This is a genomic window from Paenibacillus cellulosilyticus (genome assembly GCF_003182255.1).
GTDB lineage: Bacteria > Bacillota > Bacilli > Paenibacillales > Paenibacillaceae > Paenibacillus_T > Paenibacillus_T cellulosilyticus.
Genome location: NZ_QGTQ01000036.1, coordinates 1 through 57,671, shown reverse-complemented (window position 1 = coordinate 57,671; position 57,671 = coordinate 1). Strand labels below are relative to the sequence as shown.

General features: G+C 49.5%; 44 protein-coding genes, 15 tRNA genes and 1 rRNA gene (1 of these 60 running past the window's edge). 15 read left to right on the top strand and 45 right to left on the bottom strand.

Annotation, left to right across the window (positions count from 1 at the left end; genetic code table 11):
* From DFQ01_RS27460 to DFQ01_RS27450, 3 genes are all read right to left on the bottom strand, one after another.
* Positions 1-538 carry the start of a response regulator transcription factor gene (locus DFQ01_RS27460; protein WP_110047130.1) on the bottom strand. 1,109 nt of this gene lie to the left of the window's left edge, so only the first 538 of its 1,647 coding nucleotides appear in the window; it begins with the start codon at positions 536-538; the stop codon falls past the left edge of the window.
* Positions 531-2,336 carry a sensor histidine kinase gene (locus DFQ01_RS27455; protein ID WP_110047129.1) on the bottom strand — a complete coding sequence of 602 codons (1,806 nt, stop codon included), beginning with the start codon at positions 2,334-2,336 and terminating at the stop codon, positions 531-533. Before DFQ01_RS27455 ends, DFQ01_RS27460 begins: the two co-directional genes overlap by 8 nt.
* Before the next feature lie 143 nt (positions 2,337-2,479).
* The gene (locus DFQ01_RS27450) at positions 2,480-3,490 is read right to left on the bottom strand and encodes a DUF4097 family beta strand repeat-containing protein (protein WP_174812537.1); all 1,011 of its coding nucleotides are present in this window, start codon (positions 3,488-3,490) and stop codon (positions 2,480-2,482) included.
* Between the two features lie 235 nt (positions 3,491-3,725).
* Here DFQ01_RS27450 and DFQ01_RS27445 point away from each other — a divergent pair, with 235 nt between their 5' ends.
* A complete protein-coding gene (locus DFQ01_RS27445) occupies positions 3,726-4,397 on the top strand; it encodes a 3'-5' exonuclease (RefSeq protein WP_110047127.1) in 672 nt (223 codons plus the stop codon).
* A 33-nt stretch (positions 4,398-4,430) separates the two neighbouring features.
* Here the strand turns inward: DFQ01_RS27445 and DFQ01_RS27440 are convergent, their stop codons facing one another.
* The 9 genes from DFQ01_RS27440 to DFQ01_RS27400 form a co-directional block, all read right to left on the bottom strand.
* Positions 4,431-5,003 (bottom strand): ribonuclease H-like YkuK family protein, encoded by a 573-nt coding sequence (locus DFQ01_RS27440; RefSeq protein ID WP_110047126.1) that lies wholly within the window; start codon positions 5,001-5,003, stop codon positions 4,431-4,433.
* Between the two features lie 240 nt (positions 5,004-5,243).
* The gene (locus DFQ01_RS27435; protein ID WP_110047125.1) at positions 5,244-5,987 is read right to left on the bottom strand and encodes an ABC transporter permease; all 744 of its coding nucleotides are present in this window, start codon (positions 5,985-5,987) and stop codon (positions 5,244-5,246) included.
* On the bottom strand, positions 5,987-6,730 hold the full coding sequence (locus DFQ01_RS27430; RefSeq protein ID WP_245946905.1) for an ABC transporter ATP-binding protein: 744 nt from the start codon (positions 6,728-6,730) through the stop codon (positions 5,987-5,989). Before DFQ01_RS27430 ends, DFQ01_RS27435 begins: the two co-directional genes overlap by 1 nt.
* A 231-nt stretch (positions 6,731-6,961) precedes the next feature.
* Positions 6,962-7,627, bottom strand: a complete 666-nt coding sequence (locus DFQ01_RS27425) for a response regulator transcription factor (protein ID WP_110047124.1) — start codon at positions 7,625-7,627, stop codon at positions 6,962-6,964.
* On the bottom strand, positions 7,624-9,981 hold the full coding sequence (locus DFQ01_RS27420) for an ATP-binding protein (RefSeq protein WP_110047123.1): 2,358 nt from the start codon (positions 9,979-9,981) through the stop codon (positions 7,624-7,626). Before DFQ01_RS27420 ends, DFQ01_RS27425 begins: the two co-directional genes overlap by 4 nt.
* Positions 9,982-10,054: 73 nt before the next feature.
* Positions 10,055-10,237, bottom strand: coding sequence for a competence pheromone ComX (gene comX, locus DFQ01_RS27415; RefSeq protein WP_110047122.1), 183 nt, complete (start codon positions 10,235-10,237; stop codon positions 10,055-10,057).
* Between the two features lie 202 nt (positions 10,238-10,439).
* The gene (locus DFQ01_RS27410) at positions 10,440-11,354 is read right to left on the bottom strand and encodes a polyprenyl synthetase family protein (protein WP_110047121.1); all 915 of its coding nucleotides are present in this window, start codon (positions 11,352-11,354) and stop codon (positions 10,440-10,442) included.
* A gap of 210 nt (positions 11,355-11,564) precedes the next feature.
* Positions 11,565-12,554, bottom strand: a complete 990-nt coding sequence (locus DFQ01_RS27405) for a lantibiotic dehydratase C-terminal domain-containing protein (RefSeq protein WP_110047120.1) — start codon at positions 12,552-12,554, stop codon at positions 11,565-11,567.
* Between the two features lie 285 nt (positions 12,555-12,839).
* Positions 12,840-15,398: an alpha-L-arabinofuranosidase C-terminal domain-containing protein gene (locus tag DFQ01_RS27400; protein WP_174812536.1), complete on the bottom strand. Its 2,559-nt coding sequence runs from the start codon at positions 15,396-15,398 to the stop codon at positions 12,840-12,842.
* A gap of 285 nt (positions 15,399-15,683) precedes the next feature.
* Between DFQ01_RS27400 and DFQ01_RS27395 the strand changes: the two genes are divergently transcribed.
* A complete protein-coding gene (locus tag DFQ01_RS27395) occupies positions 15,684-16,592 on the top strand; it encodes an ArsR/SmtB family transcription factor (protein ID WP_110047118.1) in 909 nt (302 codons plus the stop codon).
* 66 nt (positions 16,593-16,658) lie between these two features.
* On the opposite strand, the gene DFQ01_RS27390 is transcribed toward DFQ01_RS27395, so the two are convergent.
* From DFQ01_RS27390 to DFQ01_RS27335, 12 genes are all read right to left on the bottom strand, one after another.
* Positions 16,659-17,684 carry a peptidoglycan-binding domain-containing protein gene (locus tag DFQ01_RS27390; protein WP_146216934.1) on the bottom strand — a complete coding sequence of 342 codons (1,026 nt, stop codon included), beginning with the start codon at positions 17,682-17,684 and terminating at the stop codon, positions 16,659-16,661.
* A gap of 161 nt (positions 17,685-17,845) precedes the next feature.
* Positions 17,846-19,231, bottom strand: a complete 1,386-nt coding sequence (locus DFQ01_RS27385) for a PDZ domain-containing protein (RefSeq protein WP_110047116.1) — start codon at positions 19,229-19,231, stop codon at positions 17,846-17,848.
* Positions 19,232-19,392: 161 nt separating this feature from the next.
* The gene (locus tag DFQ01_RS27380; RefSeq protein WP_110047115.1) at positions 19,393-20,373 is read right to left on the bottom strand and encodes a carbohydrate ABC transporter permease; all 981 of its coding nucleotides are present in this window, start codon (positions 20,371-20,373) and stop codon (positions 19,393-19,395) included.
* 6 nt (positions 20,374-20,379) lie between these two features.
* Entirely contained in the window at positions 20,380-21,258 is an 879-nt protein-coding gene (locus DFQ01_RS27375) for a carbohydrate ABC transporter permease (protein ID WP_110047114.1), read from the bottom strand.
* 2 nt (positions 21,259-21,260) lie between these two features.
* Positions 21,261-23,618 (bottom strand): DUF5696 domain-containing protein, encoded by a 2,358-nt coding sequence (locus DFQ01_RS27370; RefSeq protein ID WP_110047113.1) that lies wholly within the window; start codon positions 23,616-23,618, stop codon positions 21,261-21,263.
* An 11-nt stretch (positions 23,619-23,629) separates the two neighbouring features.
* A complete protein-coding gene (locus tag DFQ01_RS27365; RefSeq protein ID WP_110047112.1) occupies positions 23,630-24,247 on the bottom strand; it encodes a Yip1 family protein in 618 nt (205 codons plus the stop codon).
* Entirely contained in the window at positions 24,244-25,719 is a 1,476-nt protein-coding gene (locus DFQ01_RS27360; protein ID WP_110047111.1) for a hypothetical protein, read from the bottom strand. Before DFQ01_RS27360 ends, DFQ01_RS27365 begins: the two co-directional genes overlap by 4 nt.
* Positions 25,720-25,731: 12 nt before the next feature.
* Entirely contained in the window at positions 25,732-26,595 is an 864-nt protein-coding gene (locus DFQ01_RS27355) for a carbohydrate ABC transporter permease (RefSeq protein WP_110047110.1), read from the bottom strand.
* Between the two features lie 7 nt (positions 26,596-26,602).
* The gene (locus tag DFQ01_RS27350; RefSeq protein ID WP_110047109.1) at positions 26,603-27,562 is read right to left on the bottom strand and encodes a carbohydrate ABC transporter permease; all 960 of its coding nucleotides are present in this window, start codon (positions 27,560-27,562) and stop codon (positions 26,603-26,605) included.
* Positions 27,559-30,588: an extracellular solute-binding protein gene (locus tag DFQ01_RS27345; RefSeq protein WP_174812535.1), complete on the bottom strand. Its 3,030-nt coding sequence runs from the start codon at positions 30,586-30,588 to the stop codon at positions 27,559-27,561. Before DFQ01_RS27345 ends, DFQ01_RS27350 begins: the two co-directional genes overlap by 4 nt.
* A 136-nt stretch (positions 30,589-30,724) precedes the next feature.
* Positions 30,725-32,179, bottom strand: a complete 1,455-nt coding sequence (locus DFQ01_RS27340; RefSeq protein WP_110047107.1) for an ABC transporter substrate-binding protein — start codon at positions 32,177-32,179, stop codon at positions 30,725-30,727.
* Positions 32,180-32,688: 509 nt separating this feature from the next.
* Complete coding sequence (locus DFQ01_RS27335; RefSeq protein ID WP_110047106.1) at positions 32,689-33,588, bottom strand: DMT family transporter; 900 nt, start codon at positions 33,586-33,588, stop codon at positions 32,689-32,691.
* 273 nt (positions 33,589-33,861) lie between these two features.
* Here DFQ01_RS27335 and DFQ01_RS27330 point away from each other — a divergent pair, with 273 nt between their 5' ends.
* Positions 33,862-35,190, top strand: coding sequence for a hemolysin family protein (locus tag DFQ01_RS27330; protein ID WP_110047105.1), 1,329 nt, complete (start codon positions 33,862-33,864; stop codon positions 35,188-35,190).
* Positions 35,191-35,618: 428 nt separating this feature from the next.
* Here DFQ01_RS27330 and msrA read toward each other — a convergent pair whose 3' ends face one another.
* Entirely contained in the window at positions 35,619-36,581 is a 963-nt protein-coding gene (msrA, locus tag DFQ01_RS27325; RefSeq protein ID WP_110047104.1) for a peptide-methionine (S)-S-oxide reductase MsrA, read from the bottom strand.
* Positions 36,582-36,818: 237 nt separating this feature from the next.
* Between msrA and DFQ01_RS27320 the strand changes: the two genes are divergently transcribed.
* From DFQ01_RS27320 to DFQ01_RS27295, 6 genes are all read left to right on the top strand, one after another.
* Complete coding sequence (locus tag DFQ01_RS27320; protein WP_110047103.1) at positions 36,819-37,250, top strand: coiled-coil domain-containing protein; 432 nt, start codon at positions 36,819-36,821, stop codon at positions 37,248-37,250.
* Positions 37,247-38,317, top strand: coding sequence for a phosphodiester glycosidase family protein (locus DFQ01_RS27315; RefSeq protein ID WP_110047102.1), 1,071 nt, complete (start codon positions 37,247-37,249; stop codon positions 38,315-38,317). Before DFQ01_RS27320 ends, DFQ01_RS27315 begins: the two co-directional genes overlap by 4 nt.
* A 151-nt stretch (positions 38,318-38,468) precedes the next feature.
* Positions 38,469-39,179, top strand: coding sequence for a response regulator transcription factor (locus tag DFQ01_RS27310; RefSeq protein WP_110047101.1), 711 nt, complete (start codon positions 38,469-38,471; stop codon positions 39,177-39,179).
* Positions 39,180-39,214: 35 nt separating this feature from the next.
* On the top strand, positions 39,215-40,381 hold the full coding sequence (locus DFQ01_RS27305) for a sensor histidine kinase (protein ID WP_110047100.1): 1,167 nt from the start codon (positions 39,215-39,217) through the stop codon (positions 40,379-40,381).
* Between the two features lie 170 nt (positions 40,382-40,551).
* Positions 40,552-41,328, top strand: a complete 777-nt coding sequence (locus DFQ01_RS27300; protein WP_110047099.1) for an ABC transporter ATP-binding protein — start codon at positions 40,552-40,554, stop codon at positions 41,326-41,328.
* Entirely contained in the window at positions 41,303-43,252 is a 1,950-nt protein-coding gene (locus tag DFQ01_RS27295) for an ABC transporter permease (protein WP_110047098.1), read from the top strand. The genes DFQ01_RS27300 and DFQ01_RS27295 overlap by 26 nt, the downstream gene beginning before the upstream one ends.
* Positions 43,253-43,348: 96 nt before the next feature.
* Here the strand turns inward: DFQ01_RS27295 and DFQ01_RS27290 are convergent, their stop codons facing one another.
* A complete protein-coding gene (locus DFQ01_RS27290) occupies positions 43,349-44,815 on the bottom strand; it encodes a DHA2 family efflux MFS transporter permease subunit (RefSeq protein WP_110047097.1) in 1,467 nt (488 codons plus the stop codon).
* Positions 44,816-45,026: 211 nt separating this feature from the next.
* Between DFQ01_RS27290 and DFQ01_RS27285 the strand changes: the two genes are divergently transcribed.
* The 3 genes from DFQ01_RS27285 (at position 45,027) to DFQ01_RS27275 (ending at position 46,771) form a co-directional block, all read left to right on the top strand.
* The gene (locus DFQ01_RS27285; protein ID WP_110047096.1) at positions 45,027-45,647 is read left to right on the top strand and encodes a TetR/AcrR family transcriptional regulator; all 621 of its coding nucleotides are present in this window, start codon (positions 45,027-45,029) and stop codon (positions 45,645-45,647) included.
* Between the two features lie 123 nt (positions 45,648-45,770).
* Positions 45,771-46,373 (top strand): DJ-1/PfpI family protein, encoded by a 603-nt coding sequence (locus tag DFQ01_RS27280; protein WP_110047095.1) that lies wholly within the window; start codon positions 45,771-45,773, stop codon positions 46,371-46,373.
* 146 nt (positions 46,374-46,519) lie between these two features.
* Complete coding sequence (locus tag DFQ01_RS27275; protein WP_110047094.1) at positions 46,520-46,771, top strand: hypothetical protein; 252 nt, start codon at positions 46,520-46,522, stop codon at positions 46,769-46,771.
* Here DFQ01_RS27275 and infC read toward each other — a convergent pair.
* The 3 genes from infC to DFQ01_RS27260 all read right to left on the bottom strand — a co-directional run bounded on the left by infC (position 46,755) and on the right by DFQ01_RS27260 (position 50,124).
* Complete coding sequence (gene infC, locus DFQ01_RS27270; RefSeq protein ID WP_110047093.1) at positions 46,755-47,252, bottom strand: translation initiation factor IF-3; 498 nt, start codon at positions 47,250-47,252, stop codon at positions 46,755-46,757. The two genes, DFQ01_RS27275 and infC, sit on opposite strands and share 17 nt — an antisense overlap.
* Before the next feature lie 405 nt (positions 47,253-47,657).
* Positions 47,658-48,629 (bottom strand): alpha-E domain-containing protein, encoded by a 972-nt coding sequence (locus DFQ01_RS27265; RefSeq protein WP_110047092.1) that lies wholly within the window; start codon positions 48,627-48,629, stop codon positions 47,658-47,660.
* 28 nt (positions 48,630-48,657) lie between these two features.
* Positions 48,658-50,124: a circularly permuted type 2 ATP-grasp protein gene (locus DFQ01_RS27260; RefSeq protein ID WP_110047091.1), complete on the bottom strand. Its 1,467-nt coding sequence runs from the start codon at positions 50,122-50,124 to the stop codon at positions 48,658-48,660.
* Positions 50,125-50,429: 305 nt separating this feature from the next.
* On the opposite strand from DFQ01_RS27260, the gene DFQ01_RS27255 reads away from it, so the two are divergent.
* The 3 genes from DFQ01_RS27255 to DFQ01_RS27245 are packed head-to-tail and all read left to right on the top strand — an operon-like array spanning position 50,430 to position 55,821.
* The gene (locus DFQ01_RS27255) at positions 50,430-53,171 is read left to right on the top strand and encodes a response regulator (protein ID WP_174812534.1); all 2,742 of its coding nucleotides are present in this window, start codon (positions 50,430-50,432) and stop codon (positions 53,169-53,171) included.
* A gap of 15 nt (positions 53,172-53,186) precedes the next feature.
* On the top strand, positions 53,187-54,056 hold the full coding sequence (locus DFQ01_RS27250) for a CheR family methyltransferase (RefSeq protein ID WP_110047089.1): 870 nt from the start codon (positions 53,187-53,189) through the stop codon (positions 54,054-54,056).
* Positions 54,028-55,821 carry a PAS domain S-box protein gene (locus DFQ01_RS27245; protein ID WP_110047088.1) on the top strand — a complete coding sequence of 598 codons (1,794 nt, stop codon included), beginning with the start codon at positions 54,028-54,030 and terminating at the stop codon, positions 55,819-55,821. Before DFQ01_RS27250 ends, DFQ01_RS27245 begins: the two co-directional genes overlap by 29 nt.
* Positions 55,822-55,920: 99 nt before the next feature.
* Here DFQ01_RS27245 and DFQ01_RS27240 read toward each other — a convergent pair.
* The 16 genes from DFQ01_RS27240 to DFQ01_RS27165 all read right to left on the bottom strand — a co-directional run.
* A tRNA-Pro gene (locus DFQ01_RS27240) sits at positions 55,921-55,997 on the bottom strand.
* A 6-nt stretch (positions 55,998-56,003) separates the two neighbouring features.
* A tRNA-Arg gene (locus tag DFQ01_RS27235) sits at positions 56,004-56,080 on the bottom strand.
* Positions 56,081-56,086: 6 nt separating this feature from the next.
* Positions 56,087-56,161: transfer RNA gene (locus DFQ01_RS27230), tRNA-Gly, on the bottom strand.
* A 3-nt stretch (positions 56,162-56,164) separates the two neighbouring features.
* A tRNA-Leu gene (locus tag DFQ01_RS27225) sits at positions 56,165-56,251 on the bottom strand.
* 11 nt (positions 56,252-56,262) lie between these two features.
* Positions 56,263-56,348, bottom strand: a tRNA-Leu gene (locus DFQ01_RS27220).
* Between the two features lie 15 nt (positions 56,349-56,363).
* Positions 56,364-56,436, bottom strand: a tRNA-Lys gene (locus tag DFQ01_RS27215).
* A gap of 9 nt (positions 56,437-56,445) precedes the next feature.
* Positions 56,446-56,520, bottom strand: a tRNA-Gln gene (locus DFQ01_RS27210).
* A 9-nt stretch (positions 56,521-56,529) separates the two neighbouring features.
* Positions 56,530-56,605: transfer RNA gene (locus tag DFQ01_RS27205), tRNA-His, on the bottom strand.
* 54 nt (positions 56,606-56,659) lie between these two features.
* Positions 56,660-56,736 (bottom strand) — tRNA-Asp (locus DFQ01_RS27200).
* Positions 56,737-56,773: 37 nt separating this feature from the next.
* Positions 56,774-56,850: transfer RNA gene (locus DFQ01_RS27195), tRNA-Met, on the bottom strand.
* 9 nt (positions 56,851-56,859) lie between these two features.
* A tRNA-Val gene (locus DFQ01_RS27190) sits at positions 56,860-56,935 on the bottom strand.
* A gap of 3 nt (positions 56,936-56,938) precedes the next feature.
* A tRNA-Glu gene (locus DFQ01_RS27185) sits at positions 56,939-57,013 on the bottom strand.
* Positions 57,014-57,056: 43 nt separating this feature from the next.
* Positions 57,057-57,144: transfer RNA gene (locus DFQ01_RS27180), tRNA-Ser, on the bottom strand.
* A 5-nt stretch (positions 57,145-57,149) separates the two neighbouring features.
* Positions 57,150-57,225: transfer RNA gene (locus tag DFQ01_RS27175), tRNA-Asn, on the bottom strand.
* Between the two features lie 6 nt (positions 57,226-57,231).
* Positions 57,232-57,307: transfer RNA gene (locus DFQ01_RS27170), tRNA-Ala, on the bottom strand.
* A gap of 270 nt (positions 57,308-57,577) precedes the next feature.
* A 23S ribosomal RNA gene (locus DFQ01_RS27165) occupies positions 57,578-57,671 on the bottom strand; the annotation flags it as partial.

Below are 57,671 nucleotides of genomic sequence, written 5' to 3'. Positions count from 1 at the left end.
CAACTGTCAGCGTGATCTCGTACTGCTGCAGCTTATTTTGTACCAACGCGCCATTTAATTGACGTCCAAGCAGCAAATCATGAAGCAGATGGCCGCGCAGCACGGTATAGTCGGATTTGCGGTCATACAAGAGCTGGTTGTACTTGTCTGCTTCCTTCCATTCCGCATGCAGCTTCTCTACGGCATTGGAGATGCTGACGACAAATTCGTCATCGTTAACCGGTTTAAGAATGTAATCCGTAGCCTTGAGCTGCAGCGCACGCTTCGCATAGTCAAAGTCAGAATGACCCGTAAGCAGCATACAACGGATGTTCGGCCAACGCTCTGCAATAACCTCAATTAGCTCTAGCCCATCCATTCCCGGCATGCGGATATCACTGACGACGATATCGATCTCCTGTTCCTCTAGCAGCTGCAGCGCTTCCTTTGCCGATTCTGCCTGATATACATTGCTGACGCCTAGATCCTGCCATGGAATCGTTCTCGCCAAACTTTCCGTTACGTATGATTCATCATCTACTAGCAATATATCAATCATGGTGCTGCCCCCTGCCCGATGAAAGTTCATCTCGTTGATTAGTATCTGCCTCTATTAAAGCCGCTCTTGCCGAATCCGTCCAGTGCAGCACGATTTTGAAACCGCCCGAAGCCGATGTACCAAGCGTCAGGCCAGCTGAATCCCCGAATTGCAGCTGCATCCGTTGATGCACGTTCCATAGGCCGCAGCCCATTTCTTCTTCCATCGGTTTCGATAGCTTGTACTGCAAGACAAGAATGCTCTCGGCATCCATTCCAACCCCATCGTCTTCAACGATCAACCGATAACTGCCCCCACTCGACTCACCCGTAATTGTGATGCGTCCAGCTTCCGCGCTCGATTCAATACCGTGAATAACCGCATTCTCGACGAGTGGCTGCAGCACCAGCGGCGGAATTTCCGCATCCAGCATATCATCTGGAATTTGAATTGAAACTTCTAACCGCTTCATCCTAAGCTTCTGAATATCGAGATAATGATTGACGAAATCAAGCTCCTCTACGAAAGGAACGACATCCCGCTCCTGTCTTGTCGTGTATCGGTAATAAGCAGCGAGATTTTGACTCATTGCCACAACAGCGCGATAGTCCTGCAGCTTCGCCATGCTGGAGATGAATGAGAAGCAGTTGTAGAAGAAATGCGGATTGATCTGCGACTGCAGCTGCTTCAGCTTTGCCTCACGCACCCGGATTTGCTCCACGTATACTTTCTCGAATAGCTCCTGGATTTGTGTAACCATCAAGTTAAATCGGGTGAATAAGAACTTGAACTCCGACGCTCCATTCCCTTTCGTATCGAGCCGCACGGAGTAGTCACCGCTGCGCAGCTTGTGGAAGCTGACAATCAGCTTCTTCACCGGTACCTGCACCTGACCGTACAGCAAATAAGCAGCCAAACAACTCATTAGCAGCAAACAGCTAACCGAGAAGTAGAACAAACGGTTCGACTCATTGATCGGCTTGAGAATATCGGCGAGCGGCGTATAGTCGATCAAATACCAGCCCGTCGACTCCGACAATGCCATATTGACGAGATAGTCTTGTCCGTTCACCTCAACCGTATGGCTGCCAAGACTGCCATCGGAATCACCATCCTGCAGTTGCAGCTGATTAACGAGCTGCTGAGCCAACTGCTGGTCGGAAGTACGGTTATAAATAAGTCCCAGCTGGCTGTTGTAATAAAACGGATCGCTGCTGCCAGAGCTTTTGAACTTATCGAGCATATCTTGAATGTTGTTGCTGTCGAAACGAACCTCAATGATCGTATTCGCGTTAGCGGGATCGGTATATTTTGAATAAGAAGACGCAGTGAACCAGCTGAACTGGAAGGAGCCTTCCTCCACCTTCTTCACCTGCCAGCCCCACTTGATACGCTTCTTCAAATCGGCTTCATCATAGGTTTTCGCATCATTAACGGATACAACCCGATGCAGCGTCGGCGAGTAAATATAGAGACTGCTCCGCCAGTTCGACGAGCTCTCTTGAATCGCAAGCTTCGTCTGAATTCGCTTGACGAGCGAGATCGTGTTGAGGTTGAAATACTCACTCGTCAGGAAAATTTCCTGAAAGCTCGCGATATCCGGATCCTGAATGAGCAGGTTCGGCCATAGAGATAAAATCTCCACATTAGTGTCCACCTGATTCTGGAAGAACACCAATTGATTCTCAGTGGACTTGCTCAGCTCCGAACGAAGGACATCCGTGCTCGTCTTGTTCGAATAGAAGTATAGGCCGATAATAGGGAGCAGCATGACAACAATCAGGACAACGATTTTGGAAAATAAATTATATTTCGGCATCTGTAGCCTCCAGCCAGCAGGTTGATCGTAATATGTACCATCATTGTAGTGGACAACCGTGCAGACGGAAAGCGTTTTCTAATACCAAACATTAAAACCCCCTGTAGGCAGAAGCCCCAGAGGGTCGAATACACCGTCTATAATTATGCTCTATGAAGTCGATAATTACCCGATCCTGTGCGGATCTGCAGCTTAATGGCGCCGTCCCCGTATCGTCCTGCCATCCGTGAATAATCATTCGTTCGCTCTGTGACAATAAATCCGTCTCCGCTGATCGATCCATTGCCTGAACCGGTACCGCACGTAACGGACAGATCTGTATTGCCAGATGCGAGATCAACGGCAATATTGCCGCTTCCCGTCCACAGCTCGCTATCCGCCGTCAACAGCAGACACTCCATCTGGATGTTGCCAGAACCTGACTCGGCTTTTACCGCGCAACTGCCGTCCTTTAAGTCAATGTTCCCGCTGCCGGAGTAAATGCTCGAGCGGCTTGCTTCGAACCGCCTTGCAGCAATATTGCCAGAGCTAGTATGCAGGTCGAACTGCTGTTCAATCCTCATATCTTTAACGTCCAGATTGCCACTATTTGAATGGACAGATGATTCGCTGGCTTCTATTCGCTCAGCCTTCACATCACCAGATCCCGTATGCATACGGAGCGTTTGGTTCAGCTTTAGATCTGACGCTAACAGGTTGCCGCTGCCAGATTCAATCGCTGCTGACTGAGCATTTAGCTGCGAAGCCTTCACGTTACCACTACCCGCTGCCAAACGAATCAATTCCCAATCCTTCACTGGCAGCTCGATCATCAGCTCCAAATGGCTCCAGTTGATAATACGGCCCATCCCCTCGGGTTCTCGAATGCCGATATGCAAATGGTCGCCTTCTCTATATGTCTCAATGCCGAACTCATCTGCCGAATGTTGTCTCGACCAGCCCGTCAGACGAATGCCGATGCTGCTGCCGCTGACGCTTCGAATGGCTGTTATATTCGCTGATTTTACTTGTACAATGACGTTGCGAATCCCTTCTGTCGCAGGCGTCGCGTAGTGATCTACCCGTTCCTTGCGCCAAAATAAAAACGACTTTCCGCTCTTCGTAGGCTTTGTCGGCAGTTGTTCGTGCTCTCCCCAATGCTCCGTTGCAGACATGCTCCTAGCCACTCCTTTATATCTATCTCTTCGTTCAGAATTGTAAGTGATTGTAATTAGACTATCATTCCCGAAGCACCGAAACAATCGACTAAGGATTGGCTTCTGTCTCAGTCTAAAGACTGACTTTAGTTGTCGGCAGCTTAGATGGCATATGTACACTACGATATTTACCATCTCCCTCTCAACCAACCCGCCATGTTACAATAGCAATAGAAGAAAGGAGTGTGACGGTATGCGCACTTATATCGTTTACGATCTAGAATTTACCGTACTCCGCAAGCAGCAGTATTCGGCCGACATTATCGAGATCGGTGCTGTCAAACTAATTGACGGCGAACAAGGTCCGATAGAAGTCGATCGTTTCCAAACCTATGTTAAACCGGAACGCAACAAAGTGATTACGGCTCATACGACCGAATTTACCGGAATAACGCAAGAGCAAGTAGATAGCGCACCATCATTCCGTGACGCAATCGAATTATTCCTGCAATGGATCGGCAACGATACGTACTACTTATGCTCGTGGGGACCAGACGACAAGCAGCACTTTGTCCGCCAGTGCCGCGATATGAAGCTTGAACTTAAGTGGCTTCGTAACATGAACGATTTGCAGTTGTTCTATACGAAGCTGCAAGGTAATGACGCTAGCCGTAGAATCGGCTTATCCAAAGCGCTCGAATCCGCGGGTCTCGCTTTCGACGGCTCACAACACCGTGCGCTTGATGACGCTGCCAATACCGCGCGTTTGTTCGTTCGCATGTTTGATCAAATTACGTTGGAGCTGAATAACGCATCCGATGATCCGCTGTACGAGACGAAGCTTGTCTACTCCAGTGTGGAAGAAGATGACGACGACAACAACCCGTTTCGCCATCTCGCCTCCTTATTCGGCAATCCCAAGTGAAGCCCCCTAAAGGGGCTTCGCCTCTTTTATACCCTACATCACAAGCCGGACCGGCCGCTTCGTATACCGGTTGGCATACGCCGATGCCCCGAATGAATCTGGCTTCGTACGAGGCGTATAAATCCCCATTGCCTTCACTCGATTGACCATTTCCTCTACATAGACAAAAGTCGGATTTCTCAGCGGCTCTGTGCCCGCATCAATATCAATAAATGACTCGATCGCGGCCCCTTGATACACGTAAGGAAGAAGCAGCCCCTCTAGCGCAGGAAGGACGGTCGCAGCGAATAAATCTCCTGTTTCCTGAGACAACGTCGTCTCGAACGAAAGCTTTTCCTTCAATGACAATAGCGGTCGTTTCACAACAGACTGCCGATAGCACGCCCAAACGCCTTTCCCTACTCGCCGAATAATGACACCTGTAACAAACTTCGTGTACGTTCCGAACACTTGGCTGTCCGTCCCGATGACGAACTGATAGGACGCTCTAACATCTGAGGACACGAAACGAACCATTCGAGCGTACACATCATCCAGCGTCATTCGAGACTCCGTCAAATTCTGAAACAGCATTTCGTCGTAAAAAGGTACGCTCTTCTTGCCCATTATCGTTGTCGCCACCTGTTCACGCGGTCACTCTCAATATCCGCCATATAGAGCAACCGCGGTCGTTATTCGGAATACTGGGACAACAGCTCAAATAAAAAGTCGCCGTCAGGACGCAACTACGCAATGAGCGAAGAGCATCTGATGTACGGCGACTTATAACTACGAAGATGGATGTGATCATTACTGGATCTAAGTATAGCGTAGCGATGAACCTGGCCTCTTGTCAACAAGGCATCACTAAGACCTGTCCCATTTAAAAATATTACGTCCGAGAATGATACCGATCGCCAAAATGACGAATAATACACTTGCATCTCCGATGCTGGATGCAGTAAACAACCGTCCTGACCATCCATTCTGCAGCAGATGAACAGCATATCGAAGTGGAATAACGACAGATACGGCCTTCAAACTGGATGGCAGCGATTCGATCGGAATCGTCGCACCCGAGAGGAACAACATCGGATACAGCATAACAAACCCGATGGCCAATGCACTGTGAACCCGTTGAAAGAGACTTGCAACGATAAAACCAACTGCAATGAATGCAGACGCAGCCAGCAGCATCGATAACAGGAACTGCATGACATTCACATTAAGTGGCGCATCCAGTCCGAGATGTCCGATTAACAAAATCTCGATGGAACCAATAATAACGGCGAATAGCCCTTTAATAACCATCGCTTGAAGAATAAGCACCGTGCGCACAGGTGTGCCCTTGAGCCGTTTGTACACACCTTTCTCCCGATCAATGACCGCTTGCAGACCAACGATGTAGAAGCCAGCAGTGAACAGCACGACACCAATCATACCCGGGATATACTGATTGAAATATTGTAAATCATCGGCATGCTGTGTCTCGAACAGCTTGCCGAAGAAATAGAAGCATAACGCGGGCATAATAAAAACGAAGAACAGCCCAATAATATCGCGAGATAGCAGCCTAAGTTCCATCTTAGTGTGCATAAATATGGATTGCATTAGGCCGACTCTCCTTTCCTCCTAATAGCTCCGAGATGTGCGTACATTTCGTTCAATGAACGGGTCCCAGCAGGCAGCTTGCACATAAGCTCCTGTGAAGTGCTGCAAATGGACAGCTTACCGTTCATTAAGATCGCTAGCCGGTCACAATGCTCCAGCGCTTCATCCAACGATTGCGTTGTCAATACAACCGTCTTGCCTTCCTCTTGAAGTCTGGCGATAATCGACCACATGTCATCGCAAGCATGCGAATCGATTCCGACGCTAGGCTCGTCCAAAAAGACGATGTCCGGATCGTTCACGAGCGCAATTGCTAGTGCAATTCGCTGCTGAACCGTGTCGGACAGATTCCGTACATATTGATTCAAATATGGTTTAAGCTTCAGCATCGCGATAATGTCGTTCAAGTCGCGTCTCTTCTTGTAATAAGAGCGAAACAGCTGAAGCGCTTCCTTCACTTTGATCTGTTCGAAAAGGACGGTTGCTTGAAGCTGGAAGCCGATCCGATGATGAAGCTTCCTTGCGTCCTTCTTTATATCCATCCCGAGCACTTGAATGTCGCCCTCATCAGCTTGCCTAATTCCCATCAACAACTCGAGCAGCGTCGACTTTCCGGAGCCACTAGGGCCAACTAGTCCAAAAATTTCACCGCGATTGACCTGCAGCGTGATGCCACGAATAACAGGTATCAATCCATATGTTTTCACAATGCCGTTGGCATCAATGACGTGTTGTGTGTTCATTAAATTCCTCCATTCCTTAAAGGTAACCTGATGAGAGCACCACCTTCCTATCCTCATGTTAAACTACCTTGAATGAATATTCACCGAAATCCACCATGCATAGCCGCGCATAAACATTGCGTTTAACCGCAGTTCGCCGCACAGAGTTGCTCTGTTCTACATCCCTACATGCAAAAACGTCTATTACCAGCTTCATAGCCATGATAATAGACGTTTCTTCCTTAATAAAAGTTATACATTATACGTAATATCACGTTCATTAATAAGTCCAAGACGGCCCGCTTCAACAATCGCCTCCGACCGTGAGCGAACGTTCAGCTTCTCGAAGATGCGAGTCAGGTTGTATTCGACCGTCCGCTGGCTCATGAACAGCTTCGCCGCAATTTCCTTATTGCTTCCACCTGTCGCCACTTCGCGCAAAATAAGCTGTTCCTTCTCGTTAATCGATACCTCTTCGATAACCTTCCCGTCCGACTGCTGAAAGCGAACTTCACTGCGACGAAGCTGCTTAAGCAGCTGTACGGGCACAACGGCTTCACCGCGCAATGCGCAGCGAATCGCCGTGATTAATTGCTCACGAGTAGACGCTTTGCTAATAAATCCTGAAACACCAGCGTCAAGCAGCATATTGTAGTGCGTCGCCAGATCATAGCCTGTATAGATCAACACTACAGCATCCGGATCAGACGCGATAACCCGCTTGGTCAACTCTAGACCGCTAATGACCGGCATATTCAAGTCGAACAGCATCACGTCAAACATGCTCTGCTCTATGCGCTCCAATGCTTCGATGCCGGAGAATACAATCGTAACTTGAATGTCCGGATCTTGCTCAATCATATGCTTTGTACCTTCGCCAACGGAAGGATGATCGTCAACCAACAGTACACGAATCATGCAGATTCCTCCTTACCAGTCTGGTACTCGCAGCTTTCCTCATCAGGTAGCGGAAGGATAATTTCAACCTCCAGCCCTTCGCCTGGCGCAGTACGGTAATAAGTCTCACCTTCAAGGCCGGATACCCGCTCGCGTATACCAGACAATCCCATATGCTGAAAGGACGATTGCAGCCTGTCCATCTCCATGCCAATTCCATTATCTCGATAGCAATATCGAACGCACTGCTGCTCATAATGCAGGGAGAGGTCGACATGCGTTGCCTTAGAGTGCTTCATGCCGTTGCGCAGCAGCTCCTGCGTAATTCGATAAAGCGTCAGAACATATTCATCGTCCATCTCCATCCGGAAATCTTGATGATTAAACGTAATCGTATAGTTCGCGTTCAACTGCGCGTGCGTGCACAAATTCTCGATCGCTTCAATAGCCCCCATCTCTTTGAGGAAAGGCGGTCGAAGCTCGTTGCACGTCTCGCGGATCTGGTGAATAACGTCCAGCAACCCTTCTCGAATATCTCCGAGGCTTGCTCTTGTTGCTTGTGGGAGCATTGCATCGTCGTTCGTAATCGCCTCCAGCTTGCGATACCATAACAGCTGGTCCTGCAATGCCGAATCATGCAGATCGCTCGCCAGCTTGCGGCGTTCCTTCTCAGACAGACGGAACAACAGCCGCAGTACCCATGGCGGCGTCTTCTCGCCTTTCTTTGAATCAAGATCCTGAACCAGGCCCTCAATTAATTGCAAGTTCTGATGAACAAAGCCGGCATACGTAATAATCGTACGGAGCCACACCTTCTCATCATGGTTGTACTCCATATGATTCTCTTTATCACTAATCCACACTAAATGCTGCGTTCCTTGGCCTTGTCCGATCATATAGCAGTTGCCGTATTTCGTCTTGATACTATCACCGGCGCTCATTCGCAGCAACCCACATTGAAGCTGGGGAAGCAGCAGTTCGAGTGGAATATCGCCGCGGCTCCGCTTCAATGTAATGACGTTGCCTTCCAGATCACGATCGATGAAACCAACCGATTGAATCGGCAGCAATCCGAACAGCTCATCCATCAGACACAGTTCCAGATCGCTTACCTTCATTACGCTGGCTACCCTGTGCGAGAAGCTCTCCAAGCTCTTCTCGAACTGATGCACGCCTTTGATAACCTTGTTGCGGAATTTGCGATCTAGCACTTCCTTCAGATAAAACGTCAATACGGTCGACACGTAGACGACCAAAATGACTTGCATCCACTGAAGCGTATGAATGCCTCGCTCTGCGAAGGCAAGACCTATTCCAATCGAGATGAGCAGCGTCGGGAGCAGACCGATCAAGCAGAAATATCGCAGCCGACTTACGATAAACTCGATATCTAGCAGTTGGTTGGAAGCGACTAAGTACAAGTAGGTCAGGGGCAGCAGCAAGAGGAAGGAACATGCAACGCCTGGATTAATAATATTGTCGCTATTCAATAAAAATGGTAGTCCCACAAAAAGAATCAATGGCAGAAAGGACCCTATGTTACCGAGCATCATATACTTCAGCAGCGCCTGATGCGTTGTATTGCGGTAACGAATGTACATTCGAACTTGGACAAGCAGCGCAATTGCCATCCCGGCTATGAAGACTGCCAACGCCACTCTCGAAGTGCTGCTTGGCGCCTGAAGGAACGAGAATACGTTATATACTTGGATTAAGATAAATAGATTCCAGACGGAGACCAGAACATAGCTGGCGTATATAGCAGCTTGATGGATGACATGGATGCCTAGCTTACTAAAATAATAACGTAAAAAATGAAGAAAAAATACGGGAGCAAAAGTCAACATTAACTTCATAATGACGCCTGAGAATACATCCGCTCTCGCATTGCCGCCAGCTGCCAAATAGCCGATCGCGACTGACATTAGAAACAATATTAATAAAAAAGCCGAACGATCGTCAGGCTTCTTGTAAACGATGAACGAGGAAAAAGCAAATAACAAAATAAAAGACGCCATTGGAATGACGGTCTGATTGAAAGATACAGGCTGTTTGTGAAAGTCAGTGAAATCAAACCTCATCTCCTGACCGTTACGGATAACTTCGACGCTTCTTGCACTTAAGATACCGTAGAACTTCGTTAAGCTCTCTTTATCAAGAGGCAGAGAATCAACCTTCGTTATAATATCCCCTACGCGGATACCTGCCTTTGCACCCCACGATTCTGGGTCTGTATAAGTAACTATCCATTTGCCATTCGAAAGCTTCGAATCAATTCCTATGTATGGAACGGTGAACTGCAGGATCGTAAACCAGCCGGCTAGTATAAGCATAATGAACAAAACAATCCATGATCTATTTTTTCTGTTCGTCATAGGGATATTACTCCTTAAACAAGCTTAGCCGGCATGTGGAAGTCCACACTACCGGCCCGTTAGTGCTATCCGATTAGGTCCCCGCCCACCACGTAAGGTTGCGCACTTGTTCTTTAGCCGTTTGTTGGCCACTCATAATGTCGTGCAATGCTCGCTGCTCTGCAGCGCTTACACCGGCGAGCGCGACGCGCCCTTGCAGGAACTGACTCATCATTTCTTGATTCTGCTTCAGTTGGGCGATAGCATTCTTAAGCATCGTCTATGACCACCTTTATATCAATATCTTCTTGATTTATCTTCTTATGTAGAATTATATCATGGATAGGACAAGCTTGCATCGTAATCCATACTGCGAGAAACCGCATCCGCATTGCGTGTTGTCCGCCATCTCGTTGCGTTGTGGCTTACGGCTTTTATGGCGTTCCCTAACACAATCCGCAGTTGCGGTCTACAGCTTGTTACAGGAAGGTACGCAATTGCTCCCTCCATTCATCCGACACCGGCAGCTCGGCAATCGCATTCATTGCCTCGTACTGCTTCAATCTGCCTATAATGAGCGCGTATTCGATGCACCCACAGCCCTGAATATAGTCCATAATGCTGCTTTTATTAATAAGCAGTTCATCCCTTGTTATATTACCATCGTAGTAGCTGCGTATGACTGCCGCTTCTTCTGTCTGCTGCTCCAGCACGAATTGAATAGGAAGCGTCTGCTTGCGCGCAATGAGATCATTGCGGGTACTCCAGCGTTGAACCCCTTCCACGTCGTTATTAATTTGTGCAGAAACGCCTATTGCTTTACCATAGCTCCTTATTATCTCATGATAGTCGTCCGTCACAAGCGCCGTTCCGACAAGACAAGCGGCAGCGACTAGCGCACCTGATTTGTTCTCAATCATCGCTAGGCATTCATCCTCAGTCATCGCATCATTCAATAGATCCGCATGCTGACCATTAACAGCACCTAGAATCCCTTTGTTTAATGCATTCACTGCGGCCATTTTGCGATTGGTTGCGATCGACAACTCCATCAGAATATCGACCGACAACGCCTGTAGTCCGATAGCCGCATTCAGCGCTAGAGAGGGAGGAACTGCTGACCATGGTACCAGCTCATTGTCCTGGTCCTGCAGGTCATCATAAATATCAAGCGACAGAATCATAAGCTCTACCGCGGCCGCCGCTGCAGCCGATAGCTGGTCATCACCGCCGAACATGGAACAATGAAGAGATGCAAATTTCCCGAACACGCCGCCCTCAGTCTGCTTGTATTCAATGAACTGGTCTACGAGCGATCGAAGCTCCTCATCATGAAATACTTTCGCCGTACATACGCGCATTAGCTCTGCTGCCGATTGTAACACCGTCGACATTGGTAGGGACTAACCTCCTCTATTATCAAATGTCATGGGGACACGCACATCGATGATAGATACTTATTTCGCGATAAACCCGAAAAACCCTCTCTTAGTCACATTCGCATATACTGCAACAGAACTACAAACTACAAAAAGCCCCCTACAGCCTATAGGCCGTAGGGGGCTTCGTCTAATGTTTGCCCCATCATGAATGTGAATCGTTCATTAGGAGGTCTTATCCACCATCATATTCGATAGTTCGCACAACCGCTGTGCGACTCTTGCCAAGTAGTATTCATAGGAAGGCGTCATACCCAGTCGGTTATTCATCATATGTATATGAGACCAAGCGATAGACCGCATCGCTTCTAGTCGATCTTCATGTCGAGCAACCGTCTGGCCCGAATAAGGGACAAGCAGCATACCGGCATTCGCAAGCTCTTCGAGGTTAGCGTGCGCATCCGCTACCATAAGCGACCATGCTGCTAGTACATCGTCCTGCGGAAGCTCTTTGCCGGTTAGTGACTGCGACGTGATACGAGCAGATAATGTGCGGGCTTCATCTGCTGCTTGCATATCATATTGAAGCTTCGCTTCCTTCGCATTCAGGAAGACACTCCAATAATCAGCATATGCAGCGAAGAAGGAAGGAAGCTCCTCTTTCAACACCCCAAAGCGTGATGCGGTGATGATCATGATGCTAACAGCAGACACCATTCGAAGCGAGCGTTTTCCAAGCGTCTGACTAATTAGGACTGCCGAGGTTTCGCTGGAGCGCTGGAACAACCTTTCGCTGATTGGCATAGCAGCAACACCGCCGTAACGAGCGAATTCAGGCTCGTAGGCGAACTCCACCGTGCGCGAGTTGTCGAAGTCCAATTCAACAGTCGCCTCACGCAGCATGAATGGGTTTGCGTCAAGAACGTCCAAGTCCTCGAGCTCATCATCGCGCTGACGATCAGGCAAGCTCAGCAGCAGCCGCTCCCCTGCGGCTCTCAGTCGTCTCATTGCAAGCTCTGTCGGACGGAACAGCCTCAAACGCAAATGGGCGCCGCCTCCAGAGTATCTCGAATAAAACCAGCTCCGCACTTCGCCCTTCTCGTGCAAACGCATGACGAGCAGCAATAACTTATCAAGTAATAAATGTTCCTGAAGCTTGGTGCCGCGGCAAAAAAGATGCAGCGCCCTCCAGCCGTCATATCGGCTGTTCGTCATCCTTCCATCCCTCTTCTCTCTCTGTCTGCATGAATAGCAGCCTATTATCTATTGCCCACAATGTTTGCTCTCACTTAACTGTTTCTATCATAATAGATTTCTCAACATTTCTAACCGAATATCAGGACCGCAATTACCACAATTATGTTGCGCTCAGCCTTACCATTTTACGACACCATCCATGCGTTCCCCCACGACAAAAAGCATCGAATTGTGCGCATAACGGACCAACGCCCCATCCCCTATTTGCAGGATGCGGCGTTGGTCCGTAGTATAAATTTAGAATTATTTCTTAGGATGCAGCCGGAAAACGGTAATAGAATAGGGCTCCAGTGCGTAATCAAACGATTCTCCTACATTCGATAAAACGGATGTCACTGGTGCAATAAGCGTTGGTTCCATAAGTGAATTCTCTGCATCAAGCGAATCTGCTTTCAGTGTAGTAACATCAGCAGTGTCCGCAATAGGACTTTGCGTGCCCGCAATATCAATGTGCATCGTCTGCTGCTTTTCTGATGTATTAACGAGCTTGATTATCGTATCGCCCGTTTCTTTGTCGATTCCTGATACGTGGAAAATAGGTCCTGCATCCGGTTCTTCCGTCACTTCATGAATGAGCTGGTCATCCAAGTAGCATCGAATCGTCCTGCCCGATACTTCAACTCGGATGTTGTACCATTGCCCATCATTAATCCGAAGCGGCCATTCTTCTCCAAGCTGTGATTTGGAGCCGCTTTCAGACTTCTCGATTGCGGACTTTGTATTGCCCCATCCGCCGAGATTCCACCAGTAATAGTTATCGCTGTCCTTCACCGCAAACATGATGAGCATGCCCTCTGCGCCGCCGGTCTTGCGCGCCCTCGTCGTCATCGTATAATTGGACCAATCCACATCACCTGCTGTTGCGCGTACGTCTGTCTGATCGGATGATTGCACATACGAGCCATCCTGAACCGCCCAGTCGCCGTTCATCGTCTGCCATGCACCAGAGTCCTGGTTGAACGAATCTTCTAGCAGTACATTCTTACCATCTGCGGATGTTACTTTAATATCATCATATTCGACCTGCGTTGCCCAAGTCCCAACACCGACGCCACCACTAATCGGTGCAGGTTCCGCCTTTGGTCCACCCGTAAGCGTACCAGGAATGAGCGTATCGCCCTTATTTTGTCCGAACAGCATCTGTACATAGTAGGAAGGCGTGCCATAGCTTGTTGCATGATCAAATACGATCGCATCCGGGTTCCATTTACGGTCGTTCACATTGACGAACAGCGGCGCGTACGAAGCCATTTTGACAATATCCGAGTTACGTTCCATACCCGTCATGAATGCAGCTTCGCCAAGCGCAGCCGCCATATTGCCTGTACCTGCATCAATCGTTACCGCATATTCGCCAACGTAGATGTCTGGGCCGCTGCGGTCATAGCTGTCATACTTGTCCGCATTGTTCATGAACCATTGGGGTGCGAAGTAGTAGTGCTCATCGACCATCTCAACCTTTTCACCCGCATTGTCTGCGTTCGAGATGACCGTAATTTCTGGGTACTTCTCCTTAATCGCTTTGTAGAACAGCGGATATCGCTGTACATACTCGCTCATTTGGAAATTGTTCTCGTTGCCGACTTCAATATATTTGAGGTTAAAAGGTTCCGGGTGCCCGTTCTTAGCACGTTCAGCGCCCCATTTGCTCGTCACAGGACCATTCGCATATTCAATAGCGTCCAGTGCATCTTGAATCCAAACGCCAAGCTCGTCAATAGGTGTCGTTGAATAATCCGTGTACGGGTTTCCATCGTGGGAGATGCCGACGTTGGTCACATAAAGCGGCTCGGCACCCATGTCTTCAGACCATTGCAGAAACTCATGGAAACCAAGACCGTCCGTCGTCCGATAGCCCCAAAGGTTGTTGTGGCCTGGACGTTCCTCAACGGGTCCGATCGTCTCCTTCCAATAATAGGCATCCTCCTGCGTCGCCCCTTCAATGAAGCAGCCGCCTGGAAAGCGAAGGAAGGAAGGCTTCATATCTGCTACCATCTGTGCAAGATCAGCTCTCATGCCGTTCTCACGGTTGTTCCATGTATCCGGGAACATAGAGACCACATCTAATGCGAAAGTACCCGTCGTGTTAGCCGAAATGACGAAATAAGCACCTGTATCATCCGTATCCGGCGTCAATGTTAGCGTATAGAGCTTCCAATCGTTCGACAGCGCCTCCGTTGTTTGCTCTGCGTATGTAACGGTATGTCCTGCATCTTCTAGGCTGACGCGCAGCTTGCCGTTGAAATCAGAGCTTGCTTTGGCGTAGAACGATACCTTGTAGGATTTTCCTTTCGTAACGGACAGCCCCCAGAAACCGCCATTCGTTGCGCCGACCCAGCCGTTATGGGCTGTGCTATCAACCTTCACCGCAAGTGCCTGCTTCTGCGCTTTATTAAGAAGATTATCCTTCGTTATCTCAATTGAACCTTCCCCGTCGCCACTCGTATAGAGCAACCAGCTCTCCGCAGACAAATCTGCGTTCTCGAACGAACGGTTCATCAACATTTCGGCATATAAGCCGCCATCACCGGCATGGTTAATATCTTCGAAGAATGCGCCATACAGCGTCGGACTGATCGCAATGCCTGGCTTGCTCTCGTCTAGTGTCAGCTTGTACGGCTCGCTGGCCGTCTCTACCGCTGCCGTTTGCTGCTCAGCAGCCTGATCCGGCTGTGAAGTCGATGCGGCCTCGTCCTTCGCGTTATTACCAGATCCACCGTAGTAAATTGCCAATCCTGCTCCGAGCGCTACCGTTGCAATTGCACCCGATACTTTAAGCCACTTGCCATTGTTCGCAACCATACTAAGCCTTCCCCCCGAAAGTTGTTCGTGTTCGCCTAACAATACTCGCGCTAAGCTGAGAGATGGTGCCATTACCCAACTCAGAGTCAACATAAATATTAAATGGTTTATAAATCAGTTGTCATTTAATATCGTAAAGGAATGGTTTAGAGTTGTCAAACAAAGGGCACACTGACTGCTGTAAAAAGATTCCTCGCCCTAACTGTTTCCTTGTCAAACACACTTTTTCAATGTATCATTTTAGTAAAGTCATTAACATTAATGTAAATGAGGTTTTATCCCAAGATGGAGATCATCATATCCGAAGATAATCTGCCCGTATTCGAAGCCTTATCGAGTCCCGTCCGCATCAAAATCATCGAACTGCTCACCCAACAGCCTATGATCATGAAGGATCTTGCCTCTGCGGTTAGCCTCAGCAACTCGATCATTACGATGCACGTGAAAAAGCTCGAGAAAGCCGGCATTATTCATATCGAGATGATTCCCGGCAAAGGCGGCGGCCAGAAGCTGTGCTCGCTTAGCACAGACCGAATCGACATCGCATTCCCTATTAAGGGCAGCTCCCGGATCAATCAGCATACGTCTTCGGTCATGGTTGGCCATTACACCGATTTCGATGTTAAACCAACCTGCGGCCTTGCAACGAAGCAAGGACTTGTTGGCGGCAGCTTTGATGAACCGCGCTACTTCTTGAATGCGGAACGCGTAGACGCTAAGATTCTATGGTTCTCACAAGGTTTTGTAGAGTATAAGGTACCTAACTATCTCATGGACAACGAAATCCCTGAGGAACTCGATATTTCGATGGAACTCGCATCGGAGGCACCACTGACCAACGACAATTGGCCATCGGACATTTCGTTCTACTTGAATGATATTAAGATCGGCATGTGGACGAGCCCTGGCGATTTCGGCGGTACACGCGGACGCTACACACCAGAATGGTGGGGTCTGCACATTAATCAATATGGACTGCTTGTTCGGATCAAAATTACGCACGCCGGCACGTTCATCGACGGACTCAAAGTATCCGATGTAACGATAGACGATGTATCGATTCGCAGCCTGCAGTGGAAGTTCAGACTTGCGGTTGAAGAGGATGCTGCCAACGTTGGCGGTCTTACGATTTATGGCTCCGGCTTCGGCAACTATTATCAAGACATTGCCTTCAAGCTTTACTATCGGACATAACAACAAAAAACGTGGCTCCCATTGTGGAGGCCACGTTTTTTGTTGTGTGCTTCTATCGTTGAAACGTCAGTACGAGCTGCCGCCCTCAGGCTTCTGCTGACCGCCTTGATATCCACCAGACTTCGGCTGAATTGGAGCCGGTTGTGGTGCGGGCTGAGGCGCTGGTTGTGGCGCAGGAGCTGGCTGTGGTGCTGGGGCTGGGGCTGGTTGTGGAGACGGTTGTGACTTCTCTTCCAATTGCTGCCCTTGTTCACCTTGCTCCTCTGTACCTTGGCCGCCACCAAAGCCTTTGCCGCCTTCTTCTCTTTGAGTGCCTCCGCCGCCAAAGCCTTTGCCGCCTTCTTCTCTTTGAGTGCCTCCGCCGCCAAAGCCTTTGCCGCCTTCTTCTCCTTGACCGCCTCCGCCGCCAAAGCCTTTACCGCCTGCTCCTCCTTGGCCGCCTCCGCCGCCAAAGCCATTACCGCCTGCTCCCCCTTGGCCGCTTCCGCCGCCAAAGCTATTACCGCCTGCTCCCCCTTGGCCGCTTCCGCCGCCAAAGCTATTACCGCCTGCTCCCCCTTGGCCGCCTCCGCCGCCAATGCCTTTACCGCCTGCTCCTCCTTGGCCGCTTCCGCCGCCAGTTCCTTTGCCGCCTGTCCCTCCTTGGCCGGCTCCGCCGCCAAGTCCTTTAGCACCGCCAATTCCTTTAGCTCCTACACCGCTACGACCTTTACCGCCGCCAATCTTTTTGGCGCCACCCGTTCCTTTTGTGCGGGACGTGTTTGCTTTTGCTTTGGACTTTGTTTGAGAATACGAGTAGCTGATCGACTGAAGCGTCTTTGCATCTACAGAGCCTGTTACAGGTAAGCCGTGCTGCTTCTGATAATATTTGACCCCGCGAACGGTTGCTTCATTGTACTTGCCATCGATTGGTCCTGAGTAGCTGCCCAGCGATTTCAGCATCCCCTGAATAACATACACATCTGGACCCTTGGCTCCCTTGCCTACTGCATGAATCGTACTTGGTACGCTGAAGATCAGTACAGCCGATAGAAAAATCGTTGCTGCATACTTGCCCAGTTTCATTGTTCTCCCTGATTTACGTTGATTCATCTAATCTGGCACCTTCCTTAATCTAGTTCATTTTATTGCCGTACTTACTATCTCCCACTCCTCTAAACGTAAGGCGCGGTAATATCATCCAATCGAGTGCTATTGTTAGATAAAATAAAAAAGCTTTCCCGGCGGCCATTAGGTCGCCGAGAAAGCTTCATTTAATCCTTCTTATTCGTCTTCAACCAATCCAGAATATCATCGATTGTTGATACTGGTACAATTCGCATGTCCGGCGCACCACGCTTTGCCTCATCGACTTCACTTTCAGGTACGAAGAATACTTCGGCGTCCGTTCGATGAACCGCATACGCCTTCTGCATCACACCACCCACTGGTCCAACAGTGCCATCCGGCTCAATCGTCCCCGTTCCGGCAACCCGCCATCCATGCGTTACACCATTAGGTGTCAACTGATCAATAATCGTCAGTGTCAGCATCGCACCATGCGATGGCCCTCCGATATGTGCGTATGGCCGCTCATAATCCACATTACGGGGCACGTCATACTGATAAGCCGTTTGCACCGAAATACCAAACACTGCCCGCTTCTTATTGCGATTATCTTCGTCTATCGCCTCACCTGTAGGAACCAATGCCGTTTGTGACTCACCATCTCGCACGTATGCGACTTGCACGCTCGTGCCTGCTTTTATATCCGTCATGACCTGTGAAAGTACAACAATGTCGTTTGTTTCTTTGCCGGCCACGCGAACGATGCGATCACCAGCCTTCAGAACGCCTTGCGCAGGCGCATCCTTCGAGATTGCAGTAATCGTGACGCCTTCAGCGATCGCTCCTTTGCCCAATCCAAGCTTGCTCAAGGCAACAGCAGCAGCTGCTGTCTCTGCCTCTGATTTCATCGCTACAACCTCGGCATAGGCTTCGCGTAGCGGCTGCTGATTCGGCGGGATCGGACTCAATTCATATGTAGATAACCAATGTGAAAGCATCCAATCGAGCGTTAATGCTCGGCGTTCGAAGACAAGCACACCTGTTAACTGACTATGTACGCTCCCGCCCTCTACCTTTGCATAGTGGTTCATATCCATCGTTAGACCCGGATAGGTTACATTGTATCGAATAGGCGTTTCTAGTAGAGCGAGCAGAAGGAGTTGAATTACAATAAAACTTACGCTTTGAACGGGCATACGCCGCATTCGGTTTCTTCGCCGATAAGCACGCTCCGTTGCCACCATGTCAATCAGAACTAGCAGCCAACCGATCACGAGCAATCCGATCCATTCCACAATACTTCGCGGCGCCGTCCAAGCGAAGTAACAGGTCATAGCTCCTGCAATAATGATAAGCAAACGAATGACTGTCCGGAAAATAGATCGCTGTGTCTGCAGCGCAAGGCCTGCTCCAACGATCCAGCATAATGCAATGATTGATGGCACGTAGAGAAGCGTATCGATCGTTTCAAGCCAAGTTCGGCCACCAGGCCACCTGAATGGATCAGGAATCCAGATTAACTCTGCAGCTATTATCGTCAAGAAGCATAGGATAATCCCTGCCAAATACAATACCTTCGATGCACGCTGCATAGCTATCCTCAGCCCTTCCCATGGTTGTTCATACTCACGTCATGTCCAGATTATAGCATTCCCATCTCCAATGAAAAAGCGCCCCCAAGCTTCGTAACGAAGCTCAAGAGCGCTTGGATGTTGTTATATTGTTGAACAACCTCTTATACTATCGCTGCGGATTATTCGCCCGCGATACCTGTACGTTCCACACTTTCAACGAAGTAACGCTGTGTGAAGAGATACAGAAGAAGTATTGGCAAAATCGTCAGCATGACACCAGCCATAATCTGATTTTGCAGCGTTGGCGCTTGGCCAATCGCACTCGCAGCACCTGTAGAAGCTCCCGCTTGCTGCGCACTCATGTCCGCGATACCGTTGAAGAACGCCATACTCTGCGATAGGTTGAAGTACTCTGGCACGAGCAGGTACAGGTTCGGCTCGAACAGGTCATTCCAGTGCCATACGACCGAGAACAGGAAAACAACAAGCATTGCTGGCTTCGCTAGGGGGAGCATGATTCTCCAGTACGTCCGGAATGCTCCAGCGCCGTCGATACGAGCAGCTTCCTCAAGTACATGCGGCAGCTGCCTGTAGAACTGGATAAAGATCAGAACGAACAGTGCGCCTTTCAAGCCGTGACCCATAATAGCTGGCACGATAAATGGCAGGTGCGTATTCATCCACCCTAAATCCAGGAAGAACGTAAACAACGGTACGACGATCGTTTGCGGCGGCACCAGGAACGTAAAGACGACCATGGCCAACCAGAACGCTTGGCCTGGGAACCGATAACGAGCGAATCCATATCCGATAAGCGAGCAGCTGATAATTTGCAGAATCGCACTGCCGAACGAGATGATGATACTGTTCAGGAAGGACGGCCAGTAGTTGAGATACTCCGCTGCGATTTTGTAGTTATTAAGGCTGAACATTTTCGGAATCCAGCGGATCGTCGCATCGGCAACATCTTCCGGCCTCATCAGCGATTTTGAAATAATGTACAGCAGAGGGTAAACAAAGACGAATGACAGACTAAGCAGCACGAAGTAGTAGAACGCCATGCCGACAATGCTCCGTCCGCGCTTAGCGGCAGTGTGCTTCCAAACTGCATTTGTCTTTACCGAGATGTCCGAAAGCTGGCGAATTTTTAATGTTGTCATCGCTCTTTACCCCCTTCCTTCCGAAGCAGCTAAGCTTCTGCGGAAAATAATAAATACAATAGCAAGTACGATTGCGATCAGGACGAAATAAATCCATCCAAGCGCCGCTCCATAACCGTAGTTGTTCTTTTGGAAGGCCTGCTGGTTAATATAGTCCATCACCTTGTTATCGGCCTTCGTGAACATGTTTACGATACTGTAGAGCGTGTTAACGAACAGCATTGGGATAATCATCGGGAACGTAACTTTCCAGAAGCTTTCCCACTTCGTTGCGCCGTCCATCTTCGCTGCTTCATACAATTGTGGTGAAATCGTCTGCAAGCCTGCGATAAAGATCAGAATCTGAACGCCAGAGTCCCACATGACAAGTGTCAGCGAGTCTGCGTACTTCAGCAGGGGCTCCAAAATATTCTCGGGGATAAAGCCGCCTAATTTGTTGAACAGATCATCTTGCGTGAAGATTGGAAGCTGTGCAGCACCTTGCTGCATCAGCTCCTTCAATACCGCACCGGAGGCGATAATAACCGGAAGGAAGAAGATTCCCCGGAAGATCGTCCGGCCTTTGATTTTACCGTTAAGCAGCAGGGCGCTGAACATTGCGAAAATAAGAATAAGCGGTACTTGCGTCAGCATCGTCGTCATCGTCGACTTCAGAAGCGGCAGGAAGTCGATATCAGTCGAAAACGCTGACCGATAGTTCAGCATGCCGACGTAAGTCGCTTGCAGACCGTTCTTACTGCTCTCCATGTTGTTAATGGAGAAGTAGAAGGAACGTCCCAGCGGTACAGCCATGAATAAGAAGAATCCGGCAATCCATAGTGAAATGAAGGAATAACCTTCTAGGATATGACGTCCTCTCATCGAGAGCCCTAGTTTTTTCTTCATGGTTATTGACCCCCGTTCCGCACCGTGTAACCAAGTGCAGGTACAGACACGCCGTCTACGATTGCATCCGCATCGCCGTAGTTCACGATGATTTGCGTGCCGCCCTCATAGGTTGTACGGGATACGTCCGACGACAGCTTCTCATGATTCGTAATCGCTTTGCCAGCGATGCTTTCATAATAAGAAGCGGATTCCTTGTATTCGGACGCTGCTTTATCGATCCATGATGTATATTGCGAGCTAAGCAGGCGAGTTTCCAACGTCCGCTGAAGTTTGCTTGTTTCCTCATAAGTGAGCTCGAGGCTAGGCAATGCACCATATTCCAGTGCACGAAGCTTCTCTACTTCAGCATCATCACGCAGGTTAATTGGCGACGCCGAGTAAGGTACGAGGCCATGTACTGCAATTTGATAGAATGGAACCGTCTCATCCATCATGATGAAGTGACTGGAGTCGAGCGGCACATTCTCGATCCGATTGACATGACCAAGCGTATAGGCGAAGCCGTAATCAACCCCCGTGCTGCCGACTTTGCCGCGAATAGCATCAAGCGCACTAACCCAAGCACTTGCCGTTTGCTCGCGCTGCGTCAGTGTCCGTGGATCAAGGTCGGAGTAAAGCATATCTCCCCAATACGACAGTTGAACGCCGTCAACGCCAAGATCTGCATAGTTATCAAGCTCTTTCATCACATGCTTGTCAACGACACGCTCTGGCTTCATCAGGTAGAACATTTCGTAATCTTTGTTCCAGCGCTCGGAGATGTAGTAGTTCGGATCTTCCTTCACTTGCTTATCCATGCCGCGAATCGCATCTTTGCTCTTGCTCATTCCATCACTCTCCGAATAAGCACGTGCATAGTTTGCTTGCAGATACAGCTTAACGCCCTTCTGCTTCGCATAGGCAGCAAGCTCCTTCAGATCTTTTGATCCGCCGAGGCTTTTCTCGACAGGGAAATGATCCGGTTGATCGCCGTACATCCCTTCATCCGACCAACCTTCAAACGTCAGCTCGAGATTCGTCATCCCTTTCGACGCATAAGCATCGATAATGGTTTTTGCCTGCTCGAACGTCGTCATCTTAATAAAGGTCGATCCAATAAGGTCGTCGCGAATGAGACCGCCGAATAACTTGATGCTGATTGGATAACCGTCCTGCTCAACTTGCTGAACATTTTGTTCAGTCGTCAAGTAGTTCCGGTAAGCTTTTGCAAGGCCAACATAGTTCGCATCTTGACCTTCCAATGTAACGAACCGCACCTTACGGTCGCCAGGAATTCGATCGCCTTGGAAGAATGGAATTTGACCGGATGTACCGATGAAAATAACGTCCTGCTTCCGGTAAATGAATTCTGTCGACGTGCGATACATCGGAATAGCACGAATACCCGACGGAGTCGCATTAATCTTCGCATCGTATTGGCCCTGCGTTACGATCCCGAGGGAACCAATGCCGTTACGGTAGTTGCCGAATACCGGCAGCGCGATTTTCTCTTTAAAAGGAAGCGCCCTCTCCCATTCGCTGTCGATATCGGTATGAGATGCTGCAACGTATGCGTCATCATCACCGTAAATCGTCTGGGAATAGCCAGCGAAGAACTGCGCATGTTCCTTCTTGTACGTAATGAGCGCGCCAGAGCCGTCTGGTACAAACAATGCGCCCTTCTCATCACCGGATGCGGCATTCCAGAACGGCAGCGGTTCAATGCTGAGCAGCTTCGCCTGTCCTTCTTCTTTAATCGCATCATCCGGAATCGTTACTTCAAGTCCATCATTCGTCAGACGGTACTCAAGTGCAAAGCTGATTTCCTCTTTCAGATGGAACGTTACTTTCGCGCCGTAATCCGTTTTCTCGATCTCGAATTTATTCTCTTTTTCTTTAAGCGTATACGTCGATGTTGTATCCGCGCCCAACGTATATTTCACGTGTGCTGGCGAATCCATGAACTTCTTGTTGTTCGGCATCGTCGTCTTTGGCACTTGCGGCGAACCTAACCACTGCTGCTGCGTCGACTTCTCAACGACACGGACGTTACCTGTCTTCTCGTCGATATACAGCTCGTACTTATCGTTCTCCGATACTTTCGTTGTAGCTGTAACGGCCGTCAGTGGCACTTCAGTCTGCACAGCCTCTGAATCAGTCGATCCCGTATCTGCTGCAGCATCGATCACGACGGGCTCCGAAGCGGAGTCTGTCTCTACTGCGTCTGCCACTGCTTCGCTATCTGCCGTGTCAACGACTGCCGTAGCTGCCGTCTCTTCACCTTGCGACTCGCCTTCTGCTAGCCCGAGGTAAGGATACAGACCGCCGACGATGATCAACATCGCCGCTGCGATCAGCCATTTACGTTGTTTGAACATCCTCGCTCCTCCTACCTTCGGAAATTCAATTCTTGCCATAGCTCTGTAAGGAAGTTAATCAGCTGGTTCATCAGACCGAACAGCAGGATGCCGATAAACCATATAATTGCGATACCGATAATGCTAAGTATCGTAATCCAGATCACTTTCCACGGCTCGAAGTCATGCAGCACTTTGACTTTAATGAGCAGCAGCCAAGCAGACCAATAAATTGCTACATTCACGAGGAACGAGTAAATCGAGTTCTCATCAAGCGCGAGCAAATTGGTCAGCAAGGTTACCGGTACAATCATAATGACATAGGGCACAAGCGCGAATGCGCTGCCGACAAATACTTCTTTGAACTTGCCCTCGCCATCGAGAATCGCACTGACGCCCCAATTCGCAATGCTCCAGGTTAACCAAGGCACAACCAGCCATACGAGCTCCTGCATATACGAGACCTCATACGCTTCTCTCGTTTGGAACGCATAGCCTGTCACAACGATCGAGATCATCTTCGCAAGAAAAGCGAGAACAATAACGATGATGGCGTCGATCCACCGAATCTTCTTAGGCTCTTGAATGTCATTGTAGAAGTTAAACGGATGAGTCAGCACTTGTTTCATCAGTTGAAAGGTTTGAATCATTGCGGGATTCCCCCTCCTTGCTGGACGCCGCGATTAGGACGTTTCGTGCGAATACGGCGTGCAACCAGTCTCCATACCCAAGGAATCAAGTAGCGCAGCAATATAACTGCACCAACAAGAATGAGACAAATCGAGAAGAAGTGATCACGCATATATTCCTTACGGTACTCCTTGAATGCGACGGAATAGTCGCCCCTGGAATTGGCGAGCTTGAAGTAGCTCATCGCTTCCTTGTAACGCTCTGCTTTATAAAGTGCTTTACCGATTGCAAGATAAGCGAGCTCATAGTTCGCATTCTCGCGAAGCACTTCGTTCCACAAGCTTTCTGCTTCATCATAGCGGCCATCTACATAGAGAGCGGATGCTTTCTGTACGAGACGTGCAAATGGCGTTGTACGGAACAGATCGATCCGATTGCGGCCCTTGTCAGCGACATAGAGCGTGCCGTCAGTGGACTGTGCAAGTGCCGATGGGGTAACGAACAGACCGTTCTGATCGCCTAAGCCACCGAATGCGAACAGCATGTTACCGAGTTTATCGTATTGGAATACTTTACTTGTCTGAAGATCCAACGCTGTGAAAATACCGTTCGAATCAACTGAAACGTCTACGAACGAGGATACCATGAACGGTCCGTTGCTCCAGCGGTCACCAAATTGGCGATTGCCCCCGATCGTGTCGACACCAACTGGCGAGAGTCGTTTGATCTGGCTCGTCTCTGTGCCAAGCGTCGTCGTGAAGATGAAACCTTCATTATCGAGCACAGCGTTAGAAAATTCGAGCGGCTTGATCGTTGCCATTTGCGACTTCTGTGCATCGGTTGCAAACATGTTGCGCAGCAGCCGTCCCCAGCTGAATCCGATATGGTTCGCACCGTAGAAGCCTTTGAAAGCACCTTTTTGGTCAATTTGAAGCAAGCCCTGCGTGTTGCCGTCAGAGACGACGAACATGTAGCCGCGCTTATCAACGAGCAGCTTTGATGGCGAATACGAGAACGTATCCCCGATCAACGGGCTTTCCGGCTTGCCGAATTGCTTCATATACTTGCCGTTCTTATCGAACAAAGCGATACGAGCATTCTTCGTATCCGCGACATAGATCGTGCCGTCCGGCGTAACATATACACCTTTGGGCTCAGACAATACGCCATCGCCCTCGGAATCGCCGATTGTACGAACATACTTCAGCGAGGAATCCAGCTGAACGACACGGCTGTTGCCTGTATCGACGATGTATACCGAGTTATCTTCGGCTACGAATACGTCCTCCGGCGCACTGAACGCACCGGAAGGCATCTCGAAGCCGTCGATGGATTGTTTGTATACATAGCCGTTAATGGAAGCAACATCTCTACCTTTGCTGCTCCATATATAACCTTGGTACGGCGTTGCAGCAGACGATTCGCCCGGGATGAAGGTGAAGAGGAGGGCAAATGCGACTACAGCGGCCGTTACACATTTCATAACTCTCATCTGTCGCCCCTCCTACTCTTTCAGACCCGAGTGCGCCATCGTTTGAAGCACCATCCGCTGCGTGACAACGAAGACAACAATCGTCGGAATAATCATTAACAAGCTGGCCGCGCCGAGCGTACCAACGCGGGCGATGACACCAACACCGCCGCTAAGCGTAAGCACTGCAAACGGCAGCGTTTTCATATCGTCGTCAGTCGTGTATACCTGCGCAGGATGCGGATCGTTCCATGCTGCGATAAAGCTCAGCAGCGCGAAAGTCGAAATCGCAGGCTTCAGCATCGGCATGACGACTGCCCAGAATACTCTCCATTCGGATGCGCCATCCATCCGCGCTGCTTCGAGCAGCGCGTCTGGCAGCTGACGCAGAAACTGCGTCATGAGGAACATCCCGGTAGGCGCCGCTACGAACGGGAGGATGAGTGCCCAATACGTATTGATCAGACCTAACTTACTAATGAGCAAATATTGCGGAATTTGCACAACGAGCGGCGAGAACATGAGTGCAAGAACGATCATGTTGAAAATAAAGCTGCCGAAACGCATTTTGTGCTTAGCCAGTGGATACGCCGCCATTGCGGAAATAATAACACCGAAGACGACAATACAGCCGCTGACGAAAATACTGTTAAAAATGTACCGGGAGAACGGTACGGACGTCGTTCCCGTAATGAGCAGCAAGTCCCGGAAGTTCATCAGGGTCGGATTTTTCACGAAAAACCGCGGCGGGAACAGGAACAGCTCGCTCGTCGGCTTGAATGCGTTGGAAATCATATAAATCAGAGGCAGTAGCATCAGCAAGCCGAGTGCCGTAAGAAACAGATACAGCACGATGCCGCCCCAATCGATTCTTCTGCCTTTCACAGTGCCAGTCATCGTGGTATCAGTCCTTTCCTAGCCATTTGAATATGAGACGATTAATACCGATCATCATGGCGAACAAGACGACTGCAATTGCGGCTGCATAGCCCATCTCGAACTTAATGAACGCATAATCGTACATATGTGTCATGATTGTATGGCCTGCGTACAGCGGAGACGGCAAGCCTACGAGCTGCAGACTGACGTCGAAGACGGTCAGCGAGCTAACAATCTGCAGGACAGCGCCGAACAGCAACTGAGGCTTAACAGCCGGAATCGTAATGTAGAAGAGCTGCTGCCACCGGAAACGAATGCCGTCGATCGATCCTGCTTCGTACAAATCCTTCGGTACGTTCTGAAGGCCTGCGAGGAAAGCCAAGAAGCCTACGCCCATCGACATCCAGAGCGACACGATGATAATAACGGGCACGATGGAATGAATATTTTGCAAGAACAGATACGGCTCATCAATAATGCCAAGCTTCATCGCGTAGTAGTTCAACAAGCCTTTGCGGTCACCAGCGAACAAGTACAGCCATACAACAGCCATGGCGGTAGCACTTGTAATCGATGGCGTATAGAAACAAAGCGTATAGAAGAACCGGTATTTGATTGGAATTTGGCTGATCAGCCATGCCAGAATGAAGGACATAGCATAGCCAACCGGGCCTGTAATGAAAGCAAATTTTAACGTAATGCCAACGGCCTTCAAGAAAATATCGTCGTCAACGAATAACAGCTTGTAGTTGGACAAACCGATAAACTTTGGCGGCTCCATCATGTTGTAATACGTAAAACTCATACCGATCGAGGTCAGTACTGGCAGAACCGTAAACACAAAGAATAAAATTAAGAAAGGCGCGAGAAACATCCATGAAACTCGGTCTCTCTTCAAATCACTCCATAGAACGGCTAATTTACCCGGCTTGCGAAGGCTAACCTGAGTCTGCTCGTTCAGAGCAGTCGATGATGGCGTTGTCATGGTTTGTCGCCTCCTTCCCCTTGATCCGTTGTTGTGGCGCTAGCCGCGCTCGTCGCCGAGCTGGACGAATCATCTGCTGATTCATCCAACCCGAACTCCTCGCGTTTCTTCCGCAGCTCTTTGTTAATCGAGCGAACGCCTTCTTCTACCGCTTCACGCGTGATCTTGCCGTTCAGAACAACTTCGTTCCAAATGTTCGCAATGTGACGCGTCGTGTAGTAGCCGCCGATGACGACTTCACGTTCTTTGAACCAGTTCCATTGCTCCATGATGGCATCGATGTCCGAAGTCGACCAAGGCATCTGCTTCAGTGCCTCGATGTTTGCTGTGTTCCAGCGCGCTTCTACGCCGAGGAGTGATTCAAGCTCGGAGCCAAATCTCTCTTGCGTTTCTGCGCTCGTCCACCATTTGAGGAAGTCCCACGACTCTTGTTTCATATCCGTGCTCTTGAAAATGATGCCTGTTTGAGCCAAACCACCTGTCGAGCGGTTGATTTGACCATCCGCTTGCTTAATACCTGGCATTGGCTTCATGCCCCACCAGCCGGTCAACTCAGGTGCAGCTGTCGACAACAGGACGTAAGTCGAGTAGTCAGCAACACCGATTGGCATCTCGCCGGAACGGAAGCGGTTATAGAAGTCTGCTTGCTTCTGAATCTTGTAGTTCGTGAACAATCCCGTCCACATCTTGAACGCATTAAGCGCTTCTGGGCTGTCCAGGTTCGATTTCTTACCATTATCCTTATAGAACTCGCCGTTCTGCTGGAACAGGAATGGTGCGAACTCATTGATTGCCAGCGCAGGGTTGTTCGGCGCATGCGGATAATAGAAGTCCATACCGTTCTGCTGCAGAATCGGGATCATGTTCATGACTTCATCCCAAGTGTCTGGAATGTCCTCTTCCGAGTATCCGAGCTGCTCCATGATATCTTTGCGATAGAATAGCATGTTGAAGTTCTGGTTCTCTGGAAGCGCGTAGCTGCCGCCGTTGTATTGATAAGGTATCAGTGCGCCTGAGCGGAAACGAGCTGCGACATCGTCATAATCCGAGAAGTCCTTCAAGTTAACAAGACCATTACGAACCGCGTAGTCGATCGGTACCTCAGCGTCAACGCCGAGTGCAACGTCAGGTGCAATGCCGGACGTATTCGCGAGCAGGAGTACCTGCGAGTTGTTCGCCGGGATAACGTTAACGTTAACCTTAATACCTGTATTCGGCGTGAAATCTTCGTCGATCATCTGTTTAATGATATCGACCCAGTCACGACCACGGGCAATCCATACTTCAAGCACTTGCTCGCCTTCGTACGAGTTACCTACATTGCTATAATCTTTCGTAAACGATGTAAAGAAGTCATATGCCATCGTACCTGTACGCTCGAGCCAGCCAGCTGCTGGACGCGGCCACTTCTGGTCAGGCGATTTGACGATGAGATAATCAAGCACCATGCTCTGCTTCGTCAATCCGCTTACCCAAGTACCCAGCGATGATTGCAAATCAGTGAATTGTGTCATACGAGCTGGGATCGACTTCGTATCATTGGCCATACTGAGCAGCACATCGCGCGCTTCGTACAGCGTGCTAACCTCGGAGCTGCCTTTGTCTACGCCAAGTGCGTACAAGCCTTGAATGACGTCGTCAAAATGCTTCGCCATCAATTGCAAACGTGGTACCAAGTTTACAATGTTGCGTTCCAGCGTCCAGTCACCGTTCACGTCTGGGTTCGTACCTGTTACTTGGATAACCTCACGACCGATAAGCGACATTTTACGAACCGTACTCGTTACCGATTCAAGCAGCGGTCCAAGCGCACCAACTTGTACTTCCATACGGATCGTGTGCTTGCCCTTCTCGAGATAGAACAAGTATGGATCACTGTCATCCTCAGCACCGAACTTGGAAATTTGCCATTCCGATTTGTAAGGGAACGTCATTTCGTTCATTTCTTTGAATGGGAACTTGCCGTCGATCGTAATCGAGCGCTGTACTGGAATGCCATTCAAAAACCATTGTCCGTAACGGGCACCGATCTCGTACAGGCCGCTCTCCGGCACTTCAACTTCCCATTGCGCCCATTGACCGCCCGTCCGCCAGCTTGCTCCGCCGAACGAGTTTAGTGCGATAGCGTCCTTATTGAAAGGCTCCGTGTCCGGCTCACGGTCTTCGATCCGTTTGAGCGTTGGGTCCGAACGAAGCGTTGCTTCCTCTGCCTGCACTTTAATCAATATGTTGCTGACTGGCTTGTAACCATTGTCAGCATATTGCTTCTGAACGTCTGCGTAAGTCGGAATATGCTCAGGAGCGGATATGTAAATGGCTCCGATGGCACCGGGCTCACGAATGTTGCCGATCCGAATCGTATGCTTGCCTTTCGTCAAATAATAACGAAACGGCTCATACGACTTGCCTTCCGAATCTTTAAATGCACGGTTCTGCCAACCGAAAACCTCTTCCCTTCGAGGGTTGAATTCGTTGCCTTGGTTATCCTTCCAGGTTTCCCCGGTTTCTTCCCACATGCGTTGAAACTCAAGTTTCTTCGACTGATAGAACGGATAACTACCGTCTACCTGCACACTTCTTACGATTGAAGAGCGTTTGCCTTCCATTGCATAATAATCCATCGACATCTGATAGAATCCGTCTGCTGGGATGTCAAACGTATATTCAACCCAACTATCCTCATCTTCAAGTGCCACGACACTGCCTTGGCGGTCACCAAGTTGATCAAGTTTCTTCGAACCTTTGTCGCTAATAGCTGAGAAATCAGCGCCGTTTAGCGTCAGCGAAAAGTCCTCTGCATCCTTAATGTCTTGCTTTACGAGACCATCGTAATATTCCTGATACGATGCCTCCAGCTTGCTGCCCCCGTCTTCCAGCACCGAACTTTCATCGATGCCGCTTAGATCAGGCAAGCCTGCCAGCGCTTGATCGTCATAGCCTCTTGTACCGTTCCACCAAATAAAGAATCCGATGAGCGCAATGATAACAACGATCGTTACCTTAAACTTTTTTAGCCAACGAAACACCAAGGAGCACCCCCTTGCCAAATGAACTCTTGCGATTACTTTACTGAACAGGCCTATTGTATGCGTGAGACAAAACGTGGTTAAAAACAACCGAATCATCCCAAGAAGCAGGATGATTCGGGTTTAAACCAATGAATTAGCCTTGCAGCTGTTTCAACAGCTTATCTTTCTCTGGCTTAAGTTTCTTCTCGATGTTTTCTTGTGCTTTTGCAATCGCCGTCTTGGAGTCAACGTTTTTGTCGATTGCGTTAAGCACTTCGCCAACCCACAGCGGCCATGCAAGAGCGTCAAGCGTCGTGTAACGGCGAACTGGAAGCGCATCTGCCAGGGACGAATAGAATGCGAAGTCGTTTTGACCACCAAGGTATTCGTTCACGTGGTTTTTGTACCAGTCGAGCGACGTGATGTTCTTCCAGTCCGGTTGAACCGATTGCTCGACTTCGATTTTCCATGCTGCTTCGGAAGTCGTAATCCATTCTGCGAACGCGAATGCTGCTTCTTTGTTTTGGCTTTGTGCTGGGATTACGAACGTCGAACCACCTGCACCGAAGTTCAGACCAAACGGAGCTTTCGTCGTTTTCCATTTGCCTTTGAGGTCTGGGAAGTTAGCCGCCAGGTCACGAGCGCCGAACGTGCCAGCTACGTACATAACGGATTCGCCCTTCTTAACGCGCTGCTTACCTTTGTCGCTGTAGATACCGTCATGCGGAGCGATTTTCAATTGCGTTACTTTCTTCGAGATGTCGAGGAACTTAACGAACTCGTCCGTATTACGAACCCAGTTCAGATCTTTGTCATAGTAGCCATATTGGTCGCCCAGCCAGTGAACGGGTGAATCGCGCCATTCCATTGCGTACTTGTTGTTTGCTTTGAGTGTTTGTGCGAGGTTGAAGTATTGGTCTGGATCTTGGATATACTCGCCCAGTTCGTCTGGATCGGATGGCAGACCGAGTTCTTCAAAGATGTCTGCACGGTAGTATGTAACCGAAGGTGTTACGTCCCATGGCATACCGAGCAATTGCGTACCGTCGATCGAGGACCAGCGGTTCCAGTTGTACTCGGACACGTACTCTTTATATTTACCTGCGTCAAATGGTTGATCGAGAAGGTTCGTCAGAACACCGCCCGTGCTGTAACGCGCGAATTGACCTTGTTCTACGAGCGCGACGTCAGGTGCACCTTTACCTGCAGCCAGTGTCGTTTGCAGTTTGTTGTGCAGATCGTCGAATGGAACGAATACCGTTTTGAGCTTGATGTTAGGGTAAGCTTCATTAAATGCTTTCGTCAGCGCTTCGTCGTTCTTCTTGTTATCGAGGAACGTCCAGAACGTTACTTCGCCGGAGATGTTAGGATCAATCGAAGATTTAGGGAACGTCATGTCAGAGGAAGCGACTTCCGTAGGCGCCGCATCCGCATCAGCTGCCGGATCTGCAGCCGCGTCATCCGTATTTGCAGCATCCGTTCCCGTAGAATCCGTTGCCGCAGCATCAGTCTTCGTCGATTCTTCCGTTTTACTACCACCGTTGGAGCATGCCGACAGCACGAGCGCCGCCGCTGACACAAGAACAAAAGATTTCATCCATTTACTCATGTAGAACCCTCCCTTTTTTTATCCAACCCAATGAGCAACGCCTAAAGAAACCGTTTACATTACCAATCAAAACAAGTATTCTTAAGTTATCCAGATCGTACGGTTAAGCAATGAATCTTAAACCTACTTTGTAAGTTTCGATATGACTCTTCCGCTGCCGTTCATACTCGCATTCCTTAGTCCGCATCGTATGAGTGCTTGATCTGTGCCCGTACCGCCTCCCCGGCTTAGTTTAACAATTATATTAAGTTGTTAACTAATTTGTTACATTGTTTATTTTACCACGTATGAGTGCGTTTTCAAGTACCTAAATAGCGAAAATAGAAAAATTAATTTATATATTTACGATGGAGTTAACTTTAATGTGAAACATGCCTCCGCAGTACCTTGTTTCACATTTATATAAACTAAAGAACGAATCCGCTCAATGCGCATAACAGCGCGCATGAGCGGATTCGTTCTTTGTATAATGAAGAATCTATTCTGTTAATATCGTATAGAGATTACTATTAGGAGCTCGAGTTCTTCCGATCGATCGATATCCAAACAAGTCCGGCAGCCATCAATACTCCGCCGCCCATCTGCCACAACGAGATCCCTTCGTCGAACATCAAGTACCCTGCGGCTACTGCTGTAGCTGGCACGACGTATCGGAAGAAGTTCGAACGTGCCGCGCCAACACGGAACATGGAAGCATTCCATACTATAAATGAAACAACGGTACATAACAGTACATTATAGAAGGTAACACTATATTCTCTGATCCCAAGTTCGCTCCATGCGACTTCCCCCCATGCTCCTATCGTTAATGGAAGCATGAACAACGCACCGAATGTAATGAACCAGGTACTTACACGCAAAGCTGAATAGGTACGCATAAGTGGCATACAAGATAGATTGAAGAGCGCTCCAATTAGACTAATGGAGAATGCCATCAGGTTGCCCTTCATGTTCTCCGACGATATACTAAAGCCTTCTGCACCACCAAGAATGACAAGGCTAACGCCTGCAATCGCGATGATTCCGCCAATCGCTAGCCTTTTCGTTAACGATTCCTTCGTAAAGAGCGGAGCGAACAGCGCCGCGAAGATTGGCCACGGAGCTACATTTAATAAGGAAGCATTGGCAAGCGTCGTATATTTAATTGAATACATCACCAGAATCTCAAGAAGCGTCACGCCGAACAATCCAATTAAAGCAAGCTGCAGCGCTGCTCGAATCGGTATGCCTACATTGCCTTCCTTCCAATATAATATGGCGAAGAAGAAGGGAACTGATAATCCGAATCGTAAGAATGCGAAAAGAATAGGATCGAATGACTCCATCGCAATACGCGAGAACCCAAAATTCGCCCCCCATATAGCGGCCACTACCGCCAGTCCAACATAAGCCCATCTTTTGTCCGCCATTGTTGAAGTCCCAGCCTGCTCTCTGTCCGTAAAATAGGTTGCTTTCGTGAACGATATTTAGACGCATATCCGAACCAATCATACGCTTGCGACATAGCGGCTGTAAAGCGGAGCTTTTCGCTAATAATTCGCTGATTGTTTCACTTTTCCTGACCAATTAACCGCATATCGACCTACACCCCCTCACAATCGCATTGTCCGAACTGCGCAATTTTTGCTATAGTATAATGAAAGATAATTATAAAAAACATAGAAGGATTGTGATGGAACCCAATGGGCAGTACAGGCTTAAATTTGTTGATGGTCGCTGTATTAATTGCATTGACCGCATTCTTCGTCGCTACCGAGTTCGCAATTATCAGAATTCGCACTAGCCGCGTCGATCAATTAGTACAAGAAGGCCGCAGCAATGCATTAGCCGTTCAACGCGTAACAAGCAACTTGGACGGATATCTTTCCGCCTGCCAGCTCGGTATTACGATTACAGCGCTCGGATTAGGTTGGCTCGGTGAACCAACAGTCGAGAAGCTGCTGTTACCGCTGTTTGATGCATGGAATTTGAATAGTGAAGCATCGCATCTTTTGTCATTCCTTATCGCGTTTGTGACGATTACGTTCTTCCACGTCGTCGTTGGTGAGCTAGCACCTAAGACATGGGCGATTCAAAAGGCGGAATTCATTAGCCTCGCGGTTGCTAAGCCGATTATCTGGTTCCACAAAGTGCTGTATCCTTTCATCTGGATGCTGAACGGTTCGGCGAACATGCTTATTCGTCTGTTCGGTTTGAAGCCTGCCAAAGAACACGAGGAAGCGCATAGCGAGGAAGAGATTCAGATCATTCTGGAGGACAGCTTCCAGAGCGGCAAAATCAACAACACGGAATATGGCTATGTTAGCCGTATATTCGCATTCGACGAAATGCTGGCCAAAGAAATTATGGTGCCACGTACCGATATGATCTGCTTGTTCACCAGCAAGTCAATCGATGACAATATGGCGGTCATCCGCCGCGAGCAGTACACCCGCTTCCCCGTTGCTTTTGATAGCAAAGACCAAATCGTCGGTATGATTAACACGAAGCAATTGTTCCTTCAGCAGCAGGAAGGCGAACCGATTAACTTCGAGAAGCTTATCCGCCCTGTCATGACAGTACCGGAAGTTATGCCCGTGAAGACGCTCCTTCGTAAAATGCAGCAAGAGCGCATGCACATCGCGATTCTGATGGATGAATACGGCGGTACGTCGGGTATGATAACGATTGAAGATATTCTTGAAATTATCGTTGGCGAAATTCGCGACGAATTCGATGCGGATGAACGCAGAGACATCGAGAAGCTTGCAGATAACTGCTACCTGCTCGACGGTAAAGTATCGCTCGATGAGCTGGGCCACCTGATTGGCGAAGATTTGAGCCATGATGAGGTCGACACGGTCGGCGGCTGGTTGTACAACGAAATTCAAGATCCGAAACCAAACAAACAGTTCGTCTATGAGAATTTGCGGTTCATTATCCGCGAGGTTGGAAAGCACCGCATTAAGAAAATCGAACTTATTATAGAAAATGAAGAAGAAGCGTTGATTGCAGAGCCAAGCGTCTGCTAATACGAACAAAGCCCCGATGCCAATATCCAATATGGCGCCGGGGCTTTCTCTTATGGTGCGAGGCTTTCCTATACCTACCGCTGGCACCTACTCTTCTGGGAGACTACAAGCAACGCATAAAGGATGCCACAGAGGCTATTGGGCTGCAGCAGGAGCCTTTTTCACAACTAACGGTTCCCCATGGAGGCTAATCGGGCTATTCCATCCTATTAAAGTAGATCACAAACCTAATAAGCCCTACCTCAACCGTTATCATTCGAGAAACCGAATTTTGAGGTTAGTAAGCACTGTAGCATCCGTTAGCATTCTAACGCGTGTCGTTGACACCCGCACCGCAACCCCCACCGATTTAATGCAAGGATAGAAATCTATCGATGAGCAAAAAAAGCTGTCCCATAAGTCATTCGGGACAGCTTTTTTAGGTGTTATTATGCAAACAACGATCGATACTCCCCGTATCCCTCTTTCTCCAGATCCTTCTCCGGGATAAACCGAAGCGCTGCCGAGTTAATGCAGTAACGCAGTCCGCCGCGGTCGCGTGGACCATCATCGAATACGTGGCCCAGATGCGAGTCCGCAACTTGGCTGCGCACTTCCGTACGCACCATGCCGTGCGACACGTCGAGTATCTCTTCAACAGCTGTAGCCTGAAGCGGCTTCGTGAAGCTAGGCCAGCCGCAGCCGGAGTCGAATTTGTCGAACGAGCTGAACAGCGGCTCGCCGGAGACGATGTCGACGTAGATACCCGCTTCCTTGTGATCCCAGAACTCGTTGCGGAACGGCGGCTCCGTCGCGTTGTTCTGCGTTACCTCATACTGCGCCGGCGTCAGCCGATTGCGCAGGCTCGCCTCATCCTCGCGATGCTTCCAATGCTGCGCGATGAACGCGTCGCGCCCTGAGCCTTTACGATACATTTTATATCGAAGCGGCTGTTTCTTATGATAATCTTGATGGTAGTCCTCCGCCTCATAGAACGGCGCCGCTGGCTCAATCGCCACGACGATCGGACGATCGAACCGGCTGCTCGCCTGAAGCTCCTGCTTCGAGCTTTCAGCCAATTGGCGCTGCGTTTCGTTATGATAGAAGATAGCGGGACGGTACGAGTCTCCGCGATCGTGGAACTGACCGCCGATGTCCGTTGGATCGATCTGACGCCAAAAAATGTCCAGCAGCTTCTCGTAGGGGAACAACTCGGGATCGAACGTAATCTGTACAGCCTCTGTATGTCCTGTACCGCCGCGGCATACTTCCTCATAGGTCGGATTAACCGTCGTTCCTCCCGTATAGCCCGAAATAACACTTATGATTCCCGGCATTTCCTCAAACGGCTTCACCATACACCAGAAGCATCCTCCTGCGAATGTCGCCTGTTCAATACGCTGTTCACTCATTATGCTGCAGCTCCTTCCTCTTTAAACATACCTGATTGTTTCGATTATACTGCAACGACGCGTCGTGAACAAATTGAGGCAAAAAGCCGTCGAACGCCCAATCCTATCACTTTTTTTGTTACAATATAACGACACTCGCAACTATTGCGAGAGGCTTATTCGTCTTATTAGAGAACGCACGCACGTCCGTTCACTTGCGAAATTGCCTAATATCTGTACAAGAGGTGAACGAAAGCAATGGAAACACCGATTCAAACCGTAGTACCAGCAGCGCGTTCCACGGGACGCGGCACGCAGCCTCGCAGTAATCGCGCCTTCATCGTCTTCCTTATTCTATGGGTGATGCTGATCGGAGCGGGCATTGCCGGAGCCAAGATGTATTCTGACCACCTGACCAGCACCATGACCGCCGATATTAATAAGCAAACGAACGATAAGCTGACAAGCATGCAGAAGCAGTATGACGAGCAGCTCCAGGCTGTCGAGACGAACTATAAGAATGAGATTGCCGCATTGCAAGGCAAAGTCGATGCCTTAAACGAGCTGCTGACGTTCACCAAGGACAATGCCAGCGAGAAGACCGACAACAGCAATAAGCTGTTCACGCAGCTTAGCGAAGTAAAGAAACAGCTCGATGAGCTGAAGAAAAACTTGGAGCTGCTCAAATGATTCGGCCCGTCAAAATACTGAACCGTTCGATGGTTCTTGCAAGCGCGCCTTTCCTTGGCATCATCATCTGGATGATATCCTACCAGGCTGCTATCATAATATCGGATCAGACGATGCCAGAGCCGACAGTCATCGAACAGGCGGCGTCAGGCGTCGAACAGACCGTTGCAGACCTTGATCTCGCAGCCGATTTGGCCCAAGCTACCCAAGCTTCCATCAAGAAGCAGGTAACGCTGTACAATAAGACAAACGCGGACATTGAATTGATTGCCGATACAGCATCAAGTCAGGTGAATCGCCCACGCATTATTTATGATCGTCGCATCACGAAGAAGCTGGGCTCCGCATCTGGCACCATACAATCCGATCAGCTGCGAGCGCAGCTGTTCTCTATCCAAGCACAGAACTTCAGCGGCTATGCATTGAAGGTAAAGCTCGGCAATAGTGACGCTATGAAAATGGTGCTCGGAAACGACAAATTCGGCTCCTCCGAGACGACGATGTCCGCTGTCAAACGTTATGGTGCAATCGCTGGCGTAAACGCCGGAGGTTTCGCTGACGGAAATGGCAAACGGTATCCGCTTAGCACCACCGTCCTGAACGGCGAATACTTAAACGGCTTCGAGCCTTCCTTCGCGGACCTGTTCTTCGTCGGACTGAGCGAAGACAACAAGCTGATTGGCGGCAGCTTCTCCAGCAAGGAACAGCTTGATAAGCTGAAGCCGCGATTCGGCGCTTCGTTCGTACCGATTCTACTGAAGAACGGCAGCGCGCTGCCGATTCCGACCAAATGGCAGGTGAGCCCGAAGCGTGCGCCGCGTACCGTCATTGCGAATTATAAGGACGATCAGCTCTTATTCCTAGTCATCGATGGATACAACGAGAGCGGCAGCTCCGGCGCTACTCTCGAAGAATTGCAAATTTTGCTCAAACGATTCGGCGCAAAGGATGCCTACAATCTCGATGGAGGCGGCTCCTCCTCACTCATTTTTAACGGACGTATCGTGAATAAGCCTTCGGACGGCCAGCTGCGATCGCTGCCGACGCACTTCCTATTCTTCAAATAATATCGTACATAGAGGCAGCTGCTTGAGTCGTCGAACTGACCTCCCTTGCGGCTGTTTCTGTTTGTTTCCTTTTGTTTCCCGCTCCGCCGATTTGCCAGCATTGCGTAATATGAGCTACCCTATAATCTGACAATAGGAAGGAGTCTCTCTTATGTACCGAATTATGATTATCGAAGACGATGACAAGATCGCTTCGATTCTTCAACAATATATCGAGCGATATGGCTACGAGGTTATCCGGGCAACGCGGTTCCGCGAGCTGAAGCAGGAATACATCGACGCCAACCCTCATCTGGTGCTGCTTGATATTAATCTGCCTCACTTCGATGGATTCTACTGGTGCCGTCAGATTCGAACCGTCTCCAATGTACCGATTATTTTCTTATCCGCCCGAGTCGGTGATATGGATCAGGTGATGGCCATCGAGAATGGCGGCGACGACTATATGACGAAGCCGTTCCATCTGGATGTGGTCATGGCCAAAATAAAAAGTGCGCTTCGCCGCGCCTACGGCGAGTACGCCGCACCCGCTCCTAGCAGCACGGACGTCCTTACAACGAGCGGCCTGACGCTGGACCGCGCCCGCAACATCGTCGAATGGAACGGCAGCCAAGCTGACCTTTCCCGCAACGAATGCCTGCTGCTCGCCTCGCTGCTCGCGAAGGCCGGACGAATCGTAAGCCGTGACGATCTGCTTGAAGCACTCTGGGACAATGTCGACTTCGTCGATGATAATACACTGAACGTCAATGTCACGCGCGTTCGTAAAAAGCTCGAAGAGCTTGGGCTGCCGAAGGTGATCGAGACCGTGCGGGGACAGGGTTACCGCTTGGACCTGTCACTGTTCGATTCGAGCCGCTGATCTTCAACTGAACAACCTGCAAGGAGTGAACCGGAATGGCCCGCTATCACGTACCGCCTAGGCAAGCAGCTTCTCCTCATAATCAACAAGTTGAGTCATCGACTAGACGAATCTATAGGATACGCTCGTTTGTGCTTGATCGACTTCCCTATATCATTGCCTTCTATATCGCCCTAATCTTCGCTATTCTCGTCATCTCCCTTGAACTGCACCGCGACAGCAGCATGCCGAACTTCAGCAATCTCTTATACATCATTGTTCTTGCTACCGCTGTAATCTTCGGCTGGCTAGCTTGGGACTATGCACGCCAACGCAGCTACTATCGGCAGGTCGCCGATATGCTTGCGGCTGACAAGCCAACCTCTCTGTCCATGGTGAGCGTACGCGATGGCGTCACGCGCGAACAGTTGGCAATGCAGCATCTGCTGGAGCAGCAGCATAAAGCATTCGCGGACGAGCTCGCCGATTATAGACGGCAGCGTGAGCAGCATTTGCATTTTACAAACCAATGGGTCCACCATATGAAGACGCCTGTATCCGTTATCGATCTGCTGCTGCAGCAGGAACAGGCATCGCAGCGTCAAGGCACCGATGAAGAGGAAGCCGAAGATTTGGCGTTTCGCAGCAGCGTGCGCGAAGAGCTTGAACGAATCTCTCGCGGACTCGAAATGATGCTGCATACCGCACGCCTCGACCATTTCAATATGGACGTTCGAATTGAACGCGTCTCCCTGCTGCCGCTCATTCGCGATATGATTAACAGCCATAAGAAAGCATGCATTCGAACATCGATTTTCCCTCGTGTGGATGGCAGTGATACGGTCGTTGAGACCGATGCGAAATGGCTGACGTTCATTCTAGGCCAATTCATGACGAATGCCATCAAATATTCCAAGAACAAGCCTGGCAGTAAGACGCTGCTGTTCAAGGTGACACCAGAATCCAATGGCGGCTGCTCCTTATCGGTCACTGACCAAGGAATCGGTATCGCTGAACATGATCTACCTCGTGTGTTTGACCCGTTCTTCACCGGCGAGAATGGCCGACTGATTGAAGAATCGACCGGGATGGGGTTGTATCTCGCACGAGAGGTATGCCGTCGTCTCGGCCATGATCTTGCGATCGAGTCGGAGCTGGGCGTTGGCACAACGATCACGATCTATTTTCACAATAGCGCGATCCATCAGGGACTCTTCTTGTAAGGGTCCTTTCCCTTCTGTAAGCTTCCGAGCATGAAGATTACAAACTTGTAAGGTTCGCATGGCGGATTGAAAGGTAAATCAATGGGGCCTCCCTCCTCCCTCGTTTATACTGTAAACATAGCTGCTGCAACGGCAACACATAATAGAGAGATCAAGTGGAGGGAATCATGATGAGCGTATTGAAAGCCCAAGGGCTGACGAAAGTATACGGTTCGAAAGGTAAAATGCTGTACCGAGCGTTGAACGATATTCATCTCGACATTCAGAAAGGCGAGTTCGTTGGCGTCATGGGTCCATCAGGCAGTGGCAAGACAACGCTGCTGAACATCCTAGCTACCATTGATAAGCCAACGTCCGGCAAGGTGGAAATCGGCGGCGTCGATCCAACGGTATTGAACGACAAGAAGCTGGCCCTGTTTCGCAGACGTGAGCTTGGCTTCATCTTCCAAGATTTCAACCTGCTCGACACCTTATCGATCCAGGAAAATATCATTCTCCCGCTCGTGCTTGATAACACGAACATTAAGGAGATGGAGAAACGGCTGCAGCAGAGCGCTGAACTGCTTGGCATAAGCGGCATTCTCGACAAGCGGACTTACGAGGTGTCCGGCGGTCAGAAGCAGCGGGCAGCGATTGCGCGCGCAATGATTCACCAGCCCGCCATTCTGCTGGCCGATGAGCTGACCGGTAACCTTGATTCGAAGGCAGCCAAGGACGTCATGGACTCTCTGCGGGACTTGAATGAGCAGATGGGCGCGACCATTATGATGGTTACGCATGATCCTTTTGCAGCGAGCTACTGCAAACGAATTGTGTTCATCAAGGACGGGGCGTTCTTCTCCGAAATCCGGCGAGGCACGAATCGGCAGGCGTTCTTCCAGCAAATTCTCGATTCGTTGAGCGTGTTGGGAGGGAATTTCGATGAACTTTCGACAGTTCGCAATTAAGAATGTCCGCGGCAACTGGCATCAATACATCGCTTATTTCCTAAGCAGCGTATTCTCGGTTATGATTTTCTTCATCTATGCCGCATTCATTTTTCACCCAGACGTCATGAACGGTCATATCTACGCAGCCAAAGGCGTACGTACCGGCATGATGTTCTGCGAGTATATTATCGTTATTTTCTCATTCTTCTTCATCCTGTACTCTATGTCGGCGTTTCTCAAATCACGCAAGAAGGAATTCGGCCTGCTTTCGTTGTTTGGGATGACGAAGGGTCAGATGCGCAGGATGGTGCTGTACGAAAGCATCGCGACATCACTGCTTGCGATTGGTGCAGGCATTGCGCTTGGCGCGTTATTCCTTAAGCTGTTCTTGATGGCGCTCTCTGAAATTCTTGCATTGGATCATCCGATCCGGTTCTTCATTCCAGGTAAAGCACTTCTTCTGACAGCGGCCGGCTTCTTCGTTCTGTTCTTGATCATTACGCTCTTTACGTTATTCCAAGTCGGAAGAAGCCAAATTATCGACTTGTTGAAAGCTTCCAAGAAGCCAAAATCGCCGCCTCTGGCATCCATGTGGCTCGTACTGCTGTCGGTACTCTGCTTAGGAGCAGGCTACTATATGGCGTACACAATGACTCTTTCGAACGCGATTCTTTATATGCTGCCAGTCGTCGGACTCGTCGTCGTCGGTACGTTCTTCTTGTTCACGCAGGCCAGCATCATCGTATTCCGCTTTCTGCAGCGCCGGAAAGGGATCTACTATAAACAAACGAATCTCATGACCATTGCCCAGCTCGTGTTCAAAATGAAGGACAATGCCCGCATCCTGTTCACGGTATCCGTCATGAGCGCTGTTATCCTTACCGCATCTGGAACGTTCTATGTATTCTTCCTCGCCTCGAAGGAACAGCAGATGGACTTGCTGCCGCAGTCGATCAGCTTCTATGAGAAAGGATTGAACACACATGCCGTTCTCGATCCGGACAAAGTACGAACCATACTCAAGGAGAACGACGTAGAGCTCGCTTATGAGGTGAAGCTAGTTGGTGCCGTAGCAGAGCTGCCCGTTGTCGGACGGAGCACCGACACAACAACCGCGTTGGTCGTATCGGAAAATGACTATAACGATTATGGCCAAAAGCTGCACCGCGGCCGGCCTATTCTAGCGGTTGAGCCAGGACATGCGGTATTCGTCATCCCTTACAGTGAAGTGAAGCAGCCTATGACGGAGATCGGCAAGCCGCTTCCTGTCCAAGTTGAAGGCGGTACGAAGGAATTGTCTCTAACTGTAAACAGCCAGGTCAGCGGAGGCGCAATTGCTTATCCGAGAAGTGATGCGACCGAGCTGCTTGTCGTCGATGATGCCCAATACCAACAAATCCTACAAGCTGTGCCTGACGACAAGAAGATGGTTGTTTATGGCTTCGAGATGAAGAACTGGGCAGCACAAGGCGACACAGCGGCTAAGATCGAAGCGCTCGTTCCCGAAGACATGAAGGACGCCTTCGATAATCGTGTTGCGATGTATTTGGCAACGAAGCAATCGATGGGGCTCACCTTATTCATCGGCTTGTTCATTAGTGTGCTATTCTTCATTGCCTCCGGCAGCATGATCTACTTCAAGCTGTTCACCGAGTTGGATGAGGACCGCGACCAATTCCGCTCACTCAACCGAATCGGGATGACGCTCGGCGAGATTCGAAGAACGGTTACGATGCAAATCGCGATTATTTTCTTCGTGCCTTGTGCAGTCGGCATCGTGCATACGATGTTCGCCATGAAGGCGCTTGGCAATCTGCTCTCGACGAGCGCAATGCAGTATTCGCTTGTCGTTGTCGGCATTTATATCATCATGCAGAGCCTTTACTTCTTCGCTGCGCGCCGATCGTATTTGAGCCGAATTATTAAGAGCTTTACGAGCTAAGCGGACCACACACAGCGTCATCTATCAACGAAACAAAACAAAGCCCCTGCGACGTCATGTCATGACGCAGGGGCTTTTGCTTTAAGCTAAAACATATTAATGGTTCATCATCATGACTGGCTTCTCCGCACCTTCGCCCGTCGCGCCTTCTTGCGGCTTAGGACGGCTTAACAGGAAGCCGATCAGAACGCCAGCAGCGCCAACCCAGATGAGAACCGCGAACGTATCGGAGAATGCATCTACAGGCATCGGATCGGTCATCGGGTTATACTGCGGGTTGTACTTAGGAACTTGATTCATCAGAATCGTCGTCAGAATCGCAATGGCGAACGACGTAACGACCTGCTGAAGCGCAGCAGTCAGCGACGTGACGCGGCCTACGAGGTGCGCCGGTGACGCTTGAATAATATGCGTATTCAATGGCATCATCGACAAGCCCATACCCGCTCCGAGCATGGCAAGTGGTGCAATGTATGCGTATTGGCTAGCGTCAGCCTCGATACCCGTAAGCAAGAAGGCTGATATCGCTACAATGAGCATACCGGCTACAACGAGCGGACGAGCGCCGACTTTATCGAACAGCTTACCGCCGAGCGGCATGAAGATCGTCGATGCGATTGCCATCGGCAGCATCAAGACACCAGTCTTCAGTGCGCCGTAGCCGTGAGATTGTTGAAGCAGCAGCGGAATGAGGAACATCGTACCGAACAATGCAACCTGCGCTACCCACTGAACAATAATCCCTTTGGAGAAGTTACCCGAACGGAAGACGCGAAGCTCAAGCAAAGGCTGTTTGCGGGAGAGCTCAACAATAATGAAGATGATGAGCGATACGCCACCAACGATAATGCCTGTGAGCGTCTTCGCCGAAGTCCAGGACGTACCGCCTTCGGAGAGACCGTAAGCGAGCGCTGCGAATGCAAGCGGGCCAAAGACCATACCAAGGAAATCAAGCGTAGGAACCTGCTGACGGCTAATTGCCGGCAGCGTCTTGAGGCCGATCAGAACCGCGATAACGCCGATCGGCAGGTTAATCAAGAAAATCCAGTGCCACGAAGCATCTTCAATCAGCCAGCCGCCAACGATTGGGCCGAGCGCTGGTGCAAGCAGCATCGGGATACCGATCATACCCATAACGGCACCGACTTTGCCTGGAGGCGCCAGACGATACGTGAATGCCATAGCGATCGGAGACACCATGCCGCCGCCGATGCCTTGAAGAATACGATAAGCGATAAGTTGATCAACCGAACCTGCTAATGCGCAGAGACCGGAACCAACCGTGAATAGAAAGATGGATATGAGGAAAATATTTTTTGCGCCAAAACGGTCCGACAACCAGCCGGCCAGCGGAATAACCGCAGCCTGTGCGAGCGAGTAACCCATGACCGTCCACTGTACCGTGCTAAGTGTTGATTCGAAATCCACCACTAGACCCGGCAGCGCGACGTTCATTGCGGTACCGTCGAGAATGACCATGAACATACCTACAATAATTGCAAGCAGCGGGGCGAGTATCGAGGTTATAGGCTGCTCTTCCTTGCTAAGTGTTGCACTTGCCATTGACTCCACTCCTTTTTCTCTACTTCTGTTCTGAAATTTGACCTTCTGACGACAATCGGGTTACAATAAAACCATTAAAACCTGACAGTTGGCAAGGAGCTTCAGAAGTATTACACAATGTTTAGCGGACAATTGTCCGTTAAACACTTCATTTGAATAATAGCGGACAATTGTCCGTTTGTCAATGTGACCCAAGGGAGGAGAATGAACGATGGTGACGCCTAAGCGAAAGGATGCTCAACAGCTGACAGAGCTGATTTTGGAAACGGCGCGCGATTTGTTCACCCAGTATGGTGTTGATACCGTCAGCATGCACCAGATTGCGAAGACAGCCGGCGTCGGTCAAGCGACCATGTATCGTCGCTACGCGCAGAAGGGCGATCTATGTCTGGAGCTTATTGACGATCAATTCAATCGACTTCGGATCGAAATCGAAGCGCAACTAGAACAGCTAGACGGTGCCCCTATACTGGAGCGATTAATTTCGGTATTCCGCCGAATCATCATGTTCACCCATCATGAGGCTTCGCTGCTCAAGGCGATTCACGTATCGCTTGTTCAATCACGCTGCCTGAATGCGGATGCGCAGCAGTTTTTCTGTTCGCAGCCTTATCTATATTTGCATGGTACACTCGCAGGCCTGCTGAAGGAAGCGTCCGATGCCGGTCAGACCGTATCCTTCGATCCTGCATTCACGGCTCATATCATGATCGCGGCGCTTGCACCGCATACGCTTCAACATCTAAGCGACCGATACGGATATACGACAGACGATATTATTGATCAACTCATTCGTACATTGATTCGGCCTTTGTTCATTTCACTTGACTAAGTTCGACATCGCTGAGAGCTGCAACAGGACCTTCGCCCTCCTCCTGCTGATTCATTGACGCTTCATTGGTATCAGCACGATAATGGAATAGGTGCAACCAACCATTCCCAGAGGAGTGATTCCATGTCGAGTAAAATCCTGATTCTGACAGGCGACGCTGCTGAAGTGCTCGAAGTGTACTATCCTTATTTCCGAGTTGCTGAAGAAGGTTATGAACCGGTCATCGCTGCTCCGCAGAAAAAGGTACTGAACACGGTTTGTCACGATTTCATTGAAGGCTGGGACACTTACACGGAGAAGCCTGCACATCGACTTGCAGCGGATATTGCATTCGCTGACGTTGATCCAACGGAATATGCGGGCATTATTATCCCAGGTGGCCGCGCACCTGAATTTATCCGCAACGATAAGGATTTGCCACGTATCGTTCGTCATTTTCTCGAAGAGGACAAGCCTGTGGGCGCGATTTGCCACGGTGCACAAGTGTTCCTCGCTCTGAATGACAACAGCTTCTTCCAAGGACGTACGATCTCCGCATACAACGCTTGCCGCCTCGAGGTTGAACGACTTGGTGCCATTTATCCAGAAGAGACGCTTCATGTAGACGGCAACATCGTCTCCGGCCATGCTTGGCCTGACCTGCCTGGCTTCATGCGCGAATTTCTGAAAGCGGTGCGCAGCAGCGCTTCCGACAGAACAGCAGAAGCATCCTCACCAGCGATTTAATCTGTTCATACATAAGAGCGCTGCTCGTAGGAGCAGCGCTCTTTATATTTCCATCAAAGTTTGTGCTTCTGTCATTTTCCTTCACATAGGACAACACCATGCAAGCATAAATCATAACGTTGTTCGATGTGAAGGAGGAATGCAGCTTGTCGCGGATTAGACGGGAAATCATCATCGTTGTTGTGCCGATTTCCACCATACGTGAATTCATTGCTGTCGATATTATTGGCAGCACGACCTTTTATTACCTACTAAAGCTCGCATTGAAGAAGCTCGTATTGGTCGAACCGATCGCTATTGCTGGCAGCATTGTACTGCCTCTCGTTTACAAAAAAATAGCCCATCGCAGCGCCGCTCCACGCAGCAGCGTGCCCCCTCGCATCAGCCTGCAGGGTTAACGCGAACCGCTGCCTGCTTTCCGCTGACTTGAATGCCCGTCGCCTTCGTACCGAATGGCTTCAGGTCAGTCAACAACCGCTCCAGCAGCTCCTTGGCCGGTACCTGCTCCTGCTTGCCCTGCAGCTTGACGACGAGCAGCACAGCATTGCCTCCCGTAAGCAGCTTCTCCGCCTGCCGACGCTTCGTATCGTAGTCATGCTCCTCAATATTCGCAGACAGCCGCAGCTCCTTCTCCTTCGCAGGCTGACCCTGCAGCCGTTCCTCGCGCTGCTGCTGCGACTGCTCCTTCTTCGCCTCTCCACGAGCGACCAGCTTGCATGGCGGCGGACTGCTCATCAGCGATGTGCAGACGAGATCGACTTTCAGACGCTTCGCCATCGCAAGCGCCTCATCGCGCGATACAACGCCAAGCGACTCTCCGTCCAGCCCTGTCAGGTCGAGCTCCTTCGCTTTTATTTTCTCATTCATAACTAAGCTCATCTTCCGTACCCCTCTCCTTTTGCCAACGAATAGCTAAGAAAAAACCGCTGCTCCGGCAGCGGTTGCAATTCGCATGATTTATTGATCAGGCTCGTCCCATTTGCGCGAGTATGCTTTCTTCGTAACCCACAAGGTGATCCACGTAATCGCAACCAGAATGACAGCCGCCGAAATCCATACGCCTGCTGGTACTCCCATGGTATCCCGCCCCCTCTCTCATCCTGCTGCATGACCTGGCAGCAACCTGTAACTCTAACGATCATACCGCATGCTTGCCTGTTAAGCAACGCTTCTGATCACAATGCGGAAAGCCCGCAGGCCTGCTCGCATCGCGAGTGACATACGGGCTTGTGAATTGTCGTACTGCTGACACGTCATTGTTGACACGAGACGCAGTCGATCTGTTTAGGCTCCAACGTGAATATTTTGAAAAAAGGCCGCCGATACCGCACCTCCGAGTTGGTTAGACAAGTACACGAGATGCCCCAACGCTGCGTCTTCCAGATGGATATGACCGCTGCGAATCGGTCCAACGACGGCTTTGATCGCATCAACCAAATCACTGACACGTTCATCCAATGTCACATGGTCACGATTAGGCAGTCCGATCTGATTAATGTGACTGACAAGCGTATCAAGCGAATATTGCACCGAATGCGGGAACGTGCTGTTCTGCAGCATGAAAGCGAGCGCATACTCGAACGTCATGTTTGCAGCATACAGCCTACGGAACGCTTCGAATCCGCCAACCGATTTCAGAAGCGCTGCCGTCCGATTGTAATGATCGGATTCCGATTCCGACTCTCTTACAATTTGCTTGTGCACCGTATTCACAATGCGCAGCGTATTATCTACCCGCTCCACGAATTTGCCTGTTTGAATGAAATCCCACTCCTGCTCGCGAACCATCGCGGCATCGACTGCACCGCTGAACAACGTTGCCCATTCCCGTATCCGCTGATAGAACAGATGAGGCGCCTGCAGCATTACCTGTGAGACATTCTGATCTTTGAGCCATAGATAAAATGAATTGATGACTTCCCATAGCTCACCGGGTACGAGCTGTCGAAGCGTGCGAATGTTGTTCCGCGCATGCTGCACACAATTGAAGATGGAGTTTACATTCGAGCGCTCGAAGGTTAGAAAATGCAGCACCGTCAGCTCGTTCGTGCCGGCATTAATGTTGGAGTACAACTCCTCAAACCTTGCGATGCTGCCCGTTGATTCGATCAGCCGCTCCCAAATATATTCACGCTCCTGCTGCCCATACAGCTCATGACGCATATGATAATTGATATCGATCAGCCTTGCATGATTTCCTGCCCGTTCTACATAACGCCCCGCCCAATATAACAATTCAGCAAATCGATTCATCATATCCCATCACCTCGCATTATTCAGTCTTCTACTGGAGAACCCAAGTGTCTTTCGTACCCCCGCCTTGCGAGGAATTGACGACGAGTGACCCTTCCTTCAATGCGACTCTGGTTAACCCGCCTGCCACCACATGGGTTTCTTCCCCCATAAAGACGAACGCTCGCAGGTCGATATGACGGGGAGCAACCTCCATTTTGTTCAACGAAGGGCTGCAAGACAGCTTCATCGTTGGCTGAGCGATATAACGCTCCGGATAACGGTTAATGTTATCTGCGAATGCTTCGAGCTCTTCTTCCGTTGCCGATGGTCCGATCAGCATGCCGTATCCGCCAGATAAGCAGCGCTCCTTCACGACCATCTCGGACAATCGACTCAATACATATTCACGCTCATGCGGCCGGTCTAGAATATAAGTGGGCACGTTGTTCAAAATCGGTTCTTCGCGTAAATAATACCGAATCATATCCGGCACATAAGCATAGATCGCCTTGTCATCAGCAATCCCAGTACCCGGTGCGTTCGCAAGCGCCACATTCCCCGCGCAGTACGCCTCCATCAGACCAGGAACACCTAGTACGGAGTCCGATCGGAATGCCTTCGGATCCAAATATTCATCATCAATACGGCGATATATAACATCAACCTGACGTAATACCTGCATGCTGTTCATATAAACCTTCTTGTCGATGACCGTCAAATCTCTGCCTTCCACAAGCTCGATTCCCATCTCCTGCGCAAGGAATGTGTGGTCATAGTAAGCCGAATTGTGAATGCCTGGCGTCAACAGAACGACTAACGGATCTGGATTATTGCCAGGCGCCAGCCCTCTCAAACTGCGAAGCATCGCATTCAGTCCTCTACTAATGCTGCGAACGCGATGCTCGAAGAATAGCTCGGGGAACAGATTCGTCATGAGCGCACGGTTCTGGTACACGTAGGACAAGCCTGATGGCGTTCTCAGGTTATCCTCCAGCACGTAATACTCCCCATTATCGCCACGAATAATATCGATGCCTGAGAGCGGGATATACGTATCATTCGGAACCTTCAGACCGATCATTGCGGGCAAATAATACGGGTTATCTATAACCAGCCCTCGCGGAACGAGACCGTCCTTAATCATATTCTGATCGTGATAAATATCGTATATAAAATGATTCAGCGCCTGTACCCGCTGTTTCAATCCTCGTTCAAGCAACTGCCATTCCTCGCCCGTAATGATTCGCGGAATCATATCGAACGGGATCGTACGCTCAAGGGATGATTCTTCGGGAGTTTCGCTATATAAAGTGAACGTAATGCCTTGTGTAATCATTTCAGATTCCATGACGGCATTGCGTGTCACCAGCTCGTCGATTCCCATCCTGGTTAGCACTTTCATCATCGTGCCATAAGGTGGCCGAACCTTACCATGCTGATCGAACATTTCATCATAGAATACAGAACTGCCATAATCGGCAAACAGGTGCTTGCGCTTCATCATCAGCATAGCCATGACGGTTACCCTCCCAATTTCGTTTCACTGGCCTTATCAAGCGTAATGTTTTATTACACTTGAATCATGTGTTAAGTATAGGATAGGCTGACTATAGGAGTATGTCGAAATGACCTATGGAGATTGTGACAATTTTGTGACAATTTCATTTCACTCATTCCATTCTCAAAGCCTCTCATGTTAGGTTAAATGACAAATTCATCCGTAAGAGGTAACATAGATTAAGATAAAATATCCCAGATGAATCTATTTCTGCATCTCATTCCTTCTATCTGACATTCGAATACGCTATGAGGAGGGCTCCAATGAAGTTAACAATTGGGACTAAGCTGCTCAGTACCTTTCTATTCGTAGCTGTCTTCGTGGCGTTTGCAGGCATCGTCTCCTTTTACTATATGAATAAAGTGAATACTTCCTACTCCGATCTGATTGAGCAGCAAGTATCAATTGTTACGACAACGAGAGATATTGAAGTGTTTGCGCTGCAGCAGACGAATGATCTGCGCGGCTATTTGCTGACGGACGATGCATCCTTCCTAAGCGGACTTCAAACGGCTAACAACAAGCTCAACTCACGGATTTCCGAGACCGATCCGCTCCTAACCGAGTTCGAGAGCAGACAATTAATGAATGAACTAAAGCAGTTGAATCTGCGATTTCAACAGCGATATGAACGGATGCTAAGCAGCTACAAGAAGGATCATGATAAAGCAGCGGCGCTCTCTCTGTTTAAGACAGAGGTGCTTCCTTTAGGCTTGCAGCTCGGACCTCTTGCTGCCTTGATCTCAGAACGCCAGCAACAGCTGCTTCATAATGGGGTCAAGCGCAATACGCAGAACGTCAATTGGGCAAATGACGCAATCCGTATTATGAGTCTCTTCGCATTTATATTAACGCTAATCATCGGATGGATGATTTCGCGGCATATTACAAGAAATTTAGCGCGTATTACGAGGTTTATCTCCAGCATAACCCCAGGTCTTGCGACTACTGGGCTTCCACGCATCGAGGTTCACACAAGCGATGAGGTAGGCGCCATTGCCCACTCATTCAACGATATGGCCTCGGCTCTCGATCATTACGCTGCACAGGAACGCGACAAAACATGGCTGGAAACAAACATTGCCAAGCTCGTTACGATGTACCAGGGTATTCATGATCTAGAGATGCTCGCACAGCGATTCATCACGGCGATTACACCGATGACCGGTGCCAGCTATGGCGTTTTCTATATTCGTCAGAACAACGGAGGCAGCCAAGCTGTTCATAAGCTTGCGGCGTATGCCTATAACGAGCGCAGCATCGGCGAAGCCAGCTTTCAGTTCGGCATCGGTCTTGTTGGACAGGCAGCCGCCGACAATCAAACGATTCTCTTAACGGACATTCCTGCTTCCTACATGACGATCACCTCCGGTACGGGAATGACCTCTCCTGGGAGTATTATCATTATTCCGGTTGAGTTTGATGGGCAAGTCGTTGCTGTTATCGAGCTAGCTTCACTAACTTCCTTCAGCCCGATCCAGCAAGCGCTGCTGCATGAAGTATTAGACCGCCTCGGTATTACGATCAACAGCATTGCTGGCCGGATGCAGATAGAGAAGCTGCTGCACGAATCGCAAACGTTGACGGAAGAGCTGCTTAGACAATCCGAGGAGCTTCAGCTTCAACAGGAGGCGCTGAAGGGCACGAATGAGAAGCTGGAGGAGCAAAATTTTAATTTAGAACAGAAAACAAAGGAATTAGAAGCCACCAAGCTCGAACTAGAAGAGAAGGCCGAGCAACTGGCACTCAGCTCTCAATACAAATCAGCGTTTCTAGCGAATATGTCACACGAGCTCCGCACTCCGCTTAATAGTCTGCTTATTCTATCCGACATTCTTGCCAGCAACACAGAAGGCAATCTGACACCGAATCAGAAGAAATACGCCAGCACGATCTATCATTCCGGCAACGATCTGCTCCGTCTTATTAACGATGTTCTCGACTTGTCTAAGGTAGAGTCCGGGACTATCCAGATTCACTATGACGAGGTTAAACTGCGTTCGATTTGCGAATATGCCGAGCAGCAGTTTATACCGGTAGCAAGGCAGAAGGGGCTTATGTTCACGACAGAGCTGGATGACTCACTCCCACCTATGCTGTACACCGACGAGCAGCGATTGCTGCAAATGTTAAGAAATTTACTCTCTAACGCTTTCAAATTCACATCACATGGACATGTAACGCTACGCATTCATTTGGCAGACAGCTTAATGCTGAGCCACCTGCGTGAAGCTGAGAACACGATACTGGATGAATCAGCGATTGCATTCTCCATCATTGATACTGGCATCGGCATTCCACGTGACAAGCACAACCTTATCTTCCAAGCATTCCAGCAGGCAGATGGCACGACCAGCCGCAAATATGGCGGAACCGGTCTAGGCCTATCGATTAGCAAGAATATGGCAAAGCTCCTGAATGGCTGCATTCTTTTAGACAGTGTAGAGGGGGTAGGTAGCACCTTCACCTTATTGCTGCCCGGCAAAGATAGTCTACCTCGTCTAGATGCACCACTTCTTATGGAAGAAGCTGCTGCTGCTGTCGATCCGATTGAGACAGAGACCGAATCCCAAGAAGAAGCCTCTTCCTCCTGTTCGGCAGCTGATCTTAAACCCATAGACCCGATGTTTACGGGCACAACCGCATTAATCGTCGATGACGATATGCGCAATATTTTCGCCATAACAACGGCTTTAGAAGGTAAAGGCATGACAGTCCTATTCGCAGAAAATGGTGTGGAGGGTCTAAGGACACTCCAGCAGCATACGGCTGCCATTGATCTCATCTTGATGGACATTATGCTGCCTGAGATGGATGGCTATGAGGCGATACGCAAGATCCGTCTAATGCCCGCATATCAATCGCTCCCGATTATCGCATTAACCGCTAAAGCGATGAAGGACGATCGGGACAAATGCATAGAGGCTGGCGCATCCGATTATATTAGCAAACCTGTTCATGTCGACCAGCTATGCTCGGTCATACAGGTTTGGTTGAACAAATAGGCGGGGGAACCGACAATGAGTCCGAATCTTTACTTTGATAAAATAACTTCCGCATACCGTGAAAATATTGAGCCGTTGGAGCAGCTCGAAATTGAACTGCTGCTTGAGGCGTTATATCGGTATTACGGATTTGACTTCCGGGACTATGTGCTTCCATCCATTCGTCGGCGGATCTGGCATCGTATTCACGCGGAGAAGCTGTCGACCATATCCGGTCTCCAGGAGAAGGTACTTCATGATCGAAATACAATGAAGCGGCTCATCGCCGATTTCTCGATTAATGTGACCGAGATGTTTCGTGACCCGAGCTTCTTCCGCGCGTTTCGAACGACGATCGTACCACTACTACAAGATTATGCTTGCATACGGATCTGGCATGCCGGTTGTTCGACAGGTGAAGAGGTTTATTCCATGGCTATTCTGATGCACGAAGAAGGTCTTCACCATAAGACGCGCTACTATGCGACAGATATGAATGCTGACGTAATCGAGGAGGCGAAGCGTCGTTCTTTTGCACTCGACAAGCTGCAGGCGTACAGCAACAACTATATGCAAGCAGGCGGCACCAAATCACTAAGCGATTACTACACCATCGACAATAATCAAGCATCCCTGCACCCTTATCTGGCCGACTCTATCGTCTTCGCTCAGCATAATCTGGCCGTTGATCAATCCTTCAACGAATTTCATGTCATCATCTGCCGTAATGTCATGATTTATTTCAACAGTGTGCTGCAGAATCGCGTACACACCCTATTCCACGAAAGCTTAAGCAGGTCTGGATTTCTTGGACTCGGTCATAAAGAGAGCATCGCCTATACGAGTCACAGCGCGTTATATAAGGAGATGGATGCCCATGAGAAGCTATATCGAAAAATTAAATAATAACGCACCTAACAATATCAACGTGCTCATTGTCGATGACAGGCAGGAGAACATCATCGCGTTGGAGGCACTACTCGATCATCCTCGGTACCAGCTCTATACAGCGAACTCCGGCCTGGAGGCACTTCGCCACGTGCTCTCCGTGAATTTCGCTGTCATTCTGCTTGACGTACAAATGCCAGGAATGAACGGCTTTGAGACGGCGAGGCTCATTAAGTCCAGGGAGAAATCGAAGCATGTCCCGATTTTGTTCGTAACGGCGATCAGTCAGGCTGCCGAGAACGTCAAGCAGGGCTACTCCGTTGGCGCGATCGACTACATCTTCAAGCCCTTCCATCCGGAAACGTTGAAAATGAAAATCGAAGCCATTGTCCGCATGCATCAATACCAGGAGCAAATCAAACTTCAGAACGAGCTGCTCCGAATCATTAACGACACTTCCATCGACTCCATTATTACGATGAATGAATCAGGCTTCATCATGAACATCAATCGTGCAGCTAAGCAAATGTTCGGCTATCAGCCAGAGCAGCTGATCGGCAGGCATGTGGAAGAGCTTGTCCCTTCTTTTTTAGCCTATATGGGGGATCAAGAGCATTTGCAGCGAATTATCGAAACTGCCGCAATCCGTCATGACGGCAGCCTGTTCCCCGCCGATATTCAGATCGGAAAAGCGAGTGTTGAAAGCGAACAAATCTACGTTTGCTCCATTCGTGATGTAACGGAAAGGAAACTGATGGAGGAAGAGCGATACCGGCGTATTTTCGATGCTGCGCCATCCTTAATCTCACTGCGATCGCTTAGCTCAAACACCTACTTGAATGTGAATGATAGCTTCTTAGAGGCTACAGGATACGGGATAGATGAAGTAATGAATCAATCTGGGGACATATTACAATATATTGTGGATGAAGATTACAAGCTAACTGGTGTGGAAAACCTCACCGGGGATAGAACACCGCTTCGCAACATTCGCATTAGCTTCATGACCAAATCTGGCGAGCTGCGTGCAGGCCTAATGTCTACCGAGCATATTCATATGCACAACGAACATTGCTTGCTCACGATCATCACGGATATAACGGAACGTCTGCACCTTGAACAAGAGATGGTGAGACTCGATCGGCTTAATCTAACCGGCAAGATGGCCGCTGGTATCGTCCATGAAATTCGTAACCCCATGACAACCGTTAGAGGCTACCTACAGCTATCCAAGAACTATTCTGAAGAGTACACAACGATCATGATCGAGGAGCTGGACCGTGCACACAGCCTCGTATCCGAGTTTCTATCTGTTGCAAATAGCAATACAACAAATCGCAAGCTGCAGCCGCTCAACAGCATCATTGAGGCACTCTTTCCGCTCATCCAATCCAAAGCCTTATGCACGAACAACGCCCTTCATCTCGACCTTGCGCCATGCCCGTCCTTATACCTCGATGAGAAGGAGATCCGGCAGCTGCTGCTTAACTTATCCACAAATGGCTTTGATGCTATGAACGAAGGGGGCACACTAACGATCCGCACGTTCACCCTCAATGACGAGGTTGTATTAGAAGTTATCGACCAAGGCCCCGGCATAAAGGACGAGCTGCTAGATAAACTTGGCACACCTTTCTTTAGCACCAAAATCAACGGCACTGGCCTCGGCTTATCGGTATGTTATGGCGTGGCAGCGCGTCATGACGCCAAAATCAACGTTCGCTCCAGTGACAAAGGAACGATATTCGCTATTCATTTCAAACAACGTTCCCTGATAGTGTAACGAGATAATCTTCCTGAGCAAGGAACAAAACAAAAGCCTTTCGCACTAAGCGAAAGGCTTTTGTTTATTATGTAACGGATAAATCCGTTTGTGTTCAACTGGTCGGGATGACACGATTTGAACATGCGACCCCCTGGTCCCAAACCAGGTGCTCTACCAAGCTGAGCTACATCCCGTAATAATGGCGTGCCCTAAGAGATTCGAACTCCTGACCTTTTGATTCGTAGTCAAACGCTCTATCCAGCTGAGCTAAGGGCACGTATTATGGAGCGGAAGACGGGAATCGAACCCGCGACCCTCGCCTTGGCAAGGCGATGCTCTACCGCTGAGCCACTTCCGCAAATGGTGCGGTCAAGAGGACTTGAACCTCCACGGTTGTTACACCACTAGAACCTGAATCTAGCGCGTCTGCCAATTCCGCCATGACCGCGTATTAAATTATGGTGCGGTTGAGAGGACTCGAACCTCCACGAGCGTACGCCCACTACCCCCTCAAGATAGCGTGTCTGCCATTCCACCACAACCGCATATGAAACTAAAAGTGAGCCATGTAGGACTCGAACCTACGACACCCTGATTAAAAGTCAGGTGCTCTACCAACTGAGCTAATGGCTCTTAATAAAATGGCTGGGGATCAAGGATTCGAACCTTGGCATGACGGAGTCAAAGTCCGTTGCCTTACCGCTTGGCTAATCCCCAATGTTACAATGGGGCGATCGAGGGGAATTGAACCCCCGAGTGTCGGAATCACAATCCGATGCGTTAACCACTTCGCCACGACCGCCATATTCAATGTACAACCTGTTGATGGCAATCTAAGCCGGTTAAAGGATTATAATGGCGGAGCCGACGGGATTCGAACCCGCGGTCTCCTGCGTGACAGGCAGGCATGTTAGGCCTCTACACCACGGCTCCACATTATAAGTTCGGATGCTTACCCTCAGGTAATCATTGGTTGCGGGGGCAGGATTTGAACCTGCGGCCTTCGGGTTATGAGCCCGACGAGCTACCGAGCTGCTCCACCCCGCGATAGTATTATGGTGGAGGCTGACGGGATCGAACCGCCGACCCTCTGCTTGTAAGGCAGATGCTCTCCCAGCTGAGCTAAGCCTCCATCTGGTGACCCGTAGGGGATTCGAACCCCTGTTACCTCCGTGAAAGGGAGGTGTCTTAACCCCTTGACCAACGGGCCTTACGGTATTACTTGTTCAAACTTTAAGGTGAAAAGTTTAGAACGGAGAAGGAGGGATTCGAACCCTCGCACCACTTACGCAGTCTAACCCCTTAGCAGAGGGTCCCCTTGAGCCACTTGGGTACTTCTCCATGAATGGCTCCCCGAACAGGACTCGAACCTGTGACAACTCGATTAACAGTCGAGTGCTCTACCAACTGAGCTATCAGGGAATAAAATGGTGGAGCCAAGCGGGATCGAACCGCTGACCTCCTGCTTGCAAGGCAGGCGCTCTCCCAGCTGAGCTATGGCCCCAAGAACGACTGATGATCACGAAGCAAACTCAGGAGGTTTACTCGACTTCGAATCTTGATCCAGCCTTCGGCCTCCGTTGCTCATGTAGGTTAGCCTACACTCCGCTACTTGTCCTCAGTCTAAATCAACCTTCTCGGTGCTGATCAGTCTCTTTTGGTCGCTAGAACAATTTGTTCTATAAACCCGTGAAGGTTACACCTTCAAAACTGGATGCGAATGTTGAATCCTTAGCTTTAGCATTTGCTTTACCTTCACTTGTGTAAAGGATTTTAGGATAAGCCCTCGACCTATTAGTACTCGTCAGCTGCACGCATTGCTGCGCTTCCACCCCGAGCCTATCAACCTGGTCGTCTTCCAGGGGTCT

What these genes read in the sequence shown, in the direction of transcription:
- DFQ01_RS27455 (WP_110047129.1), bottom strand. Translation starts at nt 2,336, where the DNA reads ATGCCGAAATATAATTTATTTTCCAAAATCGTTGTCCTGATTGTTGTC.
- DFQ01_RS27450 (WP_174812537.1), bottom strand. Translation starts at nt 3,490, where the DNA reads ATGTCTGCAACGGAGCATTGGGGAGAGCACGAACAACTGCCGACAAAG.
- DFQ01_RS27445 (WP_110047127.1), top strand. Translation starts at nt 3,726, where the DNA reads ATGCGCACTTATATCGTTTACGATCTAGAATTTACCGTACTCCGCAAG.
- DFQ01_RS27440 (WP_110047126.1), bottom strand. Translation starts at nt 5,003, where the DNA reads ATGGGCAAGAAGAGCGTACCTTTTTACGACGAAATGCTGTTTCAGAAT.
- DFQ01_RS27435 (WP_110047125.1), bottom strand. Translation starts at nt 5,987, where the DNA reads ATGCAATCCATATTTATGCACACTAAGATGGAACTTAGGCTGCTATCT.
- DFQ01_RS27430 (WP_245946905.1), bottom strand. Translation starts at nt 6,730, where the DNA reads ATGAACACACAACACGTCATTGATGCCAACGGCATTGTGAAAACATAT.
- DFQ01_RS27425 (WP_110047124.1), bottom strand. Translation starts at nt 7,627, where the DNA reads ATGATTCGTGTACTGTTGGTTGACGATCATCCTTCCGTTGGCGAAGGT.
- DFQ01_RS27420 (WP_110047123.1), bottom strand. Translation starts at nt 9,981, where the DNA reads ATGACGAACAGAAAAAATAGATCATGGATTGTTTTGTTCATTATGCTT.
- comX (WP_110047122.1), bottom strand. Translation starts at nt 10,237, where the DNA reads ATGCTTAAGAATGCTATCGCCCAACTGAAGCAGAATCAAGAAATGATG.
- DFQ01_RS27410 (WP_110047121.1), bottom strand. Translation starts at nt 11,354, where the DNA reads ATGTCGACGGTGTTACAATCGGCAGCAGAGCTAATGCGCGTATGTACG.
- DFQ01_RS27405 (WP_110047120.1), bottom strand. Translation starts at nt 12,554, where the DNA reads ATGACGAACAGCCGATATGACGGCTGGAGGGCGCTGCATCTTTTTTGC.
- DFQ01_RS27400 (WP_174812536.1), bottom strand. Translation starts at nt 15,398, where the DNA reads ATGGTTGCGAACAATGGCAAGTGGCTTAAAGTATCGGGTGCAATTGCA.
- DFQ01_RS27395 (WP_110047118.1), top strand. Translation starts at nt 15,684, where the DNA reads ATGGAGATCATCATATCCGAAGATAATCTGCCCGTATTCGAAGCCTTA.
- DFQ01_RS27390 (WP_146216934.1), bottom strand. Translation starts at nt 17,684, where the DNA reads ATGAATCAACGTAAATCAGGGAGAACAATGAAACTGGGCAAGTATGCA.
- DFQ01_RS27385 (WP_110047116.1), bottom strand. Translation starts at nt 19,231, where the DNA reads ATGCAGCGTGCATCGAAGGTATTGTATTTGGCAGGGATTATCCTATGC.
- DFQ01_RS27380 (WP_110047115.1), bottom strand. Translation starts at nt 20,373, where the DNA reads ATGACAACATTAAAAATTCGCCAGCTTTCGGACATCTCGGTAAAGACA.
- DFQ01_RS27375 (WP_110047114.1), bottom strand. Translation starts at nt 21,258, where the DNA reads ATGAAGAAAAAACTAGGGCTCTCGATGAGAGGACGTCATATCCTAGAA.
- DFQ01_RS27370 (WP_110047113.1), bottom strand. Translation starts at nt 23,618, where the DNA reads ATGTTCAAACAACGTAAATGGCTGATCGCAGCGGCGATGTTGATCATC.
- DFQ01_RS27365 (WP_110047112.1), bottom strand. Translation starts at nt 24,247, where the DNA reads ATGATTCAAACCTTTCAACTGATGAAACAAGTGCTGACTCATCCGTTT.
- DFQ01_RS27360 (WP_110047111.1), bottom strand. Translation starts at nt 25,719, where the DNA reads ATGAGAGTTATGAAATGTGTAACGGCCGCTGTAGTCGCATTTGCCCTC.
- DFQ01_RS27355 (WP_110047110.1), bottom strand. Translation starts at nt 26,595, where the DNA reads ATGACTGGCACTGTGAAAGGCAGAAGAATCGATTGGGGCGGCATCGTG.
- DFQ01_RS27350 (WP_110047109.1), bottom strand. Translation starts at nt 27,562, where the DNA reads ATGACAACGCCATCATCGACTGCTCTGAACGAGCAGACTCAGGTTAGC.
- DFQ01_RS27340 (WP_110047107.1), bottom strand. Translation starts at nt 32,179, where the DNA reads ATGAGTAAATGGATGAAATCTTTTGTTCTTGTGTCAGCGGCGGCGCTC.
- DFQ01_RS27335 (WP_110047106.1), bottom strand. Translation starts at nt 33,588, where the DNA reads ATGGCGGACAAAAGATGGGCTTATGTTGGACTGGCGGTAGTGGCCGCT.
- DFQ01_RS27330 (WP_110047105.1), top strand. Translation starts at nt 33,862, where the DNA reads ATGGGCAGTACAGGCTTAAATTTGTTGATGGTCGCTGTATTAATTGCA.
- msrA (WP_110047104.1), bottom strand. Translation starts at nt 36,581, where the DNA reads ATGAGTGAACAGCGTATTGAACAGGCGACATTCGCAGGAGGATGCTTC.
- DFQ01_RS27320 (WP_110047103.1), top strand. Translation starts at nt 36,819, where the DNA reads ATGGAAACACCGATTCAAACCGTAGTACCAGCAGCGCGTTCCACGGGA.
- DFQ01_RS27315 (WP_110047102.1), top strand. Translation starts at nt 37,247, where the DNA reads ATGATTCGGCCCGTCAAAATACTGAACCGTTCGATGGTTCTTGCAAGC.
- DFQ01_RS27310 (WP_110047101.1), top strand. Translation starts at nt 38,469, where the DNA reads ATGTACCGAATTATGATTATCGAAGACGATGACAAGATCGCTTCGATT.
- DFQ01_RS27305 (WP_110047100.1), top strand. Translation starts at nt 39,215, where the DNA reads ATGGCCCGCTATCACGTACCGCCTAGGCAAGCAGCTTCTCCTCATAAT.
- DFQ01_RS27300 (WP_110047099.1), top strand. Translation starts at nt 40,552, where the DNA reads ATGAGCGTATTGAAAGCCCAAGGGCTGACGAAAGTATACGGTTCGAAA.
- DFQ01_RS27295 (WP_110047098.1), top strand. Translation starts at nt 41,303, where the DNA reads ATGAACTTTCGACAGTTCGCAATTAAGAATGTCCGCGGCAACTGGCAT.
- DFQ01_RS27290 (WP_110047097.1), bottom strand. Translation starts at nt 44,815, where the DNA reads ATGGCAAGTGCAACACTTAGCAAGGAAGAGCAGCCTATAACCTCGATA.
- DFQ01_RS27285 (WP_110047096.1), top strand. Translation starts at nt 45,027, where the DNA reads ATGGTGACGCCTAAGCGAAAGGATGCTCAACAGCTGACAGAGCTGATT.
- DFQ01_RS27280 (WP_110047095.1), top strand. Translation starts at nt 45,771, where the DNA reads ATGTCGAGTAAAATCCTGATTCTGACAGGCGACGCTGCTGAAGTGCTC.
- infC (WP_110047093.1), bottom strand. Translation starts at nt 47,252, where the DNA reads ATGAGCTTAGTTATGAATGAGAAAATAAAAGCGAAGGAGCTCGACCTG.
- DFQ01_RS27265 (WP_110047092.1), bottom strand. Translation starts at nt 48,629, where the DNA reads ATGATGAATCGATTTGCTGAATTGTTATATTGGGCGGGGCGTTATGTA.
- DFQ01_RS27260 (WP_110047091.1), bottom strand. Translation starts at nt 50,124, where the DNA reads ATGGCTATGCTGATGATGAAGCGCAAGCACCTGTTTGCCGATTATGGC.
- DFQ01_RS27255 (WP_174812534.1), top strand. Translation starts at nt 50,430, where the DNA reads ATGAAGTTAACAATTGGGACTAAGCTGCTCAGTACCTTTCTATTCGTA.
- DFQ01_RS27250 (WP_110047089.1), top strand. Translation starts at nt 53,187, where the DNA reads ATGAGTCCGAATCTTTACTTTGATAAAATAACTTCCGCATACCGTGAA.
- DFQ01_RS27245 (WP_110047088.1), top strand. Translation starts at nt 54,028, where the DNA reads ATGAGAAGCTATATCGAAAAATTAAATAATAACGCACCTAACAATATC.